The sequence below is a fragment of the Butyrivibrio sp. genome (assembly GCF_024699075.1).
Map to the genome: position 1 here is coordinate 1 of NZ_JAILQF010000466.1, position 40,966 is coordinate 40,966.

Here is a 40,966-nt window from a genome sequence, read left to right on the forward strand (position 1 = left end):
AAATATCTATTGTTATTCCTTCAAAGGACCATCCGGAAGTCCTGGATCAGTGTCTTACATCCCTTGTAAAGTATAAAAGCGGATCAGAGAATGTAAGTTATGAGATTATCGTAGTTGATAACGGAAGCAGCGAAGATAATAAAAAAGAATACGAAAGCCTTATAAAAAGGATCAGTTCTTTAAAGGACAGTTCCAATAACTTAGTAGATATACGTTATATCTATGAAAAGAAAGACTTTAATTTCTCTTATATGTGCAATCTTGGAGCAAAGAATGCTAAGGGAGATTTAATTCTTTTTCTAAATGATGATATAGAAATTGTAAGTGGAGAGTGGCTTAGGGAACTTGCCTATTATGCTATGCTTCCACACGCTGGCGCAGTAGGCTGTAAGCTGTTATATCCTTCTGATCCAAGCCTTAATCCTGATGGAAGTCTTATACAGCATGCAGGTCTTACAGCAATTCATATAGGACCTATGCACAAGTTGCAGCGTCTGTCTGACCTTAAGAAGTGGTACTTTGGAGCTAACAGGGGAACTCATGATATGTGCGGTGTTACAGCTGCATGTCTTATGGTCTCTAAAGATAAATTTGAAGCTATTGGCGGATTTTATGAAGGCCTTGCAGTAGCTTTTAATGACGTGGATCTTAACTTCAGACTGCTTGAAGAGGGATATTATAATATCTGCTGTAATTATTTTAATCTTGTACATCATGAGTCTCTAAGCAGAGGCGATGACAATGCTGATGCCAAAAAGACAGATCGTCTTATGAAAGAGAACGATACTCTTATGAAGCGTCATATGCATATGTATGCAAGAGATCCTTTCTATCACAGAGCACTGATAAATGATGATGTTGCCCAGGATTATACAATGGCAGATCCGACTATAATGAATCCTGATGAAATAGAGAGTTTTAGCCCTGTTGTCAATAAAAAGGGATATCCGTCTAAATGGACCAATGAATGTGTATGGTTCCGTACGGATTACATCGGACTTCTTAGTAACTGGAACAAGATGTATTATAAGGGCAGGAAAGAAAAGCCTGTCAATAATACAGGATATTTTATAAAAGGATATAGCTTTGTAATAGGCTCTGATAATGCTTTATATAACAGATTTCTTGTTTTAAGACGAGTAAGAAGTTCAGATGATCTGACTCCTATGGACTTGTGCGTGTATTCTTTCAAAGTACATGATATGCTTAGAGAGGATGTTGAGAAGAATCTTAAGGACCAGCAGGGCGTTGAGATCACAGGTTACAGGTTGAGGATAGAAGATGGAATTCTTCCATCCGGAACATATCAGGCCGGAATGCTTTATAAGGACATGACTTCGAGAACCAGAGTCATGAACTGGGGCACCAAGACTATGGTAGTACAATAAAAGTTATAGAAGAGGCACGCTAATTGGAAGATAAACAGTTTGACTATAAAAGTGCATATGAAAATGAGCGTTTAAAGACCGCTGATCTTTCGGAAAGAATAGCTAAGCTTGAAGAAGAAAGAGATGAAGCTCAAAGAAAGCTTGATAAGATCAAAAACAGCAAGCTCTGGGCAATGTCTAAGCCATTCAGAAGTTGCTATCACTATATTAAGCGCCAGAATAATCGTGTAAGAAATCTTGGATCATTAAGAGGAATCATTGCCAAGATTGGTTACAAAAAGCGCGAAAAGAAGGCAATGAGCTATTTTGGTACAGCAAGCTTTCCGAATGAAGAAAAAAGGTTAATGGAGGCTAAGGCTGTTTTCCCCAATATGGTCAAAATAAGTATCCTTACTCCTGTATATAATACTCCGGAGAAGTTTCTAAGGGATATGATAGAGTCTGTAATGAATCAGACTTATCAGAACTGGCAGCTGTGTCTTGCTGATGGGTCGGATGATGCGCATTCTTATGTTGGTGACATCATAAAAGAGTATCAGGACAAGGATGGCAAGGGCCGTATATCTTATCAAAAGCTCAAGGTTAATGACGGTATATCAGGTAATACAAATGAATGCCTTAAGATGGCTGATGGCGAATATATTGGTCTTTTTGATCATGATGATATCCTTCATCCGGAAGCTTTGTATGTATATGTAAAAGCTATAAATGAACAGGGTGCTGACTATATCTACTGCGATGAGACAACTTTCCATGGTAATAGCATAGATCACATGGAAACTATGCATTTTAAGCCTGATTATGCTGTTGATACGCTTAGAGCTAACAATTATATCTGTCATTTTAGTGTATTCAAGAGAACATTACTTGACGGAACTGAGCTTTTCCGTAAGGAATTTGATGGAAGCCAGGATCATGACATGATCCTTCGCCTTACAGATGAAGCAAAGTGCATAGTTCATATTCCAAGGATCCTCTACTACTGGAGATCACATGCAGGATCAGTTGCATCAGGAATTGAAGCTAAGACATATGCCATAGAAGCTGCAAGAGGTGCTGTTGCAGATCATCTTAAAAGACATGGCTACAAGCATTTCAAGATTACAAGTACCAAGGCCTTTGAGACAATTTTTAAAATATCATATGAAATCGAAGGAAGACCCAAAATTTCTATAGTTATCCCTAACTGCGATCATGCTGATGATCTAAGGAGATGTATTACATCCATTAAAGAGAAGTCTACCTGGGATAATTATGAGATCATAGTTGTTGAGAACAACTCAAAGTCAAAGGAAATAAGGGATTATTACAAAGAGCTGGCCAAAGAGCCATGGGCTTCATTTGTCAAAGTCGTAGACTTTGGAAGCCAGGATAAGTTTAATTATTCTGATGTAATGAACTTTGGTATTTCTAAAGCAGATGGCGATTATCTTGTCCTTCTTAATAACGATATCCAGATAATTACTGTAAACTGGATGGAAGAGCTTCTTATGTATGCTCAAAGAAAAGATGTCGGAGCAGTAGGTGCCAAATTGTACTTCCCTGACAGAAAGATTCAGCATGCAGGTGTAATACTCGGACTTGGAGCTCACAGAACAGCCGGACATTCACATTATGGAATGGAGGGCACTAATCTTGGATATATGGGACGCCTTTGCTATGCTCAGGATATGAGTGCTGTTACAGGCGCATGCCTTATGATCTCAAGAGCTAAGTACGATGAAGTAAAAGGACTCGATCCATCTTTTGCCATATCGCTTAATGATGTGGATCTGTGTCTTAAATTAAGACAAAAGGGTTATCTTAACGTATTTACACCTTTTGCGGAAGCTTATCATTATGAGTCTGCATCAAGAGGTCTTGATGATTCCGGAGAAAAGGCAGAACGTTACAATAGAGAATCAGAGATGTTCAGAACCAAATGGAAGGATATATTATCCAAAGGTGATCCATATTACAACAAGAATTTTTCACTGGACAGAAGTGATTTTTCTGTAAATGTTGATGGTCAGGGAGATACTGTTTTAGGAGATCATTGATATTTTGTGGTAATGGTATGTATAATGAGAAGTGCTTGAATATACATATAAGAGGATAAGAGGAGGATGAATTATGAGCGAAGCACAGAAACAGTTCGAGTACTGGTTGAATGATTCTTATTTTGATGATACAACCAAGCAGGAACTTCTTGCTATTCGTAACAACGAAGAAGAGGTAGAAGATCGTTTCTACAAAGAACTTGAGTTTGGTACAGGCGGACTTCGAGGGGTAATCGGAGCCGGAACCAATCGTATGAACATCTATACTGTTAGAAAGGCTACTCAGGGTCTTGCTAACTATATTCTTAAGACAGCAGGAGATGAAGGTAAGAAAAAGGGAGTTGCTATTTCTTACGACTGCCGTCGTTTCTCACCCGAATTTGCAGATGAGACAGCTAGATGTCTTGCTGCTAACGGAATTAAAGCATATGTATTTGACGAGCTTCGTCCTACACCAGAGCTTTCATTCGCTCTTAGAAAGCTTGGATGTATTGCAGGTGTTATGGTAACAGCCAGCCACAATCCGCCGGAATATAACGGCTATAAGGCTTACTGGGAAGATGGTGCACAGGTAACTCCTCCTCATGACACAGGTATCATGGATGCAGTTAAGGCTATCACAGACTATCATGAAGTTAAGACTATGCCTGCTGATGAGGCTAAGGCAGCCGGACTTTATGAAGTAATCGGTAAGGAAATGGATGATGCTTACATGGTAGAACTTAAAAAGCAGATCCTTCATCCTGAAGCAATCAAGGCTATGGCTGATAAGCTTACAATCGTTTACACACCATTCCATGGTACAGGTAATAAACCTGTTCAGAGAATTCTTAAAGAGCTTGGATTCAACAAGGTATATGTTGTACCGGAGCAGGAGCTTCCTGATCCTGAATTTACAACACTTGATTATCCTAATCCTGAAGATCCTAAGGCATTTAAGCTTGCTCTTGAGCTTGCAAAAGAAAAAGATGCTGACATCGTTCTTGCTACAGATCCTGATGCAGACAGACTTGGAATCTATGCTAAGGATACAAAGACCGGAGAGTACATGCAGTTCACAGGAAATATGTCCGGCATGCTTATAGGAGAATATATCCTTCGTGAGCGTACAAAGCTTGGACTTATGCCTGAGCGTCCTGCTTTTGTAACTACTATTGTTACAACCAATATGGCTAAGAGAATTGCTGATAAGTATGGTCTTCACTATATTGAAGTATTAACAGGCTTTAAGTATATTGGTGAGCAGATCAAGTTGTTCGAGCAGAATAATGATGAATACAATTATGTATTCGGTCTTGAGGAATCTTATGGATGTCTTGCAGGAACACATGCTCGTGATAAGGATGCTATTGTTGCAGTTATGATGCTGTGCGAACTTGCTGCATTCTATAAGAATGAAGGCAAGACAGCATGGGATGCTATGGTAGATATTTATAATGAATACGGCTACTACAAAGAAGGTCAGTACTCAATCACTATGAAAGGTATTGAGGGCGCTAAAGAGATAGCAGCTCTTATGGACAAGCTTAGAAGTAATCCTCCTAAGAAGTTCGGTGATTGGACTGTTGAAGAGTTCCGTGACTACAAGACAGGAGAAACTCTTGATCTTGCAACAGGTACAAAGGGTAAGACAGGTCTTCCTGAATCTAACGTTTTGTACTTTGCACTTGATAATGATTCATGGTGCTGCGCACGTCCTTCAGGAACAGAGCCTAAGATCAAGTTCTATATGGGCGTTAAGGGAACAAGCCTTGAAAATGCTGCAGAGCTTGAAGATAAGCTTACAGCTGCCGTTAAGGAACTTATCGGTCAGTAATATAGTCATTTAGTCTTTAGTGCAAAGACTTATATGAAGATTAAAATGATATGTACCCTCTTTTTTCGGGAATCCGGAGAAAGAGGGTATTTTTATATCGTTAAGGGCCGCAACTTCTTTAAGCTTGGCTTTATGGGTAAGACTTGTATATTGACTTACCCAAAATCTATAGCATAAGATAACCGGGAGTTATCTTATGCTATAGCCAATAATAAGTCCTTGTGTGGTATACTGAGATGTAGAAGTTTTACTAATATATAATAAAAAAGAGGTTGTATGTTAGAATCTATCAAAAAAACAATTGCATATGCCAAAAGAAACGGTCTTGGTCCGGCATATTATGCTGTAAGAGAAAGACTTGAAGATCAGAAGAAAGAATATGAGTATATACCTGTATCTGAAGATGAGCTCAAAAGACAGACAGAAGAAATGAATGAAACTTCAAAGTCTGTAAAGGCTCCGCTATTTAGTATACTGGTCCCCTGCTATAATACTGATGCTAAATTTTTCATTGAAATGATAGAGTCTGTAAAGCGCCAGACCTATCCTAAATGGGAGCTTTTAATAGCTGATGCATCAGAAGATGACAGGTTAAGAAACATAGTAAATGAGCGCTTTAGTGATGATACAAGGATAAGATATATTTATCTTGAAAGTAACGGCGGAATATCAGAAAATACTAATGCTGCGATAAGAGAAGCTTGCGGGGACTACTGCTGTCTTCTTGATCATGATGATGTTATAACTCCGGATGCTTTATACTATTTTGCCAAAGAGATAATCGTAAGTATGGATAATACTGGGATTGAGAAGCCTTCAAAGTGTTCAATCGGTCTTATATATTCTGATGAAGACAAATGTGATACAGATATGACAAGGTTTTATGAACCAAATTTTAAACCTGATTATAACCTTGATTACCTATTATCAAATAATTACATATGCCATTTTACTGCGATTAGGACCAATATTTTAAAAGCAAATCTTTTAAGAAAAGAATATGATGGTGCCCAGGATTATGACCTGATACTTAGGACCTGTATTTCTTTTTCCTTTAGAAATGAAGAAAAAAATATAAAGCACATAAACAGGATCCTCTATCACTGGAGATGTCACGAAGATTCTACTGCAGCTAATCCTGCCAGCAAAAAATATGCCTATGAAGCAGGTAGATGTGCTGTTGAAAACATTATGCAGGCAAGCGGATTTAATGTACGCGTAGATGAGCTTATGCATGTTGGCTTTTACAGGATGGAATATCCTGACGGAATATTCCGGACACGTAAAGATATTGGCATTGTAGGTGGCAAGGTAACAGACAAAAAGGGCACTTTGGTAGGCGGAATATATAAAGAAGATGGAACAGCTCTTTATTATGGCCTGTTAAAAGGTTATAGCGGTGGTTTTCAGCATGTGGCCGCATGTCAGCAGGATGCCTTTGCAGTCGATCTAAGGTGCATGCGCATAAGGAAGAAGCTTCGTCCCCTTCTTAAGGAAGTTACAGGACTAAGTTACCATAGCAATAAGGAAATACTGGGTCAGAAGAATATTGATGCTGATCCTGAGGATGAAACAGTCATCAAGGTACATGGAAAGCATATAGTAATTCCTGATACCTGGGATGAGGATAAGATCATAAAAGAAAGTATAAGATTTTGTAAAGCAGTAAGACATCTTGGATACCGCATTGTATGGGACCCGCAGATGACGGTACAAAGAAACTGAACAAAGAAATATAACATATAAATGAAACAAAGAAACTGAGCAAAGAAACTGAGCAAAGAAACTGAACAAAAGCTACATTTATATGTAATATGGAGCTTGTATGGCTAAAACTACGGTTGTAATCCCAAATTATAATGGGATGAAATATATTAAGGCATGCATGGATTCTCTTCTTGAGCAGACCATGCCTTCAGACATAATAATAATTGATAATGCTTCTACAGACGGAAGTGTTGAATATCTCCAAAAAAATTATGAAGGAAAGCTTACCTGTAAAGATGGATCGAAGATAGACTGCAAAGTTGTATATCTTGATTCTAATACAGGCTTTTCAAATGCAGTAAACAAGGGAATAGAGCTTGCCAAAACAGAGTATATTTTCCTTTTGAACAACGATACAGTATGCCGGAAGGATTGCATAGAAAAACTGGAAAAAACAATGAATCATAAGAAAAAGGCTTTTTCTGTGCAGGCACTTATGGTATCTTTAAATAACCCGTATGTAGTAGATGATAGCGGAGACTATTACTGCGCACTTGGATGGGCTTTTACTGATGGTAAAGACAAGCCTTCTTCCAGATTTAAAGACAGGAAAGCAATCACCACATCCTGTGCAGGTGCTGCTCTGTACAGAAGAGAAGTGTTTGCCCAAATAGGCGGATTTGATGTAGAACATTTCTGCTATCTTGAAGATGTTGACGTTGGTATCAGAGCCAGAGTTTATGGCTATGTCAACATGCTTGAACCCTTGGCTGTAGTACTTCATGCAGGAAGCGCAACGTCAGGATCAAGGTATAACGAATTTAAGCAAAGACTTACGGCAGGTAATAATATATATCTTATATACAAGAATTTTCCTGCCTTGCAGATAATAATCAATCTTCCACTTATGATACCGGGGATAATCATAAAAGCGGTATTTTTTGCCAAAAAGGGCCTTGGGAAGGCCTATTTAGAGGGTCTATTGCAGGGATTTAAAAAGATCATCAAAAATCATGATAAGAAAGTCAGATTTGATCTGGGTAATCTGAAATATTATTTTGCCCTGCAGATAGAAATGTGGATTAATACCATAAAGAGATTTGCGTGATCCTAAGTCTTGAATTAATAGGGAAATGCTATTCATATTTTCCTATATGGTATAATCTAGATTAGGGACGGAGTATTATGATAAAGAACAATCAAAAGCAGTTAAACAGGATCCAGGTCCTTGTTGATGCGCTGACAGTTGGAATTGCATATGTGCTGTCATACTATATTAGATTTTATTCCATATTTTTTGATAGTTATGATCTTGAAGTAGCGCTTCCAAGGGAAGTGTATTTTAGTGTACTTGTTTTTCTTGTACCTGCATATGTTATTCTTTATAACATAACCAATCTGTACAGGCCGCGAAGAGCCGGTAAGATCGGAAGTGAGATCCGTAATATCATTGAAGCCAATATTCTTGGCGTTCTTGGATTCATAGTTGTTCTTTATATGGTCCATCAGAATCACTTCTCACGAAAACTCATTGCAGTATTTTTTGTAGTTAATGTAATTATAATGTCCCTGTCCCGTTATGCGGTTCGTAAGATACTCCGCTTTATGAGGAAAAAGGGATATAACTTAAAACATGTACTTTTAGTCGGATATTCAAGATCAGCAGAAGCATATATAAGCAGAATAGAAGAGAACCCTCAGTGGGGATATGTTATAAATGGAATACTTGATAACAGAATACCTATAGGAACTTCTTATCACGGTGTTAAGGTTATAGGAACGATCGATCAGCTTAATGAACTTATAAGTGCTAATTCCTATGATGAAATAGCTATAACGCTTTCGCTTGATTATTATGATTTCCTGGAAAAACTGGTTTCCTGCTGCGAGAAATCCGGTGTACATACCAAGTTTATACCTGACTATACATCTCTTTTTCCAAGCAATCCCTATACAGAGGATATCGATGGACTTCCTGTTATCAATATAAGATATGTGCCTCTTACAGATACAGGTAACAGGATGGTAAAGAGGATAATAGATATAATAGGATCACTTGTTGCGATAATATTATTCTCGCCTATAATGCTCTTTGCGGTAATTGGTATAAAGCTTACATCAAAAGGACCTATCATATTCAAGCAGGAAAGAGTGGGTCTTGGCGGTAAAAACTTTATGATGTATAAATTCAGGACCATGGAAGTTCAGACCAAGAATGAAGAAGCCAAGGGCTGGACTACCAAAAATGATCCTAGAGTCACCAAAATTGGAAGGTATCTAAGAAGTCATAATTTTGATGAGACTCCTCAGTTTTTCAATGTTCTCTTTGGCTCGATGTCACTTGTTGGTCCAAGACCTGAGCGTCCCCAGTTCGTAGAAAAGTTCAGGGAAGAGATTCCAAGATATATGGTCAAGCACCAGGTTCGTCCCGGAATAACAGGATGGGCACAGGTTAATGGCTATAGAGGCGATACTTCAATTCGTAAGCGAATTGATTATGATATTTATTATATAGAAAACTGGTCTGTTGGCTTTGATATTAAAATACTGTTTGGAACATTTTTTCATGGCAAAAAGAATGCTTATTAACATGAATACATGAGCCTTTAAGCGATATTTAAGCTGTCTGACTTGTATAAAAAACCGTTTTGTGGCAAAATAGACAAGTGGTCAAAGGGAGAAATGTTTTTTATTGGAGACCGCAAATTGACCATATTCTTTCTATTTTTGCGGCAAAGGAGAAGGACATGTCTAATTACGATAACCATGACGGAAGAGGAAACTATAACAGATCTACAGGAACACCTGTAAATAATGGTCAGGGAAGGCCTCAGTATAATGGAAATAGAAGACCTGTTCAGGGAACAAGACAGCCAAGCAGAAATCCCCAGGCTAGAACTCCTCAGCAGGGAGCAAGACCTTCAAACGGATATTCACAGCCTAGACAGGGTCAGGGAAATGGATATTCACAACCAAGACAGGGTAATGGATATTCTCAAAACAGAGCACAACAGGGAAGATATCCCCAGCAGGGAGCAAGACCTCAGGGCACTTATCCAAGAAACGGAAGACCTGCTGCTGGAAACGAAAGAAAGAAAAATAATAAAAAGACAATCGCAATTATTATTGCCGAGGTACTCGTAATTGCAATTCTTGCTGTTACTGCTTATTTTGTATTTATCAAAGCAGGTCTTACAAGTGTAACAGAAGTTAAAGTTGATGAAGAAGAGCTTGATGAGAATATTGCTGACGTAGTTAAAGACAATGAGACTATGAAAGGTTATTGGAACATAGCACTCTTTGGTGTTGACTCAACTAAAGGAATCCTGTCATCAGGAACACGTTCAGACTCTATAATCATTGCTTCTATCAATCAGGATACAGGTGAGATCAAGCTTTGCTCCGTATATCGTGATACCTATCTTAATCTTACTGAAGACAAGGGTTATAGCAAGTGTAATGCAGCATATGCATACGGCGGACCTCAGCAGGCTATCAATATGCTCAATACCAACCTTGACCTTGATATCACAGACTTTGTAACTATAGGGTTTGGTGGTCTTACAGATATCATCAACGAGCTTGGCGGAATTGAGATTGAAGTTGATGATGCAGAGATACTGCATATCAACAACTATCAGCAGACAATGGCCAAGGAACTTGGAATAAGCTATACGGAAGTTACTTCCACAGGAATGCAGACACTTGATGGCCTTCAGGCTACAGCATACTGTCGTATAAGATATACAGCAGGTAATGACTTTGCTCGTGCAGCCCGTCAGAGAGAAGTAATCCAGGCTATCATGGACAAGGCACATGATGCTGATACAGATACACTTACTAATATTGCTAATAAGGTATTTGATGAGATGGCTACATCTCTTGAACTTTCAAAGATAATAGAGCTTCTTGGACAGATAAGCACATATTCAATTGTTGGAGAAGACGGATTCCCTCAGGAATCCATGCGTGCAACAGGTAAAGTTGGTGAAGCCAGCGTTGTAGCACCTATAACACTTGAATCTAACGTTGTATGGTTACACGAATTCCTTTTCGGAGAGGAAAACTATTCCTGCTCTGATACTGTTAAGGAATACAGCAGCTATATAGCAGAAAAGACAGCCGGATTGTCTAACTAAGTACAGCTTATAATAATAAAATATTAAAGCCGTAAGGCTTTGCATTATCGAGCCGGGGATCACTCCGGCTCGTTGCATGTAATATATGAGCATGAACGGAGAACGAATATGTATGATATTGATGTAATAATACCTACATACAAACCAAATAAAGAGTTGTTTACACTTCTGGACAGACTAAATGAGCAGACAATAAAGCCTGGTAAGATCATACTTATGAATACCGAAAAGCAGGAACTTGGTAAGCTCATAAGTGATGAGGAGCTTATTGCGAGATATCCTAATGTGACAATATTTCATATTGCCAAAAAGGAATTCGATCATGGCCGTACAAGAAATGAGGGAGTTCTCTTTTCAGATGCTGAATTCTTTATATGCATGACACAGGATGCCATACCAGCAGACAGGAAGCTTATTGAGGAGCTGTACAAGGCATTTGATGGTGATGAGAAGCTTGCAGTATCCTATGCAAGACAGATACCAAGACCTGAGTGCAGTCCTGAAGAATTATATGCAAGAAAGTTTAACTATTCGGTATCATCTATAAGAAAAACTCAGGCAGATGTAGAAAAGCTTGGCATTAAAACTTATTTTTGCTCAAATGTATGTGCGATGTATAGAAGAAGTATATATAACAAGCTTGGTGGTTTTATTAAAAAAGCTATCTTCAATGAAGATATGATATATGCAGGTACTGCATTAAAGGCAGGATATGCTACAAGATATATGCCTCATGCCGGAGTAGTTCATTCTCACAATTATACATGCATGCAGCAGTTTCACAGGAATTTTGATATTGGAGTATCACAGAAAGATCATCCGGAGATTTTTGAAGGATTATCCAATGAGTCCGAAGGCGCTAAAATGGTCAAAGGCACAATAAGATATCTTCAGGATACGCATAAAGCCTATAGGATTCCGCACTATATAATGCTTGTAGGCAGCAGATATATAGGTTTCAGACTTGGTAAAATTTATAACAGGCTTCCCAAGGGACTTGTAAAGGCATGCAGTCTCAATAAAGATTACTGGAACTGATATAGGTAATATTTGCCAAATGTACCCATTTGAATGTAAGATATAGGTGGGATTACAGTTTGGGATATATTTTATAATAAGAAGTAAAATTTGATCACAGGGTGAAAGATCAGAATTACTTATAGCAGTTATGCTCTTTATAAAGCATGTCCTTCTTAATAAACGGGAAGCAAATAATTATAATATAATTGAGGGAAAAATCTTGGAACTTAAAATCGGGAACGAGCAGGATATTCATACCTGGGAGCAGGTCACACTCGTCTATCATTCAGCACTTAAACAGATCAATACTAAGATAGAGATTATAAATGATGAATTTCAACAGGTTCATCGTTATAATCCTATTGAGCATATCAAAGCAAGGATCAAGACATCTGAAAGCATAGTTAAAAAGCTTAAGCGTCATGGCTATGAATCAACCATTGAAAATATGGTTAAGTATGTTAATGATATTGCAGGTATCAGAGTAATATGCTCATTTACAAATGATATCTATACAATTGCGGATATTATCAGTAACCAAAGCGATATCAGGATCATAGCCGTTAAGGATTATATTATGAATCCCAAAGCAAGCGGTTACAGATCATATCATATGGTAGTTACTGTACCTGTATACCTTTCAGACCGTATTATTGATACTAAGGTTGAGATACAGATCAGAACAGTAGCAATGGATTTCTGGGCTTCGCTTGAGCATAAGATACAGTATAAGTTTGAAGGTAATGCTCCAACACACATAAATACTGAACTCCTTGAATGTGCGCATATGGTATCTGAGCTTGATGCCCGCATGTTGTCACTTAATAATGAAATCCTGGAGATTGCCAGCAAGCTTGAAAATCAGAAGTCTTGAAAGCGAAAGACTTGAAAATCAGAAGTTTGGAAAGCGAAAGACTTGAAAATCAGAAGTTTTGAAAGTGAAAGACTTGAAAATCAGAAGTTTTAGAATATGATCATCAAATGAATGTAAAAGCCCAATTAATGAGGAGTGCCCGAGCACCTTTCGGCACCCGGGCTATTATGAAAAAATATCTATCTGTTTGTCTGTATCAATTAACTACATATATAATATAGACAGGTTTTATGTACAAAATATGAACAAGCAGTAAAGTCACGGTTAACATGCACAAAAAAATATAGCATCTCAATAAGATGTTGTGCAATATTAACAAAATCCTATGCACAGTTTTTATACAGTATGTTAAGATATCTTCGGGTGTGGAGGTGCAGCATTGAAAAAAGACAGCAGAACATGGGGAGAAAGGATTGTGGACAATATAATGGATAAGCTTGCAGATAAGATTAGTGCTAATGAAATGATCAAAGCAAATGCAGCCGCAGAAGCTGCTGAAACAGAAAGGCTTCGTACTCAGGTGGCTCAGTATCAGCAGGAGATCGAGGAGATACGAAAAGGCGCTGATGAGCTCAAATCCCTTATAACAGATTTATCAAAGAACCTTGATGATAAATCAAAGGATGCGGATAATGAAGAAAATAAAAAGCTTCTTGAGCTTTTAAATAATAATATAAATGATAGTAACAAGACCCTTGTTGATACCATAAGCACCGGCCTTGAAGATAATAGTAAGACTCTTCTTGATACTCTTAGCCTTGGCATAGATGATAAGAATAAGGCCTTATTTGAACTTATAGCTAAAAGACTTGATGAGGAACATAAATATACTCATGATATAGGTGTTCAGGTATACAGAAATGTTCAGGCATCATCTAAGGATGAGAACAAAAAGCTTTCTGATGATATAATCAAACGAATCCTGGATGAGAATGATCATCTTGCTATAAATGTAGCAGATGAGACATCAGGCCAGCTTCAGAGAGTGCTTGAGGGCTTTTCAGAAAAACAGAAAGAGCTTGATCGTAAGATAGAAGCTCTTCAGCTTGCAACAGAAAAAAATCATGCATGTACTACAGTATCTGTTATTACACTGGTTGCTGTACTTGCAGGAATAGCTATTAATATTTTGAATATTTTGGGGATTTTGAGTTTTTAAATGAAACATCTTACAAGACATTACAGAAAAATAGGATATTGGTTTATAAGAGCATCAATTTTATTTGCTTTTATATGGTTGTTTTTTATACCCGGTTTTATCAGAGCGGATTTTTCGGAAGACAATATATTTTATATAACTCTTAATGGAGAAAATGTAGGAATTGTTTCTTCTGAAGAAGAGGCCTATGAGTATTTAAGACAAGCCAGAAGATTATTGCAGCTTGATAACAGTGAACTGGTTCTTGCCAAAGCGGATATGGAAGTTACAGGCGATCATATCATATGGCAGAAAATGGATAGTTCGGATGATATCATCAATAAGATGAAAGCAGTTCTCCAAAAGAATGAAAAGGGAACACTTCAAAGGTGCTACACTATCAAGATCAACGATTTCTATGTTAACGTGGCAACCAAAGAAGAAGTTCTTGAGATTCTTAATGCTGCTCTTGATAAGTACGATTATGATGATGAATTTGAAGCTACGCTTGTGCTCGATCCAGACAGAGAGGTTAATGTCCTTACAACAGAAGTACTCTCATCAGTTGAGAACTATTTTGAAGTATCAGGATCCATAAGCGAGTTCAAATCATACGGAATAGCAGAATATCTTGATGAAGTATTCATGGAAGATAATGAACTTACTTCAGATGACATGGATTTTGAAGATTACGATCTTGGTGTTAAAACACTTGATTTTGGAGATAAGGTAGAAGTTGTAGAAGCTTACCTTCCTGAAAGCGAGCTTACGGATCTTTCGGTTGCTATAGAAGAAGTGACCAAAGATCAGGAGACCAATCAGATATACGAAGTTCAGAGCGGCGATACGCTTGGAACGATTGCAGCAGAGTACAATCTTACAGTAGATGATCTTGTAGCAATGAATCCTACGATTGAAGATGAAAATTCAATCATAAGAATTGAGGATGAAATTATAGTAACAGTTCCAGAACCTGAGCTTACAGTAGTAAGAACAGAGCTTGAATATCTCGAAGAGGATTATCAGGCCGAGGTCCAGTATGTTGATAATGATTCCTGGTATACAACCAAGTCTGTGGTCCTTCAGGAGCCCTCAGACGGACGTCATAATGTTATCGTTATGAATTATTATGAAAACGATAATGAGGTGTCTCACGAGACGATAAAGGAAGAGGTTGTATATGAAGCAGTAGCCAAGATTGTAGAAAGAGGAACTATTGTACCTCCTACATATATTAAGCCTATTTCCGGAGGAAGATTAAGTTCCGGATTTGGATACAGATCAAGACCTACAGCAGGTGCCAGCTCGTATCATAAGGGCGTTGACTGGGCAACTCCTGTTGGAACAGCTGTCATGGCATCTTCAGGCGGTGTTGTATCAAGAGCCGGATGGGGATCCGGATACGGATATGTAATTTACATAGATCATCCGGACGGAAGACAGACAAGATATGGTCATCTGTCCAAGATACTCGTATCTGTAGGTGATCAGGTATCACAGGGCCAGAAGATAGCGCTTAGTGGTAATACCGGTGTAAGTACCGGAGCTCATCTCCACTTTGAAATACTGATCAACGGTGTTCAGGTCAATCCGCTTAATTACCTGTATTGACCATTTTGTAAGCCCTTGAAGGCTGATAATTACTGAATGGTTAACGGTTGCTATTTTGGTTGCAAAAAATGCTATTCGTTGTTATAATACTAACTTGTGCAAGTAATAATTCGAATGCATACAACTATGTAGGTGCAGCAAAGGCGCTGTATATGCATACAAAGAGTAGTTTTTAGATTATTATCTGTAAGGAATTGGTGAGATTTAAAGCTCGTCAATATCAAACCATTAGTCTCCACTGGTTGAGACATGAGGTTAACTATGGAAAAATATGTCATTAAAGGCGGTAATCCGCTGGCAGGTGAAGTTGAAATAGGCGGTGCAAAGAATGCAGCACTTGCTATTCTGGCTGCTGCGATCATGACTGATGAAACAGTATATATTGATAATATGCCTGATGAAAGGGATACTAATATCCTCTTGCAGGCTATGGAAAGTATTGGAGTACTTGTTGACCGCGTAGACAGACACAGCGTAAAGATCAATGCATCTCAGGTACGCAATCATACTATAGAGAACGAGTTTATCAAGAAGATGAGAGCATCCTATTATCTTATAGGAGCCCTTCTTGGCAAATATAAGCATGCACAGGTAGTTCTTCCAGGTGGATGCGATATAGGTCTTCGTCCTATAGATCAGCACATTAAAGGATTTAATGCGCTTGGTGCAACTGTTAATATAGAGCATGCTATTATTAACGCAGAAGCAGAGCAGCTTGTAGGAAGCCATATCTATCTTGATATGGTATCAGTAGGAGCTACTATTAATATCATGCTTGCTGCATCAATGGCTAATGGTCAGACTATTATTGAAAATGCTGCCAAAGAGCCGCATGTAGTTGACGTTGCCAACTTCCTTAACAGTATGGGTGCTAACATTAAAGGTGCCGGTACTGATGTAATAAGAATAAGAGGTGTTCAGAAGCTTCATGGAAGCGAATATACAATTATTCCTGATCAGATAGAAGCTGGAACATTCATGGTTGCAGCAGCCGCTACAAGAGGCGATGTCATTATCAAGAATGTTATACCTAAGCACCTTGAGTCTATATCTGCAAAACTCATTGAGATGGGATGTGTAATACATGAATCTGATGATGCAGTAAGAGTAGAGGCAAGAAGACGTCCTATAGCAACACATGTTAAGACTCTTCCATATCCGGGTTTCCCTACAGATATGCAGCCACAGATAACTGTAGCACTTGGACTTGCAAGTGGTATAAGCATTGTTACAGAGAGCATTTTTGAGAACCGTTTTAAATATGTTGATCAGCTTATGAGAATGGGCGCCAACATCAAGGTTGAAGGCAGTGCAGCCATTGTTAACGGAGTAGAGAGATATTCAGGAGCAGATATATCAGCACCTGATCTTCGTGCAGGCGCAGCCCTTGTAATCGCTGGACTTACAGCTGATGGATTTACAACAATCGACAATATTCATTTCATCGAAAGAGGATATGAAGATTTTGATATCAAGTTAAGAGAACTTGGTGCTCAGATCGAGAAAGTCGATACAGATGAGGAATTAAGAAAAGCAGAACTTAAGATGGCATGATCTTAATTCAGAACATATTATAAGAGCCTTAAGGGATTCCCTTAAGGCTCTTTTTTGGACTTTATGCCAAGAGTGATAGGAAGAAGTTTTTTCTGAATATTTCCTGCTATAAGGCATATAACTATAGTGATTATAGAAGGAATGACAGAAACAAGAAGTGCTATAGGTGAATCAGGATCTGCCAGCACATTGGTAAACTTACCTATGACAGCCTGCATTACTATAACAGGATACTTGTTCCATAAGAGTATAGGAAGGGTATTCATTCCTGTATAGGTTATTGCATGTATACGGCTTCCTATAAGATTACCGGCATACAAAAAGGCAAGTGTAAAGCACATAGCGCTTATAAAGTACAGAATGAAGTTTGTGCCATATTCATCGGTTCTTGCACTTGTTTCGCCATTGAAGGAGGCTATAGAAGTCGCAAGCACGATAAATACCAGTAAGAGAGTAATTTTTTTGCCTTTAGTATTATCGGAGCAGCTATCAATAGATTTTGCTATAGGAGCAAGCGTTATTCCGGCTTCTGTGAATATCACATTGCAAAGTGCAGTTTCAATATGCCATGGAAGAGCGACATTTAAAGACCTTTGGGTCAGATAAAAACCTGTTATATTGCATAAAAGACACAGAATAATGCGAAGTATAAGCTTATGAAACTGATTGGTCTTGACAATTGATACAATAGACTCAATAAGATATACAAGCAGCATGACTATGAAAAGGCATGGAAGAAACCATAGTGAATTATTCCATTTCATATGGCTGTGCTTGCCATTTCCATATAGCATGTAAAGAAGGTTTGGAAGTATCCTTGTTGTTGAAATATCTTCTGAAAGAGTGTTTGATGCGAATTGTCCCAAAAAAGCAAATATAAAGATGCTTATGATTCCGGCAAACAGATAAGGTACCACTATAGTTCGGATTTTTTTGTAAAGGAAAGAAAAAAATGATGCACTCTGGTGGTAGGTAAATCCTGCAAGAACAAAAAATACCGGCACAGAAGCCGGGACGAAATACGCAAAATAGCGGCCGTCCCGGATCATATGCGCCAGAACGACCATTAAAATAGCAAAAGCTTTAGCATTATCAAGAGTAGAATTTCGAGTTGTCATATTATTTCTTCTATGTATATATCAGGTGTCTGTGTAAGATCTACATACTTTTCGCCAATACGAATTGTAGGCCTGGACAGATGATTTCTGTTGATAAATACAATATCTCCTTCGAGGCCGTTGTTAAGACGTACGCGGTTAAGCAGATAGGTGTTAACAACGTTACCTAAAAATGTCATGATAGCATTTGTATCATATTTTTGAAGTCCTTCACTTTCAAAAAGAGAGATAGCAACGAAAGGACACAAAGGACCTCTGTAAACACGGGCACTTGTCATTGCATCATATACATCTGCAATAGCAACAATCTTGGCAAAAGGATCTATCTGCGAAGCTTCAAGATGAAGAGGATAGCCTGAACCATCACATCTTTCATGATGCATAAGAGCAGCGTTCTTAATATGCGGATTAAGGTCTGTGTCTTTTAAGATCTTATAGCCTTCCTGAGGATGAGTCTGTACAATAGTGTACTCATAATCAGTCAGCTTGGCAGGCTTTGTAATAATCTGTTCAGGTATGACAAGCTTTCCTATATCATGAAGAAGACCTGCTGTAGTTAAGATATTAATATCTTCTTCAGACATTTTGAGCCACTGACCTGTTACATTACTGATAAGAGCTACATTGATGCAGTGAGTATAGGTAGCATCATCATACTGACGCAGAGAATGCATCATATCAAAAACACTTGAAGGCCCATTGGTTGAATTTATAAGTTCAAGCACAGGAGCCGTCAAAGCAGTAGTATCAATAGTCTGATTATTATGGACTATATTATTTATATTTTTCTCAAAATCTGAGGCAGCTTCTTCAAAATCATGTTTGAACTGTTTGAATTCTGTTGTCTGCTGGAGTCTTTGAGAATAGGAGAGCGTCTGAAGCTCATCAATTGAAGGCTTGGATATTTCTTCTATTTCGTCTTCAACCAAAACATTGACGGTAGAATAGAATTCAAGCTTAGCAATTGACTTATCATCAAGAACGGCGCCCTTTGGAAGAATAAGTTGGTCGTTATTGTACGTATAAACATTTTCTGCAAGGACCATACCAGGCAGAAGATTAGAGGTCATAGTACGCTTCATAAAAAAGTGTATCCTCCTAGAGTTGAATAAGTACACAAAACCACAATTTAATTATAGTTTCACGAATCTCAAAAGTCAAAACTGTTAATAGTACACAAAAAAATCATAGCTGCGTTGAGTAAAAGGGATAAAAACTTAAAAATCATTACCAGGATGTTGATAACAACAACTTTACTAAGCTATACTAATTACGTACGTTTTATGGGATATAGGAGAAGACTAAAGATATATGAAAGATTATAAAGAAAATCGAAGTCCTGCTGATATACTTGATCAGCTTAGAAAAGAACATTTTGCTTTTTCTCAGGTTAATCCTGATATATTTCCTGATTTTCAGGCACATGACAGGTCAACTCAGTTTTTGAAAGCTAAATGGGATAAATCCGGTAAGGCAGAACGTGTAATTATACTACAGTCTTTATTAGAGAATGAGAAGGCTAAGCAAAAAAGACTTGAGGAGCTTATAGATGAAGCCAAAAGATGTCTTGATGATGATGAGAAGAAGGTTATAGATGCTAATAAGAAGCACCTTAAAACTTTAAAATACGGGCGAATACCTGCAATATTCATAAGAGATGATAAAGATAATAAGAAAGCTGCAGACAGATAGCAATAGACTATCATCTGCAGCTTTTTTAGTGAGTCAAACTTCGCACATATAAACAAGTTACTTTCCTTACAATTTGATATCTTTGGCAGTTAATAAAGACTTTCCTCGCCTTAACAATCTTATAATTCAAGGCTTAATATCTGGAATTTTATATTCCGGGGTCCGAAACTCGCTACGCTCGAACATGCGGACCCCAAGCAGAATATAAAACTCCATCTCTCAAGCTCTTGAATTTAATAAGATTTTTAAAGAACTCGAAAATTCTTTATTAACTGCCCAAGATATCAAATTCGCAAGAAATCATAGATTGTTTATTATGTGCGAAGTTTGAGTTATTAAGGGGGGTATGACAGGTTTGACCTAGCGCAAGCGTTGCGCACCGATTTGGTAGTTATTTTGGGCGCGAATCCATGAATATTGCTGTATCATAGATACATAGGCATAAGAAAATAATATATGGGAATAATTTTATAAAAAGCATAATTAAAAATAGGGGGTCTTAATGGTAAATAAACTTACAAAAAAATTAGCACTTACACTTGCTGTAACTCTGGCAGCTGCGCCTTTATCAGCCTGCCAAAGCGGTAACACTTCTGACTCTGTGGAGGGAGCATCTGATGTGGTAGCAAGTGAAGCATCTAATGAAGTATCAGCTGAAACATCTAATGAAGTATCAGCTGAAGCATCTGATTCATCTGCATCTGATACTGATTCCCAAAAAGATACTGATATGACAGAAGATTCTTCTAAGGAGGGGACAGTGGACGATTCACAGGCAGTAGAACTTAAAACTGTTGACAAAGATGGTAATTATTTTAAAGACAAAGAGGTTTATGTACAGAAGGTCGAGGGACTTTCTGATGATTTTATGAAAGGCGTAGACATATCTTCTTTTCTTTCAGAGTCAGAAAGCGGAGTAGTATTCAAAGATTTTGAAGGTAACGATATAGATGATCAGGGGTTTTTTGATCTACTGTCAGAAAGCGGGGTCAACTATGTAAGAATCCGCGTATGGAATGATCCTTACGATGAAGAAGGAAATGGATATGGCGGTGGTAACTGCGATATAGACAGAGCAGTAACAATGGGAGAGTATGCAACAAATGCAGGAATGAAGGTATATATAGACTTCCATTATTCTGATTTCTGGGCTGATCCCAATAAGCAGATGTCTCCTAAAGCCTGGGAGGGCATGAGTATATCAGACAGGGAAGAGGCACTGTACGAATATACTGTTGATAGTCTTGAAAAGCTTAAAGATGCAGGAGTTGATGTAGGGCTTGTTGCTGTTGGTAATGAGACAGATTCAGGAATGGCAGGTGTTACATCACAATCAGAAAAATGTACCCTTTATAGTGCAGGAAGTAAGGCAGTAAGAGAAGTATTTCCTGAAGCTTTAATAGCAGTTCATTATTCAAATCCCCAGCGTGATTATATGGAAATAGCCAAAATGCTGGATGATATGGATGTTGATTATGACGTATTTGCTACTTCTTATTATCCTTACTGGCACGGATCGCTTGAAAATCTTACTAACACTTTGAAGAATGTAGCTGAGAGCTATAACAAGAAAGTTATGGTAGCAGAGACATCATGGGCTTATACACTTGATGACGGAGACGGATCCGGCAATACAGTTTGTAAAGGAAGTAATGATGACGACAGCGAATATTCTATTTCCGTTCAGGGACAAAGCGAAGTTATAAGAAATGTAATTAAGGCTGTTTCTGATGTTGGAGAAGAAGGAATAGGTGTATTTTACTGGGAACCTGCATGGATTCCCGTAAATGTATATGCAGATACTACAGATAATGCAGCAGATACTTTAAAGACTAACAGCGCCTTATGGGAGCAATATGGCTCAGGATGGGCTTCAAGCTATGCATCAGTTTATGATCCTGATGATGCAGGACAGTATTATGGAGGAAGCTCATGGGACAATCAGGCTCTGTTTGATTTTGCAGGATATCCTCTTTCTTCTCTAAAGACTTTTGCCTATGTAGATACAGGTAATGATATTGAAAATATGGAACTTGAAAAAGCTATAAATCCTGAAGAGATAACAGTAAGTCTTGGTGAAGATATTGGAGAATATCTGCCTGAAACAGTTAAGGGCCAGTACACAGGAGGTGCAAGGCTTGATCTTCCTGTAGTATGGGACGACTATTCTCGTATTACCGAGTTTGGAGAATATAAGATATTTGGTACAGCAACAGATGTTATGTCGACTGATGGAGAGAATACGGCAAGGGTTATCATTGTGATAAATGTGCTTCCGGACAGTCTTCTTACGAACAGTGATTTCGAGACAGGTGATGAAACAGGCTGGCTGCTTGAAGGCAATGGACCATGGGTAGATTCTGAAGATGTTTACAGAGGTGAATATGGACTTCATTTCTGGTCATCGGGCAAAGTTGAATTTACTGCAACTCAGACTTATACTGCGCAGGAAGCAGGTAGTTATATTGCCTCTATGATGATCCAGGGAGGAGACGCTGGCGATGATCAGGAGATAACAATTACACTTACCAATAATACTAAAGGAACATCAGTAACTGCAGAAACAACTATAACAGGATGGCTTGAATGGACCAATCCTGTAACACAGGCACTTGAAGCAGATGAGGGCGACGAGCTTACAGTTACTATATATGTAAAGGGAGCAGAAGGTGCATGGGGCACAATTGATGATGCATACCTTTATATAGAATAACTCAAACTTCGCACATAAACAGGTGCGTTTATCCTTGAGATTTGATTAACTGCACAAGTTATCAAATTCCTAAGGATCTTAGATCGTTTATAATGTGCGAAGTTTGAGAAGAATAATAGTATTTGCCTAATAATAATCGTGATGATATATTTAACTCAGCGGGATAATTTCTACCGCTGAGTTATTTTCTTATATGCATTTTTTATATACAGATTTTCTTATACAATTTTTTTAGATACAGATTTTCTTATAATTTTTTTTCTTTTGTAAAATCTCTTAAGGAGGCTATATGGCGGGAGGCAGGATTCTACTTGATTATAATATTGATCTGGATATATCCGGTGCGCTTCTTCTGGCTTTTATATATTCCGTCATGAAGATTCGTTATTCTGAAACGCCAGAGAATCAGAAGTACATAAGATTTGTTGTATTTGCTTTTCTTACAGCAGTATTTGATATAATCAATGCCTTTTGTATAAGCAATGCACTGACCTTCCCTGTACTTTTTTGCAAGATCAATTACGTAATCTATTATATGTGCCAGATAATGATGGCATATTATATCTGTTCGTATATAGCAGGTCTTGTCGATCTTCGCACTGGCAATAAAGATTACAAGTCCAAGATGCTCCCTGTCAAAATAATGGTCATATTCTCTTTTTTTAGCATGATATTAAATGTTATATTTGGATTTTTTAACAACTTCGACCATCAAAACGGCTACACTCATGGCCCGTTTTTCTTTGTAATGTTTGCACTTCCTGTATGCATTACAATGTATTCATTAATACTTGTGATACTTGGAAATATAGTATTATCGCATCTTGAAATATATATCATGGTCTTCTTTTACACACTTGTAATAGGCGGCGTTCTCATAAGAACCTTTATCCTTGTTAACTATATGCTTGATGAATTTTTTGTTGCATTTGGCGCCCTTGGAGTATTGTTCCTTCTTGAAACGCCTGATTATCGTAAGCTTATGGAGACAATGAACAGTCTTGAAAAGGCAAGAAGAGAAGCTGAGAATGAAAAAAATATTTCGAACAAATACCGAATAGAAGCTGAAAAGCAGCGCGATCTGGCTCAAAGTGCAACTAAAGCTAAAGACAATTTTATCATCTCAATGAGCCATGAGATAAGAACTCCAATAAATGCTGTACTTGGAATGAATGAGATAATCATGAGAAATGAGACTGATCCTGAGCTTAAATCCTGCGCTGAATCAGCCATTATGTCAGGCAACACACTTCTTTCCCTTATAAATGATATATTAGACCTTTCAAGGATCGAGTCAGGTAAGATAGAACTTGTTAATGAAAAATATGATGTAGCATCACTTATACAGGACAGCTGCAATATAATCCATGACAGGGCAAGTAAAAAGAAGCTTAAATTCTATGTAGAAAGCGACAGAGATGTACCTTCAAGCCTTATAGGCGATATGGTAAGGGTAAGACAGGTTATCGTAAATATGCTTACAAATGCCGTGAAATATACGGATGAAGGCAGCGTGACCATGAAGGTTGAATGTAAGTGTGACGGTAATAAAGCAAATCTTATTGTAAAGGTTAAAGATACAGGAATTGGAATAAAACAAGAAGATATAGAGAAAGTATTTGAAAAGTTCGGCCGAGCAGAGATCAAAAGAAATTATAACGTAGAAGGAACAGGCCTTGGAATGCCGCTTAGCCGCGATATCTGTAATGCCATGGGAGGCAGCATAGAAGTTAAAAGTACATACGGCGAGGGATCAACATTTACAGCTGTATTTCCTCAAACGATTGCTGACTTTAGGCCCATAGGTAATATGAGCGTTGATAACAGAGGCAATGCAAGCGTCAAAGAAAGATATCACCTGTTTGAAGCACCTGAAGCAAGAATCCTGGTTGTAGATGATACAAAGGTAAATCTGAAGCTATTTAAAAAGCTCATAGAACCGTCAAAAGTAATGGTAGATTCTGCCATAAGCGGCCAGGAAGCTTTAAAACAGATAACCCTATATAAGTATGACATGATATTTATGGATCATCTTATGCCTGAAATGGATGGAATAGAGACCTTTAAGGCAATGGAGAAGCTACCGCAAAATTTAAATAAAGAGACTCCTGTTATCATGCTTACTGCAAATGCCATAACGGGTATGAGAGAAGAGTATCTTGGAATTGGCTTTAAAGATTACCTGCCCAAGCCGGTCAAAGGCGAAAAGCTTGAGCTTATGATAATGCAGTATCTTCCTAAAGAAAAGATGACTATCATAGATCATACTGAATCTGATTCAAAAAAGTGATCGTAGATCATGATACATTTGCCCAAAAAAGCGAAGCGTTTGCGAGTTTAACTAGAACATGATAAAGAAAAAGGTCCACCTTGCTTTATGCAGGTGGACCTTTAAGGGTTAAACATTAAGTTCTGATCTGTCGCTACAAAGATCTTCAATCTCATAGGAGAGGTCACTGTTTTTACTGAATTCCTTGATCCAGTTGTCAGTAACGCGGTTAGCAGCTATTTTGCCATTTTCAGTATTTGTTCCTGAAAGAAGGACAATATACTGATTTCTTCCATACTGGGCAGCTACATCACCTAGCCTAAGAGTTTTACCGATAAGACGACCAAGCTGCCTTTCAAGATCTATAACACTAAGACTTGTTGCAGGTTTTTTCAGGGATAATGTAAAAAGAACCAGCTGATAATCAGTACTAATTCTTCTTACATTCCTTGAAAGGAATCTGTAGAGATTCTTGAAGGAATCATAATCTACAAGATAAGCTCCTCTGTCAAGGTCGTTTTCATTGATCAGATTTTTAAGAACGGAAATATCGACTGCTCCACGATGCTTTGAAACCTCATGGATACTGTCAACACCATCTTCATATAAAAGGAATCCATGTTTGGAATGCTGCTTTACATAGTAAAGAGCCTTATCAGCATGATCCTTTAGAGTTCTAAGGTCGTTGCCATTTATACCCGAAATGGCAATTCCGATAGAAGCTGAGATTGTCTGACCGATCCTTTCGTCAACCATGTCACCGATAAGGTATTCAACCTTTTCTATGATGCGGCGACATCGTTCCGAAAGCTGATCAGGTTCCGTAAAGTTACGGTAAAATATTACAAATTCATCTCCTCCGAGCCTCATCAGAATATCTTCGTTTCTGATAAAACTCTTTAAAATCTCAGCAAAACGTATGAGAATACGATCGCCCATAGCATGACCATAGGTATCGTTAACGCTTTTGAAATGATCTATATCGATCATAAGTAGAGCACCTGACGGATCATCACTGTTTAAAATATCAATGATCCGCTGTTCCCCGCTTGCTCTGTTACTTAAACCCGTTAACGGATCGATGTAAGAATACATTGCCAGGTCCTGATTTAGTAGCTCTTTATCAGGAGGTCTGTTGTTTTTTCTCATGCGAATTCTCCTATCGTATGTCATCTGATAACTCAGATGGCATACAAGTCGAAAATATAATAAAACCCCTATATATGTATCATAAATTAGTGCTTTTTATATTTCTATATACTTTGTTTGAAAAAGCGTTTAACGGTAATGAAAAAAATGAATATTATTCAGATAATGCTTTATAATTAATCTATAAGAATTATTGTGTCTTATTATGTGAAAAAATATTAGGGGGGAGATACTATGGATGCGAATAAGGTTATATCAGAAATAAAAGATATAAAAGGAACGGATGTAGAAACCGGCCTTGAATACTGTGCATCAGATGAACAGATCTATGTGGAAACTGTTCAGGATTTTCTTGAAGATGATAAGGGAAGCGCAGTAGAAGATGCATTTATCAAGAATGATATAAATCTATATCATATAAATGCCCATGCTCTTAAAAATCTTTGCTATACAATAGGTATCAATTTCCTTGGAGATAAGGCCAAAGAGCTTGATGACGCAGCCAAGGTCAAGGATTTTGAATATATAAAAGCTCACCATGAAGAGCTTATGGTCATGTATAGAGATACCACAGGACGTCTTAAAGATATTCTGTTAAAAGAGGCATAAAGCACCTGACTAACATAATATAGGCCTGTTTAATACAGCTTCTGACTAATATAATATAGGCCTGCTTAATACAGCTTCTGACTAATATAATATAGGTCTGCTTAACACAGCACATGTCTAACATATCAAATGTTTAATTTGATTCACCATTTTGGAGCGATGGTCTGATGTATCTAGTATATAGATGCTGATGATGTTATCGCTCCATTTTCATCTGTAGTAAAACTCCAGATTGCATGATCAGTAAGCCTGTGCTCTGTAAGATACCAGGTTCCTTCAGCAATTCCCATATAATAAGGAGTTCCTCCGCCTTCAAAGAAGGTATCATATACAGTTTCATAATTGCCGGTAGAAATATCATCAATAGAAGAAGCACAGATCATAGTAGCAGCATCCTGACTTCCGTAAAGGTCAGTTGATACAGTTATGTAGAAAAGACTGCCAATATGCTCAAGCTGAACCATACCAGCTATCTGGCTTGGAACATCCCAGCTATCTTTTCTCGTAAAAGTTTTAAGATCATATTTAAGTATCTGCGGGCTAAAGGTGCTTGAGCCATCTGCGGGAAGACCTGATACAAAATAAAGATCATCACCATCTATTGTGAAAGAACGGACATAGGTATCTGCAAGTCTTTCTATAGTTACCACATTAGTAAGATACATTCGTGTATCATCTTCCTTGTGTCTGAATATATACATCTCTCCTGAGTATGAGCTCCAGCAGTAGAAGGCATCGGTGATTTCATTGTAGACAATATAGTGAGGCTTATTACCAATTTCATCAAAAGTCTGCGTAAGAGCATACCCGTCATCAGTCTTTTCAAAAACAAGAACACGGTTATTTTCAGTATCATCAGCAAGCATTACAGATCCATCAGATACAATGGTATGTCCAAGAGAGTATCCGCTTGTGGCATTATCAGTAAGGACAGACCAGCTGGTCAGAGGATCTGAAAGATTATCATGATAAATTATCTGCGAATGATAGCAGTCTACTATAAAATAGTTACCATCAATATAAGTAATATCTGTGGGAACAGATAAAGAAGGATAAACATTTAAAGTACCTGTTAATGGATTATTATCAGTAAGAACAGATTCTCTTATATAATCTGTTGCATCAAACTTAGTATCTGGAAGGATCTGACCACTTGATACAGCACCGTTATTTAAAACTGTAGTATTATCAGAAGTAGCTGAGTTCTCTGAACCTGCATTATCCAAGGAATCTGTACCAGCTTCATAAGATGCATTAGAAGATGCACTTGCAGAGATATCCATATCAGAATCAGAAGACTTGCCCTTGCCTGCACATCCTGAAAGGGTAATAGTTACAGCAAGTACAGCCGATAATAGTCTTGAAGCTTTATTAAAATATTGATGTATAATATTTTTATATAAATGATATATCATCTAAATCCTCCTGACAGAGTATATATCCAAAAACAATCTTACTTATTATACAACGGTAATGCCTTATAAATACAGCCATAATATTACATCCTTTAGGACATAAAGCGGGAAAGCGAGAATACTCGGTAATTCAATTAACGGGTAGTTCACGAAAGAGCCTGATACTTTGAAACACAGCTGCCAATAAATCCAGAAGCTTATCAGCTTACAAGATGAGGATAAAAAATGATCACATTTAGTTTGTGCATGATTGTCAGAAACGAAGAGAAGAATCTAAAAAGATGCCTTGACTGCCTCAAAGATTTAATGGATGAGATGATAATTGTTGATACAGGATCTACAGATTCTACCAAAGAGATTGCAGTATCATATGGGGCCAAAGTTTATGACTTTAAATGGATAGATGATTTTGCCGCCGCAAGAAATTTTGCTTTCTCAAAAGCAGGCTGTGATTATATATACAGCGCAGATGCGGATGAAGCCATAGATGATGCAAATATCCTTGAATTTAAAAAGCTAAAAAAGGTATTAGGAGAAGACACTACTGATACTCCCATAGACATTGTGCAGATGTATTACTGCGGTCAGACCAAGGGCAAAGAAAAGAGCGTTTACAATTTTGACAAAGAATTAAGACCCAAGCTTTTCAAACGCATAAGACATTTTGTTTGGGAAAATCCCATTCATGAACAGATAAGAACTGAGCCTTTAATATATGATTCTGACATAGAGATACAGCATATGCAGTCAGAAAGCCATGCATCCAGAGATCTTTCTATATTTAGAAAAGCAATTGATAATGGATATACCATTTCATCAAAGCTTCTTGATTTCTATGCAAGAGAGCTTTATATGGCTGGCACTTCTGATGACCTTACTAAAGCCAGAGAATTTATGGCAGCAGTAACTGACAGCGAAATGGCAAGTGTCGAAGATATAAGAAAAGCGAGCATAATCCTTGCAAGATATGCAAGACTTAAAGGTGATATCAAGACTCTTTTAAAGTATGCACTTAAAGAGGTATCTTCAGGATGCGCAAGTGAGATGTGCTGCGAACTTGGTGACTATTATATGGATAATGATGATCCCTTAGAAGCAAGTCTTTGGTACTATAATGCAGCATTTGAGCAAAAGCCAATGCTTGATATACATACGGGAGCTGACAGGCCCCTTATAGCACTGTCTAAATGCTATGAAAAGCTTGGAAATAAAGAGCTTTCAGATAACTATCTAAAGATGGCCAAAGAAACCAAAATATAATCCTGCTTATATAATACATAAGATACCCCGCTACTTTTAGACAGTGGTGATAATAGATATTTAAAGATCATAATTAAAATACCCTCATTCTTTGACAGGAATGAGGGTATATCTTTTTTGAGAAAAAAGTTTTTATAACGAGCAAAAAGCGAAGCGTTTGCGAGTTTAACTATCTTTGAAAGATAATCACAAATTAGAATCCTAAAATTGCTCCAAGTCCAAGGAAGCTTACTGCGCTCATGATAATACCTGCAAGAAGTACTCCGAGGATTACAGCTGCAACGCTTGATTTAAAGTCCATATCAAGAATACTTGCAGCAAGTGTTCCTGTCCATGCACCTGTTCCTGGAATCGGGATTCCTACGAAGAGAAGAAGTGCTACAAAAAGACCTTTTCCAGCGGTTGCCTTTAACTTTTCGCCACCCTTATGTCCCTTTTCAAGACAGAAGGTGAAGAACTTTCCTATTACCGGCTTGTCAGATCCCCATTCAAGAACTCTTCTTGCAAAGAAGTAAATAAGAGGAACCGGTATCATGTTTCCAATAATGATGATCACATAAGCAAGTGGCATATTGAAAGACTGCCCTGCAGATTCAAATATCTGGCTGAAGATAGCAGCGATCGGAACCGCTCCTCTAAGCTCAATAAGAGGAAGCATTGATACTACGAAAATTACCAGGTATACCTGCCACATTGGGGCATCCCTGAACATGTCTACTATTGCGTTACCCATTAAAATCTAAATCTCCTGAATATTTTAGTCATACTTTTTAGTATGCCGTGCATCATTTAAGATAATCCTTTAAAAATGCTATAAGCTTATCCATCTGCTCGTCTGTTCCTATCGAGATTCTAAGATAATCTTCGATTCTTGGCGCATTCCAGTGACGAACATAAATGCCGGCAGCTTTAAGCGCGCAGAAAAGCGACTGACCTGAAACATTCTCATGCTTTGCAAAAATAAAGTTGGCCTGAGAATCAGGGAATGAAAATCCAAGTGCCTTAAGCTCGCATTTAACCCTTCTTCTGGTCTCCATGATCTTATGACAGGTCATTTTAAAGTATTCATCATCTTTAACTGATGCTGTGCCAAGCTCAAGTGAAGGCATGTTCATAGTATATGAGTTAAATGAAAACTTGGCATCATTTAGGTATTTTATCAGCTTTTTGGACCCAAATGCAAATCCTATTCTCATACCAGCCATAGCTCTGGATTTGGAGAAGGTCTGAACTACCAAAAGGTTGTCATATTTGTCTATTAAAGGAAGAACACTTTTTCCTCCAAAATCGATATAAGCTTCATCGATAATAACGACTACATCCTGATTATGTTTTATGATATCCTCTATCATTTCTGTATCTTCAAGGACACCTGTAGGAGCATTTGGATTTGGGAAAATAACTCCGCCGTTTTCTTCAAAATAGTCTTCTTTAACTATACGGAAGTTGTCATCAAGCTTGCATCTTTTGTATGGAATATGATAAAGATCAGCCCATACATCATAAAAAGAGTAGGTTATGTCCGGGAATAAAACAGGCTTATCTGAATTAAAGAATGTTAGAAAAGCCATTGAAAGGACATCATCTGATCCGACTCCTACAAAGATCTGATCTGACGGAACCTTGTAATGATCACTAAGGGCATCTATAAGCTTGGATGCACCAGGATCCGGATACAGACGGAAATTCTCATATTTCATTGTACCAAGAAGCTTTTCAACTTCAGGTGCCGGTGGATACGGACACTCATTGGTATTGAGCTTTACTATATTATCGGTTTTGGGCTGTTCACCCGGCGTATAAGGAACGACCTTACGGACGTTGTTTTCCCATGACATAAAAGTACTCCCTTCTTGACATCTATTAGTAGTGGATGGCTTTAAATTTAAGATTTACTAGTTAAAATGATTGGCTCTGTACAATTCATATGCGTCCAGGACCTTCTCTTTTAGCTTTGGACTTATACGAAGTTCTGATCCTCCGCGCATGGTTATAACATTACCATTTATATAATTAACCCTAAATAGAGCAACTATCTCGAACCTTGATACCTGTACAAATTCAGTAGAAGGAAGCTTCTCCTGAATAGAAGACAGTGACATATAAGTAGAAACATCGCCTTTCATTGTATGAATGACGATCTTTCGCCCCTGCGTTTCAATGAAAATAATATCATTAACAAAAATACGAATAGAAATACGTTCACTGTTTACAGTTATTGAACGGGAAAAATTGATACGCTGAACAGCTTTGTCCATGACATGGACAAGGCTCTCGTATTTTACAGGTTTTTTAAGGTAAGAAAGAGCTTCGACTTCGAATGCTTCTGCAGCAAAAGAATCACTTCCTGTCATGAAGATTATCTGAGAAGTCTTGGAGATCTTTCGAAGCATACGAGCCGCATCTATGCCGTTTTGAATAGGCATGAGTATATCAAGAAGGATGATATCCGGCTTCTTGGACTTAAGGTACTCGGAATAATCATCCTGGCTAGTAATATCTGTTATGTTGTAATTAAAATCACGTTCGTCGAGATACTTGGTGATAAGCTTATGATGAAGATTTAAGTCTGTCATATCATCATCATAGATCATTATCTCAAGGGCGGATTTATTATCTTCGGTTGAATTCATAAATGTTATACCTGATTATCTTGAAAGCCTCATTTTGTCGTAAATTTTAGCATATTAAAGTGACAGATTCAAGATTAGCTTAAAAGAACCAACCATAGTGTCAATATTAAAAAAGTTGCAGTAAGGCAATCTTGTTCTATACCGTGCTGCAACTATGTTTAAAAAAATAATTCTGTTACCCGTACTTTTCCAAGTTACAATGTAGTTCCGCCCTCAACGAAGCATACAGGAAGATCTGTAACACTTGTAACTTCCTGGCCGTTGATCATCTTAAGGAGCATTTTAACGCCTGTCTGGGCTATTTTATCTATAGGCTGTCTTATAGATGATACTATGGGTTCGCCTGTTATAAAGTCAGGCATACCGTCAAAACCTATAACCTGAACATCATGCGGGACATTAAGGCCCATTTTCTGAAGCTCATCAGATATAAGATGGGCCAGATGATCAGATGAAGCGAAGATACCATCATATATAAACTTTTTATCTGTATCAGAAGGAGACAGATAACTGTGTATCAGCTTTCTGTACGACTTGGAAGGGTACATGAAGCCTGTATCTGCCATATTATAATCCATAAAGCTAAGTACATTATGCTCTACACCAACTTCAGAACAGAATCTGTTAAAACCTGCTATACGCTTAGTGGGTTCACTTTCGTAGTCGGTACCGGCCCAGAAACACAGGATATTTCTGCATCCTTTTTCATAGAGGGTTTTAGCTGCAAGATATCCTCCTGCTTCATTGTCACAGGATATGCAAGGTATGGTGCCACCAAAATGTCTGTCGAAAGCGACCATTGGAATATTGAGCTTTGACGGATCTGCAATCTTAGAATAGGTAACACCAAAAATGCCATCAACACGTGAAGTTGCAGCCATTGATATATATGAATCTATCTTGTCGGAATCATTTCTTGAAATGCAGATGAGCATGCGCTTGCCGCGTTTATTGAGCTCTTTTTCTATAGTATCTATCATAGGCGGAAATAATGCATTCTGAAGTGTTGGAACTATTACCAGAATATCATTGGTATTCTGGGCCTTGAGTCCATGTGCATTAGGGTTTAGCTGGTAGTGAAGCTTCTTGATAGAGGCTTCAACCTTTGCTTTGTATTCATCACTTACATGGATCCCGTTTATAACCTTGGAAACTGTGCCTAAAGATACACCGGCATCTTTGGCAACATCTTTAATCGTAGCCATAAATATCCTCATGTTGCGAGCAGAATCTGTTTAACATATAGGAAACTTTTGTAATCACTGTCATAAACACGGTTTGCAAAGCTCGCGGTACAAACCTTTAAGTGAATAATACACTTTTGCAATCTAATATACAATAAAAAGTGCTTAAATACGCCATCTGAAACGTTTTAACATCTCGTATAAATAATAGCATCGGGAACTTGACCAAACAATCTGACAATAATGACAAAAAATGAAGAGATTTTTGTTCAATATTACCGCTTTACTTTGTAAATACATTTTGATATTGTTGAAATGTGCTAAGGGGGATTCGAAAGAGAAACGAATCAGGGCACTGTTTTTTTAGAGAAGAAAATGAAACGTTTCACATTAAGGGGTAAATGCACTGATTATACCAGTAAAATAATGCAGTGACGTGAAAGGAATCATGAAAATGAATGAAACTTATAACAAAGTAACTAAAGAATCCGGATATGGTAAAAAGGTTCTTGAACTTCTTCCATGGAACAAGGTTACAGTTCCTGATGACAAGAACATTCCGCATGGTGATATGCCGGGTGACAAGATTGAAATTGAAGATGGTCATATTAAGAAGGCAGAGATTATTTTTCCGGAACTTGTAAAGATGGTTTCTGAAGCAGCAGACTCTAATGAATACGGAAGATGTGTCATAGCTGTCTGCGGAGGTTCAGGTGTAGGCAAGTCTGAAATCGCTTCTTTGTTGAGTTTCTATTTTAACGCTGCAGGGATTGGAAGCTATACACTTTCAGGTGATAACTATCCTCACAGAATTCCTAAATATAACGATGCAGAGCGTCTTCGTATATTCAGAGAAGCCGGAATCAGAGGAATGGCTACAGACGGCTCAATGAATCCTGAGAATTTTGCAATTGTGCAGAAATGGCAGCAGGAAGAAGACGATGCAAATGAAGAACATGTAAATGAGTATCCATGGTTCGGGTCATATATAGATGCGGGAAGAAAAGCTCTTTCTGAATATCTTGGAACACCTAATGAGACTGACTATGATGAAGTAAGCGCTATAATCAAAGCTTTTAAGGATGGCGCAGATACACTTACACTTCGCCGCATGGGAAGAGATGAGAGCGCTCTTTGGTATGAGAACGTAGACTTTTCTGACAAGAAGATTCTTATCATCGAATGGACTCATGGTAACAGCGATTACATAAAGGGAGTAGATGTCCCTGTTCTTCTTAACAGTACACCTGCAGAAACACTTGCTCACAGAAGATCACGTGCAAGAGATGGTAAGGTTGACAGCGCATTTACAACACTTGTTCTTAATATAGAGCAGAGAGAACTTCACTCACAGGCACATAAAGCAAAGATTATCATTTCCAAGGATGCTGAACTGATCACATTTAAGCAGTATTCGGAACTTATGGACAGCCAGTTTTAATAAAGTGAGGTTATATATGAATAAAAAATATACAGATAACGGACCAATGCTAAATGCTTATCCTGATAGCATAGGCGGAACTCTTGGTGATATAGTTTCATTCCTTGAAAAGCCTGAGCTTAAGGATGTATTCCAGTCTTTTTACATACTTCCAAGTATCTTTAATACAGATCTTGATAGAGGCTTTTCAGTAATAGACTACAGCATCAATGAAGAACTTGGTTCTAAAGAGGATATAGAAAGGATCAAAAAGCTTGGAGTTGACCTTAAGCTTGATTTTATCCTTAATCATGCTTCAGTTCTTTCACCACAGTTTCAGGATCTTTTGAAAAATGGTGAGAAGTCCAGGTATGCAGATTTCTTCATTAACTGGAACAAGTTCTGGGATGGCTGCGGAGAGATGACCAAGGATGGATACGTTCAGCCAAGAGAAGACCTTATCAAGGATATGTTCTTTAGAAAACCGGGACTTCCGATCCTTATGGTAAGGATGCCAGATGGAAGAGATGTTCCTTACTGGAATACTTTCTATCAGGAAGTTAAGTATCCGAGATTTGATGCAATCGATCTTCTTTCCAAGATGAATATGCAGTATCTCACTGCAGAAAAGCTTGCAGAGCGCATCAATAGTGAACTTGATGACGGAGTAAAGCCATCTGATATTAACTTTGAAGGTTTTGAAAAGTACAAAGATGCAGCAATAGACCTTCTTGAGTCCAATCGTAAATATCTTGGACAGATGGATCTTAATATAAAGTCTGACCTTGTATGGGAACATTATGACAATACATTAAGAGCTCTTTCAGAGTATGGAGCTAAGATTGTCCGTCTTGATGCATTCGCTTATGCCCCTAAGGAGCCTGGCAAGAAGAACTTCCTTAATGAGCCTGATACATGGGATGTCCTTTCTAAAGTCAGAAAGCTTGCAGATAAATACGGAGTTACACTTCTTCCTGAGATACATGCAAGCTACGGTGAGAAGACATATAAGCAGGTAGCTGATATGGGCTATATGACTTACGACTTCTTCCTTCCGGGATTATTAATAGATGCTATTGAGAAAAAAGATGCTAAAACCCTCATGAAATGGGCAGATGAGCTCTACACAGACAAGATCCGTACAGTTAACATGCTCGGATGTCATGACGGAATTCCGCTTCTTGATCTTAAGGGTATTCTTACAGACGAAGAGATACAGAATCTTATCGATACAGTAGTTGGAAGAGGCGGCCTTGTTAAGGATCTCCATGGCAAGAAGAACATGTATTATCAGGTCAACGCAACTTATTACAGTGCGCTTGGCGAAGATGACAAGAAGATGCTTATGGCAAGAGCTATTCAGATGTTCATGCCGGGTAAGCCTCAGGTATGGTACCTTGATCTGTTTGCAGGCAAGAACGATATCGAAGCAGTAAAACGTTCTGGTGCAGGCGGACACAAGGAGATCAACAGAACCAACATATCTCCTGATGAAATAGTTAACAGACTTAAGCAACCAGTTGTTGCTCAACAGCTTGACCTTCTCAGACTTCGTAATACATTTCCTGCATTTGGATTTGATGCAAAGTTTGCTTATAAGTGTAACGATTCATTACTCGAGATCAGCTGGGAAAATGAGGGACATACAGCAATACTTAAAGCTGATCTTGATAAGATGGAATATGAAATTATAACGAAATAACAATAAAAAACACACAATGCGACAATAATAAAATTTTAGGGTAGTGATATTGTCGAAAATTATGCGAAAATTCGCTAAAAACTTGTATATATTTCTAAGTATGGTAGTATAGTTATATAAACTAGCATAAAAACATGATAATGAAACGTTATCATTCGTGATTATGCCAAATATAAAGGAGGATTTCTTATGAAAAGAAAGTTACTTGCAACCCTGCTCGTAGGCACATTGGCAGTTTCCATGACAGCCTGCAGCTCATCTGACTCAAATGGAGATAGCAATCAGACTGATACCCAGCAGACTGAGGGCGAATCAACTGACACATCTGCATCAGGATCTTATGATGCTATCCGTCTTGTAAACGGAAAACCTGAGGTTGATACTCAGCTCCAGGCACTTGCAGCAAAATATAAAGAAGAGACAGGCAATGAGATCACTATCGAGTCAATCGGTGGAGATACATCTGCAGCTGATGCTCTTAAGGGTTACTACCAGGCTGGTAACATGCCTGACATCTTCGTAGCTGAGACCAATCAGATCGGAGATTATGAACTTGCTGATCTTTCAGGAGAAGCATGGTGCGACAATACTCAGTATGAGTATGTAGATGATGAAATGGGAACAGTTGGATTCCCTTACATGGTTGAGGCAACAGCTATTGCTTATAATGCTGATGTTCTTGAAGCTGCCGGAGTAGATCCTGCATCTCTTACAAGCCCTTCAGCTTATGAAGAAGCATTTGCAACAATCGACAGCAAGAAGGATGAACTTGGTCTTACAGCTGTAATCGGTTATTGCGCAGAGCCTAATAACCTTGGATGGTCAACAGGTACACATATCTTCGCTCAGTACCTTGATTCAGGTCTTGCAGCAGATGATACAACATACATCGACCTTCTTAATGATGGCGGTCAGATTGATGAAGCTCGTATGACAAGCTTTGCTAAGTTCATCGGACTTTTCAATCAGTATTCAGATCCTGCACTTCTTGTAGACGGAACATATGATAACCAGGTTGGTAACTTCGCAGCTGGTAAGTATGCATTCGTAACACAGGGTTCATGGATTGGTGCTTCTCTTACAGCTAACGAGAACTACTCAGGATTTGCAGTAGGTTTCGCTCCTTATGCATTCGAAGATGGCATGGATACAATCATTGCTGGTCCCTCATCATACTGGACAGTATATAAGGATGGTAATGTAGAGGCAGCTAAGGCATTCCTTCAGTGGTGCTCAGAAGATTCAGCTCAGAACATTCTTGTAAATGATGCTGGTTTCATCAGCCCATTTGATAACTGCCAGTATGAGCCTTCAGATCCATTTGCAGCTTCTGTTATTTCTTACATGCAGGCTGGCAAGACTTCAGGATGGCATACATTCCTTAAGAAGTCAGGTCTTGAGAACCGTACATGTCAGGTATTTGCTGACTATGCTAAGGGAACACTCGATGAGAGCGGATTCGTTACAACAATCGGTCAGGTTATCGTAGATTTCTATAGCGAATAAATAAGTTACAAGATATCACTTGTATTAAATGGGCGGCGGCCTGATCCGCCGTCCCATTTTTAAGCTGATTATGGTATTAGCTGTTTTAAAATAATCAGACTCAATTCTTTGGAATCTTAATAGGAAAAGATTATATTTTGGGAATATTTACGGGGGGTTGTTTTACGCCAATCGTTTTGGGCCTTATTACATAATAAAGGTAACTAAAACATATTATTTGATAACTTACGATAATAATTTTTTATTAGGTAATAAAGCGTAAAACGATGATCATTAACACCATTGAATCAAGGAGGTAAAAAAGTATGAATATACTATCACCTGTGAGAAGGATTACATCGTATGCTTGTCTCCTGGCAGGAATCGTTATGTTTGTGGCAGCACTTTTTATGGATTTTGCCGGCATAGACAATGATAACAGGGGACCATTTCTTGTTGTAGGTGCAATTCTTATCATCGCCGGTTTATATTTTTTCCCGACACTCAAACATCATAGAACAATAATCAATATACTGTTTTTGTTCCCGCTCCTTTTTACATTTGCGGTAACAGTTATCATTCCTCTTGTCCTTGGTATCTATTATTCATTTACTGACTGGACAGGAATAAAGATGACAGAATTTGTAGGCTTTGCTAACTATATTAAAATGTTCAAGCAGCCTGCGTTCATCTGGTCGATCATCCTGACCTTCCTTTTTGTAGTATTTAATATGATCCTTGTAAATCTGGTTGGTTTTATGCTTGCACTTTTGTGTACCACAAAGATCAAGGGACTTGGCTTTTTCAGAGCTGCATATTTCCTGCCTAACCTTATAGGTGGTATTGTACTTGGTTATATATGGCAGTTCGTATTTGCAAATGTTGTTACAAATCTTCTGAATCAGCAGTATTCATGGCTTGCTAATACCAATACAGCATTTATGGCTATCATAATAGTATATATCTGGCAGTATGCAGGTTATATCATGCTCATCTACATCACAGGTCTTACTACAGTACCAAGAGATGTACTTGAAGCATCTGCTATTGATGGAGCTAATGCATGGCAGACTCTTTTCAATATAAAGATTCCTATGATAGCTTCTACTATTACAATCTGTACCTTCCTTACACTTACATCTGCATTTAAGCAGTTTGATGTTAACCTTGCATTAACAGGTGGAACAGGTTCTATAGACTTCATGGGCAAGTATCTTACAAATGGATCAGAAATGATCGCCCTTAACATTTATACAACTGCTTTCAAGGATGACAATTATGCACTTGGACAGGCTAAGGCCGTACTGTTCTTTATCATACTTGCGACAGTATCCATAATCCAGGTAAGAATATCAAATAAGAAGGAGGTAGAAATGTAATGAATAGAGAGCCTAAGAAATCAGTACTTTTAATTGAATTCATTATAGCTGTTTTAGTTGCAGCATATGTATTATTTCCCTTCTTTATTGTAGTTATAAATTCGTTTAAGTATAATACAGCAATTGCAGAAGATCCTATTGGCTTTAATGGAGCTTCATTTAAACAGTTTCTGTCAAACCTTGATGGTGTAGTTAATAATGATCATTTCAAGTTCTGGAACGCATTTGGTACATCTGCAGTTATAACAATAATCTCACTTGTACTTCTCGCTTTGTTTGGCGGTATGGCTGCATGGGTTATCTGTCGTAACAACAAAAAGGCATGGGCTAATGTTATATATTTCATATTCATAGCTTCCATGATCATTCCTTTCCAGGTTGTTATGCTTCCTCTTATATCAACCTTCCGTGATGTAGGAAAGTTTATTGATATTAAACTTTTATACTCACTTCCTGGAATAATCTTTGCATATTGCGGATTTGGCGGAGCCATGACTGTATTTATCTTAAATGGTTTTATCAAGGGTATTCCTTTCGAACTTGAAGAGGCAGCTTATATTGACGGATGTCTTCCTGAGCAGGTTTTCTTTAAGATCGTATTCCCAATGCTTAAGCCTGTTATTACAACAGTAACTATCCTTAACGGTATGTGGATATGGAACGATTTCCTTCTTCCATCACTCATGCTTGGACTTAATGGTGATGTAAAGACACTTCCTGTAGCCGTACAGGCATTTGTAGGATCTTATGTAAAAGACTGGAGTATGATCCTTACAGCAGCACTTCTTGCTATCATTCCTATGGTCATAGTATTCCTTATCGGTCAGAAGCAGATCGTACAGGGTATGGTTGATGGCGCTATTAAGTAAAACAGCTTTCCAAAGAGTGATTATTGAGATATGAAATAGTCTCCATAATAGCTTCCCTATATATCTTCCTAAATTATTAAGAGGCGCCTGCATTGCAGACGCCTCTTTGCGCGATATAGCTTTTATCTTATCATTATCTTCTCTATTTCGCCTATGAACATGATATGGTAGCCGCCCTTTTGATAATGTTCATCAAGGATGGATTTATCATTATAAGATTCAGGTTCAAGCTTTTGCGTAACAAGTTTTCGGCATATAATAACATTTGAAGCTTCATCTATAAATGGAGCCTGAGTATCTTCGTCGTGGTTTATGGTAAGGCGTGCGCCCTTGATCTTATCCTCGTCTCTTCCGGAGACCATGCCCATAAATTTAAGTTCACGTTTAAATTCTACAAGATCTAAAAAACTTAAAGAAAAATATTCGGATGACTCAAGGAGCTCTCTGGTATATCTTTCTTCGCGAAGATATATGGTGATAACATGCTTGTCCCACAGAAAACCTACGCTGGCCCAACTGGCGGTAGTAGCATTGACTTTATCTTTTGAACCTGAGGAGATAAGCATTTTGTGATCTGGTGAGAAAGTGAAGGGACCTTCCATAACATCATTTATACTGATCGGTTGGAATACATGCATAAAAGTCTCCTTTCAGACGGGATATTGTTAATACTATCATAGCACACAGGATGCAAATATAGTACATGCTAGTTATTATTAATCTTTTTTATGTCGATAAAATATATGAGCTTTTCTGATAATCAGAAAAACATAAATGCATTTA

General features: G+C 37.9%; 31 protein-coding genes. 22 read left to right on the plus strand and 9 right to left on the minus strand.

Annotation, left to right across the window (positions count from 1 at the left end; genetic code table 11):
• From K6G87_RS18395 to K6G87_RS18450, 12 genes are all read left to right on the plus strand, one after another.
• Positions 1–1,388, plus strand: a 1,388-nt coding sequence (locus K6G87_RS18395) for a glycosyltransferase family 2 protein (protein WP_296840558.1), incomplete at its 5' end; no start/stop codon positions are given.
• 23 nt (positions 1,389–1,411) lie between these two features.
• Complete coding sequence (locus K6G87_RS18400) at positions 1,412–3,427, plus strand: glycosyltransferase family 2 protein (protein WP_296840561.1); 2,016 nt, start codon at positions 1,412–1,414, stop codon at positions 3,425–3,427.
• Between the two features lie 73 nt (positions 3,428–3,500).
• On the plus strand, positions 3,501–5,243 hold the full coding sequence (locus K6G87_RS18405) for a phospho-sugar mutase (RefSeq protein ID WP_296840564.1): 1,743 nt from the start codon (positions 3,501–3,503) through the stop codon (positions 5,241–5,243).
• Between the two features lie 276 nt (positions 5,244–5,519).
• Complete coding sequence (locus tag K6G87_RS18410) at positions 5,520–6,968, plus strand: glycosyltransferase family 2 protein (protein ID WP_296840567.1); 1,449 nt, start codon at positions 5,520–5,522, stop codon at positions 6,966–6,968.
• 100 nt (positions 6,969–7,068) lie between these two features.
• The gene (locus K6G87_RS18415; protein ID WP_296840569.1) at positions 7,069–8,058 is read left to right on the plus strand and encodes a glycosyltransferase family 2 protein; all 990 of its coding nucleotides are present in this window, start codon (positions 7,069–7,071) and stop codon (positions 8,056–8,058) included.
• Between the two features lie 77 nt (positions 8,059–8,135).
• Entirely contained in the window at positions 8,136–9,539 is a 1,404-nt protein-coding gene (locus K6G87_RS18420; protein ID WP_296840571.1) for an undecaprenyl-phosphate glucose phosphotransferase, read from the plus strand.
• 158 nt (positions 9,540–9,697) lie between these two features.
• Complete coding sequence (locus K6G87_RS18425; RefSeq protein WP_296840573.1) at positions 9,698–11,089, plus strand: LCP family protein; 1,392 nt, start codon at positions 9,698–9,700, stop codon at positions 11,087–11,089.
• Positions 11,090–11,197: 108 nt separating this feature from the next.
• On the plus strand, positions 11,198–12,127 hold the full coding sequence (locus tag K6G87_RS18430) for a glycosyltransferase family 2 protein (protein ID WP_296840577.1): 930 nt from the start codon (positions 11,198–11,200) through the stop codon (positions 12,125–12,127).
• Between the two features lie 202 nt (positions 12,128–12,329).
• The gene (locus K6G87_RS18435) at positions 12,330–12,983 is read left to right on the plus strand and encodes a GTP pyrophosphokinase (RefSeq protein WP_296840579.1); all 654 of its coding nucleotides are present in this window, start codon (positions 12,330–12,332) and stop codon (positions 12,981–12,983) included.
• Between the two features lie 379 nt (positions 12,984–13,362).
• The gene (locus tag K6G87_RS18440; RefSeq protein WP_296840582.1) at positions 13,363–14,142 is read left to right on the plus strand and encodes a hypothetical protein; all 780 of its coding nucleotides are present in this window, start codon (positions 13,363–13,365) and stop codon (positions 14,140–14,142) included.
• Positions 14,143–15,732 carry a M23 family metallopeptidase gene (locus K6G87_RS18445; RefSeq protein ID WP_296840585.1) on the plus strand — a complete coding sequence of 530 codons (1,590 nt, stop codon included), beginning with the start codon at positions 14,143–14,145 and terminating at the stop codon, positions 15,730–15,732.
• A 261-nt stretch (positions 15,733–15,993) separates the two neighbouring features.
• Complete coding sequence (locus K6G87_RS18450; protein ID WP_296840586.1) at positions 15,994–17,286, plus strand: UDP-N-acetylglucosamine 1-carboxyvinyltransferase; 1,293 nt, start codon at positions 15,994–15,996, stop codon at positions 17,284–17,286.
• Between the two features lie 41 nt (positions 17,287–17,327).
• On the opposite strand, the gene K6G87_RS18455 is transcribed toward K6G87_RS18450, so the two are convergent.
• Together K6G87_RS18455 and K6G87_RS18460 are read right to left on the minus strand one after the other, a co-directional pair.
• On the minus strand, positions 17,328–18,404 hold the full coding sequence (locus tag K6G87_RS18455; RefSeq protein WP_296840589.1) for an acyltransferase family protein: 1,077 nt from the start codon (positions 18,402–18,404) through the stop codon (positions 17,328–17,330).
• Positions 18,401–19,486 carry an HD-GYP domain-containing protein gene (locus tag K6G87_RS18460; protein WP_296840592.1) on the minus strand — a complete coding sequence of 362 codons (1,086 nt, stop codon included), beginning with the start codon at positions 19,484–19,486 and terminating at the stop codon, positions 18,401–18,403. The genes K6G87_RS18455 and K6G87_RS18460 overlap by 4 nt, the downstream gene beginning before the upstream one ends.
• 229 nt (positions 19,487–19,715) lie before the next feature.
• Here K6G87_RS18460 and K6G87_RS18465 point away from each other — a divergent pair, with 229 nt between their 5' ends.
• From K6G87_RS18465 to K6G87_RS18475, 3 genes are all read left to right on the plus strand, one after another.
• A complete protein-coding gene (locus tag K6G87_RS18465; protein ID WP_296840593.1) occupies positions 19,716–20,096 on the plus strand; it encodes a hypothetical protein in 381 nt (126 codons plus the stop codon).
• Positions 20,097–20,598: 502 nt separating this feature from the next.
• Positions 20,599–22,809: a glycosyl hydrolase 53 family protein gene (locus K6G87_RS18470; RefSeq protein WP_296840596.1), complete on the plus strand. Its 2,211-nt coding sequence runs from the start codon at positions 20,599–20,601 to the stop codon at positions 22,807–22,809.
• A 289-nt stretch (positions 22,810–23,098) separates the two neighbouring features.
• Positions 23,099–25,099, plus strand: a complete 2,001-nt coding sequence (locus tag K6G87_RS18475) for an ATP-binding protein (RefSeq protein ID WP_296840598.1) — start codon at positions 23,099–23,101, stop codon at positions 25,097–25,099.
• Positions 25,100–25,207: 108 nt separating this feature from the next.
• Here K6G87_RS18475 and K6G87_RS18480 read toward each other — a convergent pair whose 3' ends face one another.
• Positions 25,208–26,227, minus strand: coding sequence for a diguanylate cyclase domain-containing protein (locus tag K6G87_RS18480; protein WP_296840600.1), 1,020 nt, complete (start codon positions 26,225–26,227; stop codon positions 25,208–25,210).
• A 234-nt stretch (positions 26,228–26,461) separates the two neighbouring features.
• On the opposite strand from K6G87_RS18480, the gene K6G87_RS18485 reads away from it, so the two are divergent.
• Positions 26,462–26,836 (plus strand): hypothetical protein, encoded by a 375-nt coding sequence (locus tag K6G87_RS18485; RefSeq protein ID WP_296840603.1) that lies wholly within the window; start codon positions 26,462–26,464, stop codon positions 26,834–26,836.
• Between the two features lie 173 nt (positions 26,837–27,009).
• Here the strand turns inward: K6G87_RS18485 and K6G87_RS18490 are convergent, their stop codons facing one another.
• On the minus strand, positions 27,010–28,251 hold the full coding sequence (locus K6G87_RS18490) for a hypothetical protein (RefSeq protein ID WP_296840605.1): 1,242 nt from the start codon (positions 28,249–28,251) through the stop codon (positions 27,010–27,012).
• Between the two features lie 225 nt (positions 28,252–28,476).
• Here K6G87_RS18490 and K6G87_RS18495 point away from each other — a divergent pair, with 225 nt between their 5' ends.
• On the plus strand, positions 28,477–29,511 hold the full coding sequence (locus K6G87_RS18495; RefSeq protein WP_296840608.1) for a glycosyltransferase family 2 protein: 1,035 nt from the start codon (positions 28,477–28,479) through the stop codon (positions 29,509–29,511).
• 193 nt (positions 29,512–29,704) lie between these two features.
• Here K6G87_RS18495 and K6G87_RS18500 read toward each other — a convergent pair whose 3' ends face one another.
• The 4 genes from K6G87_RS18500 to K6G87_RS18515 form a co-directional block, all read right to left on the minus strand.
• Positions 29,705–30,169 (minus strand): COG2426 family protein, encoded by a 465-nt coding sequence (locus tag K6G87_RS18500; RefSeq protein ID WP_442863380.1) that lies wholly within the window; start codon positions 30,167–30,169, stop codon positions 29,705–29,707.
• A 127-nt stretch (positions 30,170–30,296) separates the two neighbouring features.
• The gene (gene hisC, locus K6G87_RS18505) at positions 30,297–31,349 is read right to left on the minus strand and encodes a histidinol-phosphate transaminase (protein ID WP_296840610.1); all 1,053 of its coding nucleotides are present in this window, start codon (positions 31,347–31,349) and stop codon (positions 30,297–30,299) included.
• 57 nt (positions 31,350–31,406) lie between these two features.
• Complete coding sequence (locus K6G87_RS18510) at positions 31,407–32,144, minus strand: response regulator (RefSeq protein WP_296840613.1); 738 nt, start codon at positions 32,142–32,144, stop codon at positions 31,407–31,409.
• Positions 32,145–32,338: 194 nt separating this feature from the next.
• The gene (locus K6G87_RS18515; protein WP_296840616.1) at positions 32,339–33,349 is read right to left on the minus strand and encodes a LacI family DNA-binding transcriptional regulator; all 1,011 of its coding nucleotides are present in this window, start codon (positions 33,347–33,349) and stop codon (positions 32,339–32,341) included.
• A gap of 427 nt (positions 33,350–33,776) precedes the next feature.
• Between K6G87_RS18515 and K6G87_RS18520 the strand changes: the two genes are divergently transcribed.
• The 5 genes from K6G87_RS18520 (at position 33,777) to K6G87_RS18540 (ending at position 40,183) form a co-directional block, all read left to right on the plus strand.
• Entirely contained in the window at positions 33,777–34,769 is a 993-nt protein-coding gene (locus tag K6G87_RS18520) for a hypothetical protein (RefSeq protein ID WP_330669949.1), read from the plus strand.
• A 16-nt stretch (positions 34,770–34,785) separates the two neighbouring features.
• A complete protein-coding gene (locus K6G87_RS18525; RefSeq protein ID WP_296840619.1) occupies positions 34,786–36,450 on the plus strand; it encodes an alpha-amylase family glycosyl hydrolase in 1,665 nt (554 codons plus the stop codon).
• Between the two features lie 189 nt (positions 36,451–36,639).
• The gene (locus K6G87_RS18530; protein ID WP_296840621.1) at positions 36,640–37,956 is read left to right on the plus strand and encodes an ABC transporter substrate-binding protein; all 1,317 of its coding nucleotides are present in this window, start codon (positions 36,640–36,642) and stop codon (positions 37,954–37,956) included.
• A 305-nt stretch (positions 37,957–38,261) separates the two neighbouring features.
• Positions 38,262–39,314, plus strand: coding sequence for a carbohydrate ABC transporter permease (locus K6G87_RS18535; RefSeq protein ID WP_296840623.1), 1,053 nt, complete (start codon positions 38,262–38,264; stop codon positions 39,312–39,314).
• Positions 39,314–40,183 (plus strand): carbohydrate ABC transporter permease, encoded by an 870-nt coding sequence (locus tag K6G87_RS18540; protein ID WP_296840626.1) that lies wholly within the window; start codon positions 39,314–39,316, stop codon positions 40,181–40,183. Before K6G87_RS18535 ends, K6G87_RS18540 begins: the two co-directional genes overlap by 1 nt.
• 122 nt (positions 40,184–40,305) lie before the next feature.
• Here K6G87_RS18540 and K6G87_RS18545 read toward each other — a convergent pair whose 3' ends face one another.
• The gene (locus K6G87_RS18545; RefSeq protein ID WP_296840629.1) at positions 40,306–40,821 is read right to left on the minus strand and encodes a flavin reductase family protein; all 516 of its coding nucleotides are present in this window, start codon (positions 40,819–40,821) and stop codon (positions 40,306–40,308) included.
• Positions 40,822–40,966: the final 145 nt, after the last annotated feature.

What these genes read in the sequence shown, in the direction of transcription:
- K6G87_RS18445 (WP_296840585.1), top strand. Translation starts at nt 14,143, where the DNA reads ATGAAACATCTTACAAGACATTACAGAAAAATAGGATATTGGTTTATA.
- K6G87_RS18515 (WP_296840616.1), bottom strand. Translation starts at nt 33,349, where the DNA reads ATGGCTACGATTAAAGATGTTGCCAAAGATGCCGGTGTATCTTTAGGC.
- K6G87_RS18425 (WP_296840573.1), top strand. Translation starts at nt 9,698, where the DNA reads ATGTCTAATTACGATAACCATGACGGAAGAGGAAACTATAACAGATCT.
- K6G87_RS18450 (WP_296840586.1), top strand. Translation starts at nt 15,994, where the DNA reads ATGGAAAAATATGTCATTAAAGGCGGTAATCCGCTGGCAGGTGAAGTT.
- K6G87_RS18420 (WP_296840571.1), top strand. Translation starts at nt 8,136, where the DNA reads ATGATAAAGAACAATCAAAAGCAGTTAAACAGGATCCAGGTCCTTGTT.
- K6G87_RS18520 (WP_330669949.1), top strand. Translation starts at nt 33,777, where the DNA reads ATGAAAATGAATGAAACTTATAACAAAGTAACTAAAGAATCCGGATAT.
- K6G87_RS18490 (WP_296840605.1), bottom strand. Translation starts at nt 28,251, where the DNA reads ATGATATATCATTTATATAAAAATATTATACATCAATATTTTAATAAA.
- hisC (WP_296840610.1), bottom strand. Translation starts at nt 31,349, where the DNA reads ATGTCATGGGAAAACAACGTCCGTAAGGTCGTTCCTTATACGCCGGGT.
- K6G87_RS18510 (WP_296840613.1), bottom strand. Translation starts at nt 32,144, where the DNA reads ATGAATTCAACCGAAGATAATAAATCCGCCCTTGAGATAATGATCTAT.
- K6G87_RS18460 (WP_296840592.1), bottom strand. Translation starts at nt 19,486, where the DNA reads ATGAAGCGTACTATGACCTCTAATCTTCTGCCTGGTATGGTCCTTGCA.
- K6G87_RS18545 (WP_296840629.1), bottom strand. Translation starts at nt 40,821, where the DNA reads ATGCATGTATTCCAACCGATCAGTATAAATGATGTTATGGAAGGTCCC.
- K6G87_RS18455 (WP_296840589.1), bottom strand. Translation starts at nt 18,404, where the DNA reads ATGACAACTCGAAATTCTACTCTTGATAATGCTAAAGCTTTTGCTATT.
- K6G87_RS18540 (WP_296840626.1), top strand. Translation starts at nt 39,314, where the DNA reads ATGAATAGAGAGCCTAAGAAATCAGTACTTTTAATTGAATTCATTATA.
- K6G87_RS18470 (WP_296840596.1), top strand. Translation starts at nt 20,599, where the DNA reads ATGGTAAATAAACTTACAAAAAAATTAGCACTTACACTTGCTGTAACT.
- K6G87_RS18480 (WP_296840600.1), bottom strand. Translation starts at nt 26,227, where the DNA reads ATGAGAAAAAACAACAGACCTCCTGATAAAGAGCTACTAAATCAGGAC.
- K6G87_RS18495 (WP_296840608.1), top strand. Translation starts at nt 28,477, where the DNA reads ATGATCACATTTAGTTTGTGCATGATTGTCAGAAACGAAGAGAAGAAT.
- K6G87_RS18485 (WP_296840603.1), top strand. Translation starts at nt 26,462, where the DNA reads ATGGATGCGAATAAGGTTATATCAGAAATAAAAGATATAAAAGGAACG.
- K6G87_RS18405 (WP_296840564.1), top strand. Translation starts at nt 3,501, where the DNA reads ATGAGCGAAGCACAGAAACAGTTCGAGTACTGGTTGAATGATTCTTAT.
- K6G87_RS18430 (WP_296840577.1), top strand. Translation starts at nt 11,198, where the DNA reads ATGTATGATATTGATGTAATAATACCTACATACAAACCAAATAAAGAG.
- K6G87_RS18500 (WP_442863380.1), bottom strand. Translation starts at nt 30,169, where the DNA reads ATGCTTCCTCTTATTGAGCTTAGAGGAGCGGTTCCGATCGCTGCTATC.
- K6G87_RS18535 (WP_296840623.1), top strand. Translation starts at nt 38,262, where the DNA reads ATGAATATACTATCACCTGTGAGAAGGATTACATCGTATGCTTGTCTC.
- K6G87_RS18475 (WP_296840598.1), top strand. Translation starts at nt 23,099, where the DNA reads ATGGCGGGAGGCAGGATTCTACTTGATTATAATATTGATCTGGATATA.
- K6G87_RS18415 (WP_296840569.1), top strand. Translation starts at nt 7,069, where the DNA reads ATGGCTAAAACTACGGTTGTAATCCCAAATTATAATGGGATGAAATAT.
- K6G87_RS18465 (WP_296840593.1), top strand. Translation starts at nt 19,716, where the DNA reads ATGAAAGATTATAAAGAAAATCGAAGTCCTGCTGATATACTTGATCAG.
- K6G87_RS18410 (WP_296840567.1), top strand. Translation starts at nt 5,520, where the DNA reads ATGTTAGAATCTATCAAAAAAACAATTGCATATGCCAAAAGAAACGGT.
- K6G87_RS18525 (WP_296840619.1), top strand. Translation starts at nt 34,786, where the DNA reads ATGAATAAAAAATATACAGATAACGGACCAATGCTAAATGCTTATCCT.
- K6G87_RS18530 (WP_296840621.1), top strand. Translation starts at nt 36,640, where the DNA reads ATGAAAAGAAAGTTACTTGCAACCCTGCTCGTAGGCACATTGGCAGTT.